Annotated in this window: 48 protein-coding genes, 1 tRNA gene and 1 pseudogene (2 of these 50 cut by a window edge); 20 read left to right on the top strand and 30 right to left on the bottom strand. The window is 71.9% G+C overall.

All coding sequences use genetic code 11. The features are described 5' to 3' along the window. The 3 genes in view from A6035_RS03070 to A6035_RS03060 are tightly spaced (each overlapping or abutting the next) and all read left to right on the top strand, a layout consistent with a single transcriptional unit that may run on beyond the window. Positions 1-1,214 carry the 3' portion of a M1 family metallopeptidase gene (locus A6035_RS03070; RefSeq protein ID WP_412523625.1) on the top strand. Its footprint begins 181 nt before the window's first position, so the window shows 1,214 of its 1,395 coding nt (coding positions 182-1,395); the start codon falls outside the window, past its left edge; the stop codon is at positions 1,212-1,214. Further along, complete coding sequence (locus A6035_RS03065) at positions 1,192-2,529, top strand: polysaccharide biosynthesis protein (protein ID WP_108846557.1); 1,338 nt, start codon at positions 1,192-1,194, stop codon at positions 2,527-2,529. Before A6035_RS03070 ends, A6035_RS03065 begins: the two co-directional genes overlap by 23 nt. Continuing rightward, positions 2,526-4,517: an arabinofuranosyltransferase gene (locus tag A6035_RS03060; RefSeq protein WP_108846556.1), complete on the top strand. Its 1,992-nt coding sequence runs from the start codon at positions 2,526-2,528 to the stop codon at positions 4,515-4,517. The genes A6035_RS03065 and A6035_RS03060 overlap by 4 nt, the downstream gene beginning before the upstream one ends. Before the next feature lie 56 nt (positions 4,518-4,573). Here A6035_RS03060 and A6035_RS03055 read toward each other — a convergent pair. Further along, a pseudogene (locus A6035_RS03055) lies at positions 4,574-5,899 on the bottom strand (HNH endonuclease signature motif containing protein). Positions 5,900-6,011: 112 nt separating this feature from the next. Next, positions 6,012-6,479 (bottom strand): hypothetical protein, encoded by a 468-nt coding sequence (locus A6035_RS03050; RefSeq protein ID WP_108846555.1) that lies wholly within the window; start codon positions 6,477-6,479, stop codon positions 6,012-6,014. A 308-nt stretch (positions 6,480-6,787) separates the two neighbouring features. Here A6035_RS03050 and A6035_RS19420 point away from each other — a divergent pair, with 308 nt between their 5' ends. From A6035_RS19420 to A6035_RS03035, 3 genes are all read left to right on the top strand, one after another. Beyond that, positions 6,788-7,345 carry a DUF3558 family protein gene (locus A6035_RS19420; RefSeq protein ID WP_425267519.1) on the top strand — a complete coding sequence of 186 codons (558 nt, stop codon included), beginning with the start codon at positions 6,788-6,790 and terminating at the stop codon, positions 7,343-7,345. 77 nt (positions 7,346-7,422) lie between these two features. Further along, on the top strand, positions 7,423-9,291 hold the full coding sequence (locus A6035_RS19125; RefSeq protein WP_162533979.1) for a WXG100 family type VII secretion target: 1,869 nt from the start codon (positions 7,423-7,425) through the stop codon (positions 9,289-9,291). 87 nt (positions 9,292-9,378) lie between these two features. After that, complete coding sequence (locus A6035_RS03035; protein WP_235026753.1) at positions 9,379-10,152, top strand: CPBP family intramembrane glutamic endopeptidase; 774 nt, start codon at positions 9,379-9,381, stop codon at positions 10,150-10,152. Position 10,153: 1 nt separating this feature from the next. On the opposite strand, the gene A6035_RS18585 is transcribed toward A6035_RS03035, so the two are convergent. Both A6035_RS18585 and A6035_RS03025 read right to left on the bottom strand, forming a co-directional pair. Further along, a complete protein-coding gene (locus A6035_RS18585) occupies positions 10,154-10,951 on the bottom strand; it encodes a hypothetical protein (protein ID WP_244192520.1) in 798 nt (265 codons plus the stop codon). Between the two features lie 7 nt (positions 10,952-10,958). Further along, a complete protein-coding gene (locus A6035_RS03025) occupies positions 10,959-11,855 on the bottom strand; it encodes a glycosyltransferase family 2 protein (RefSeq protein WP_108846551.1) in 897 nt (298 codons plus the stop codon). Between the two features lie 63 nt (positions 11,856-11,918). Between A6035_RS03025 and A6035_RS03020 the strand changes: the two genes are divergently transcribed. The 5 genes from A6035_RS03020 to A6035_RS03000 are packed head-to-tail and all read left to right on the top strand — an operon-like array spanning position 11,919 to position 15,811. After that, on the top strand, positions 11,919-12,683 hold the full coding sequence (locus A6035_RS03020; RefSeq protein WP_235026832.1) for a glycosyltransferase family 2 protein: 765 nt from the start codon (positions 11,919-11,921) through the stop codon (positions 12,681-12,683). Continuing rightward, a complete protein-coding gene (locus tag A6035_RS03015) occupies positions 12,680-13,066 on the top strand; it encodes a DUF2304 domain-containing protein (RefSeq protein WP_108846550.1) in 387 nt (128 codons plus the stop codon). The genes A6035_RS03020 and A6035_RS03015 overlap by 4 nt, the downstream gene beginning before the upstream one ends. A gap of 8 nt (positions 13,067-13,074) precedes the next feature. Further along, on the top strand, positions 13,075-13,431 hold the full coding sequence (locus tag A6035_RS03010; protein ID WP_108846549.1) for a hypothetical protein: 357 nt from the start codon (positions 13,075-13,077) through the stop codon (positions 13,429-13,431). Next, entirely contained in the window at positions 13,428-15,026 is a 1,599-nt protein-coding gene (locus tag A6035_RS03005; RefSeq protein ID WP_167400697.1) for an alpha/beta hydrolase, read from the top strand. Before A6035_RS03010 ends, A6035_RS03005 begins: the two co-directional genes overlap by 4 nt. Before the next feature lie 11 nt (positions 15,027-15,037). Beyond that, positions 15,038-15,811, top strand: coding sequence for a hypothetical protein (locus A6035_RS03000; RefSeq protein WP_108846548.1), 774 nt, complete (start codon positions 15,038-15,040; stop codon positions 15,809-15,811). A 10-nt stretch (positions 15,812-15,821) separates the two neighbouring features. Here the strand turns inward: A6035_RS03000 and A6035_RS02995 are convergent, their stop codons facing one another. From A6035_RS02995 to A6035_RS02985, 3 genes are all read right to left on the bottom strand, one after another. Further along, on the bottom strand, positions 15,822-16,760 hold the full coding sequence (locus tag A6035_RS02995) for an SDR family NAD(P)-dependent oxidoreductase (RefSeq protein WP_108846547.1): 939 nt from the start codon (positions 16,758-16,760) through the stop codon (positions 15,822-15,824). A gap of 91 nt (positions 16,761-16,851) precedes the next feature. Further along, complete coding sequence (locus A6035_RS02990) at positions 16,852-19,041, bottom strand: DUF6541 family protein (RefSeq protein WP_167400696.1); 2,190 nt, start codon at positions 19,039-19,041, stop codon at positions 16,852-16,854. A 118-nt stretch (positions 19,042-19,159) separates the two neighbouring features. Continuing rightward, entirely contained in the window at positions 19,160-21,130 is a 1,971-nt protein-coding gene (locus A6035_RS02985) for a hypothetical protein (protein WP_108846546.1), read from the bottom strand. 361 nt (positions 21,131-21,491) lie between these two features. On the opposite strand from A6035_RS02985, the gene A6035_RS02980 reads away from it, so the two are divergent. Then, positions 21,492-22,319, top strand: coding sequence for an HNH endonuclease family protein (locus A6035_RS02980; RefSeq protein ID WP_425267516.1), 828 nt, complete (start codon positions 21,492-21,494; stop codon positions 22,317-22,319). 71 nt (positions 22,320-22,390) lie between these two features. On the opposite strand, the gene A6035_RS02975 is transcribed toward A6035_RS02980, so the two are convergent. From A6035_RS02975 to A6035_RS02955, 5 genes are read right to left on the bottom strand one after another with little or no spacing between them, the layout of a single operon-like run. After that, positions 22,391-23,278: a hypothetical protein gene (locus A6035_RS02975; RefSeq protein WP_108846544.1), complete on the bottom strand. Its 888-nt coding sequence runs from the start codon at positions 23,276-23,278 to the stop codon at positions 22,391-22,393. A gap of 54 nt (positions 23,279-23,332) precedes the next feature. After that, positions 23,333-24,619, bottom strand: coding sequence for a CaiB/BaiF CoA transferase family protein (locus tag A6035_RS02970; RefSeq protein ID WP_108846543.1), 1,287 nt, complete (start codon positions 24,617-24,619; stop codon positions 23,333-23,335). A gap of 7 nt (positions 24,620-24,626) precedes the next feature. Further along, positions 24,627-25,913 carry an MFS transporter gene (locus tag A6035_RS02965; RefSeq protein WP_159149583.1) on the bottom strand — a complete coding sequence of 429 codons (1,287 nt, stop codon included), beginning with the start codon at positions 25,911-25,913 and terminating at the stop codon, positions 24,627-24,629. 14 nt (positions 25,914-25,927) lie between these two features. Beyond that, positions 25,928-27,022: an acyl-CoA dehydrogenase family protein gene (locus A6035_RS02960; RefSeq protein WP_108846541.1), complete on the bottom strand. Its 1,095-nt coding sequence runs from the start codon at positions 27,020-27,022 to the stop codon at positions 25,928-25,930. Next, a complete protein-coding gene (locus A6035_RS02955) occupies positions 27,019-28,191 on the bottom strand; it encodes an acyl-CoA dehydrogenase family protein (protein WP_108846540.1) in 1,173 nt (390 codons plus the stop codon). Before A6035_RS02955 ends, A6035_RS02960 begins: the two co-directional genes overlap by 4 nt. A 149-nt stretch (positions 28,192-28,340) precedes the next feature. Here A6035_RS02955 and A6035_RS02950 point away from each other — a divergent pair, with 149 nt between their 5' ends. Beyond that, positions 28,341-29,123 (top strand): IclR family transcriptional regulator, encoded by a 783-nt coding sequence (locus A6035_RS02950; RefSeq protein ID WP_108846539.1) that lies wholly within the window; start codon positions 28,341-28,343, stop codon positions 29,121-29,123. A 48-nt stretch (positions 29,124-29,171) separates the two neighbouring features. Here A6035_RS02950 and A6035_RS02945 read toward each other — a convergent pair whose 3' ends face one another. From A6035_RS02945 to A6035_RS02920, 6 genes are all read right to left on the bottom strand, one after another. Continuing rightward, complete coding sequence (locus tag A6035_RS02945; RefSeq protein WP_108846538.1) at positions 29,172-29,978, bottom strand: crotonase/enoyl-CoA hydratase family protein; 807 nt, start codon at positions 29,976-29,978, stop codon at positions 29,172-29,174. 68 nt (positions 29,979-30,046) lie between these two features. Next, a complete protein-coding gene (locus A6035_RS02940) occupies positions 30,047-31,330 on the bottom strand; it encodes a TRAP transporter large permease (RefSeq protein ID WP_108846537.1) in 1,284 nt (427 codons plus the stop codon). 1 nt (position 31,331) lies between these two features. Further along, positions 31,332-31,964: a TRAP transporter small permease gene (locus A6035_RS02935; protein ID WP_108846536.1), complete on the bottom strand. Its 633-nt coding sequence runs from the start codon at positions 31,962-31,964 to the stop codon at positions 31,332-31,334. Further along, entirely contained in the window at positions 31,961-32,932 is a 972-nt protein-coding gene (dctP, locus tag A6035_RS02930) for a TRAP transporter substrate-binding protein DctP (protein WP_162533977.1), read from the bottom strand. The genes A6035_RS02935 and dctP overlap by 4 nt, the downstream gene beginning before the upstream one ends. Positions 32,933-33,279: 347 nt before the next feature. After that, positions 33,280-33,352, bottom strand: a tRNA-Thr gene (locus tag A6035_RS02925). Positions 33,353-33,461: 109 nt separating this feature from the next. Next, the gene (locus A6035_RS02920; RefSeq protein ID WP_108846534.1) at positions 33,462-34,679 is read right to left on the bottom strand and encodes a DNA polymerase III subunit delta'; all 1,218 of its coding nucleotides are present in this window, start codon (positions 34,677-34,679) and stop codon (positions 33,462-33,464) included. A 72-nt stretch (positions 34,680-34,751) separates the two neighbouring features. Between A6035_RS02920 and A6035_RS02915 the strand changes: the two genes are divergently transcribed. Continuing rightward, positions 34,752-36,398: an adenylate/guanylate cyclase domain-containing protein gene (locus tag A6035_RS02915; protein ID WP_244192518.1), complete on the top strand. Its 1,647-nt coding sequence runs from the start codon at positions 34,752-34,754 to the stop codon at positions 36,396-36,398. Between the two features lie 15 nt (positions 36,399-36,413). Here the strand turns inward: A6035_RS02915 and topA are convergent, their stop codons facing one another. After that, positions 36,414-39,458: a type I DNA topoisomerase gene (gene topA / locus A6035_RS02910; RefSeq protein WP_412523656.1), complete on the bottom strand. Its 3,045-nt coding sequence runs from the start codon at positions 39,456-39,458 to the stop codon at positions 36,414-36,416. 406 nt (positions 39,459-39,864) lie between these two features. On the opposite strand from topA, the gene A6035_RS02905 reads away from it, so the two are divergent. Beyond that, positions 39,865-41,847, top strand: a complete 1,983-nt coding sequence (locus A6035_RS02905; protein ID WP_108846532.1) for a 2-oxoacid:acceptor oxidoreductase subunit alpha — start codon at positions 39,865-39,867, stop codon at positions 41,845-41,847. A 25-nt stretch (positions 41,848-41,872) separates the two neighbouring features. Then, positions 41,873-42,943: a 2-oxoacid:ferredoxin oxidoreductase subunit beta gene (locus A6035_RS02900; protein ID WP_108846531.1), complete on the top strand. Its 1,071-nt coding sequence runs from the start codon at positions 41,873-41,875 to the stop codon at positions 42,941-42,943. A 73-nt stretch (positions 42,944-43,016) separates the two neighbouring features. Here the strand turns inward: A6035_RS02900 and A6035_RS02895 are convergent, their stop codons facing one another. The 3 genes from A6035_RS02895 to A6035_RS02885 form a co-directional block, all read right to left on the bottom strand. Continuing rightward, on the bottom strand, positions 43,017-43,802 hold the full coding sequence (locus tag A6035_RS02895) for an NRDE family protein (RefSeq protein ID WP_108846530.1): 786 nt from the start codon (positions 43,800-43,802) through the stop codon (positions 43,017-43,019). Between the two features lie 83 nt (positions 43,803-43,885). Beyond that, positions 43,886-44,473, bottom strand: a complete 588-nt coding sequence (locus A6035_RS02890; RefSeq protein WP_208635558.1) for a hypothetical protein — start codon at positions 44,471-44,473, stop codon at positions 43,886-43,888. Between the two features lie 102 nt (positions 44,474-44,575). Continuing rightward, positions 44,576-44,779, bottom strand: a complete 204-nt coding sequence (locus tag A6035_RS02885; RefSeq protein WP_007628711.1) for a cold-shock protein — start codon at positions 44,777-44,779, stop codon at positions 44,576-44,578. A gap of 215 nt (positions 44,780-44,994) precedes the next feature. Here A6035_RS02885 and A6035_RS02880 point away from each other — a divergent pair, with 215 nt between their 5' ends. Further along, the gene (locus A6035_RS02880; RefSeq protein ID WP_208635557.1) at positions 44,995-47,328 is read left to right on the top strand and encodes a DEAD/DEAH box helicase; all 2,334 of its coding nucleotides are present in this window, start codon (positions 44,995-44,997) and stop codon (positions 47,326-47,328) included. Between the two features lie 86 nt (positions 47,329-47,414). Here the strand turns inward: A6035_RS02880 and A6035_RS02875 are convergent, their stop codons facing one another. The 7 genes from A6035_RS02875 to A6035_RS02845 all read right to left on the bottom strand — a co-directional run bounded on the left by A6035_RS02875 (position 47,415) and on the right by A6035_RS02845 (position 52,460). Further along, entirely contained in the window at positions 47,415-47,846 is a 432-nt protein-coding gene (locus tag A6035_RS02875) for an Rv3654c family TadE-like protein (RefSeq protein WP_341867169.1), read from the bottom strand. After that, positions 47,843-48,199: a TadE family type IV pilus minor pilin gene (locus A6035_RS02870; protein WP_244192517.1), complete on the bottom strand. Its 357-nt coding sequence runs from the start codon at positions 48,197-48,199 to the stop codon at positions 47,843-47,845. The genes A6035_RS02875 and A6035_RS02870 overlap by 4 nt, the downstream gene beginning before the upstream one ends. A 2-nt stretch (positions 48,200-48,201) precedes the next feature. Beyond that, positions 48,202-48,471 carry a DUF4244 domain-containing protein gene (locus tag A6035_RS19415; protein WP_425267515.1) on the bottom strand — a complete coding sequence of 90 codons (270 nt, stop codon included), beginning with the start codon at positions 48,469-48,471 and terminating at the stop codon, positions 48,202-48,204. 69 nt (positions 48,472-48,540) lie between these two features. Then, positions 48,541-49,233: a type II secretion system F family protein gene (locus A6035_RS02860; RefSeq protein WP_108846527.1), complete on the bottom strand. Its 693-nt coding sequence runs from the start codon at positions 49,231-49,233 to the stop codon at positions 48,541-48,543. Then, the gene (locus A6035_RS02855) at positions 49,230-50,198 is read right to left on the bottom strand and encodes a type II secretion system F family protein (protein ID WP_108846526.1); all 969 of its coding nucleotides are present in this window, start codon (positions 50,196-50,198) and stop codon (positions 49,230-49,232) included. Before A6035_RS02855 ends, A6035_RS02860 begins: the two co-directional genes overlap by 4 nt. Next, complete coding sequence (locus tag A6035_RS02850; RefSeq protein ID WP_108849040.1) at positions 50,195-51,385, bottom strand: TadA family conjugal transfer-associated ATPase; 1,191 nt, start codon at positions 51,383-51,385, stop codon at positions 50,195-50,197. Before A6035_RS02850 ends, A6035_RS02855 begins: the two co-directional genes overlap by 4 nt. A 13-nt stretch (positions 51,386-51,398) precedes the next feature. Further along, positions 51,399-52,460 (bottom strand): CpaE-like family protein, encoded by a 1,062-nt coding sequence (locus A6035_RS02845; RefSeq protein WP_162533976.1) that lies wholly within the window; start codon positions 52,458-52,460, stop codon positions 51,399-51,401. A gap of 489 nt (positions 52,461-52,949) precedes the next feature. On the opposite strand from A6035_RS02845, the gene A6035_RS02840 reads away from it, so the two are divergent. Next, positions 52,950-53,783 carry an HAD family hydrolase gene (locus A6035_RS02840; protein ID WP_108849039.1) on the top strand — a complete coding sequence of 278 codons (834 nt, stop codon included), beginning with the start codon at positions 52,950-52,952 and terminating at the stop codon, positions 53,781-53,783. 541 nt (positions 53,784-54,324) lie between these two features. Here the strand turns inward: A6035_RS02840 and A6035_RS02835 are convergent. Then, positions 54,325-55,083: a Fic family protein gene (locus tag A6035_RS02835; protein ID WP_108846524.1), complete on the bottom strand. Its 759-nt coding sequence runs from the start codon at positions 55,081-55,083 to the stop codon at positions 54,325-54,327. A gap of 145 nt (positions 55,084-55,228) precedes the next feature. Here A6035_RS02835 and A6035_RS18175 point away from each other — a divergent pair, with 145 nt between their 5' ends. Together A6035_RS18175 and acs are read left to right on the top strand one after the other, a co-directional pair. Beyond that, the gene (locus A6035_RS18175) at positions 55,229-55,984 is read left to right on the top strand and encodes a PRC-barrel domain-containing protein (protein WP_162533975.1); all 756 of its coding nucleotides are present in this window, start codon (positions 55,229-55,231) and stop codon (positions 55,982-55,984) included. 154 nt (positions 55,985-56,138) lie between these two features. Continuing rightward, positions 56,139-57,671 carry the 5' portion of an acetate--CoA ligase gene (acs, locus tag A6035_RS02820; RefSeq protein WP_108846522.1) on the top strand. 435 nt of this gene lie beyond the right edge of the window, so only the first 1,533 of its 1,968 coding nucleotides appear in the window; its start codon is at positions 56,139-56,141; its stop codon lies off the right edge, out of view.

Here is a 57,671-nt window from a genome sequence, read left to right as displayed (position 1 = left end):
TCATCACCGCGACCGCCACCGAGCCGCTCGACGCGCTCCGGCTCGACCTCTCCCCGCACCTGGACGTGTCCAAGGTGACGATCGACCGGGGCCGCGTCGCCCGCTACTCCCGGCCCCGCGGCAAGCTCGCCGTCACGCTCGCCGAGCCGCTCGAACCGGGCACCGAGTTCACGCTGACCATCCGCTACTCAGGCAATCCGCGGCCCATCCGCGGCACCTGGGGCGAGGTCGGCTGGGAGGAACTCACCGACGGGGTGCTCGTCGCCAATCAGCCCAACGGCGCGGCCAGCTGGTTCCCCTGCGACGACCACCCCTCGTCCAAGGCACCGTTCCGCATCCGCCTGACCACGGACTCGCCGTACCGGGCCGTCGTCACCGGCGCGCTGGTCGGCAAGAAGCGCAGCGGCAGCACGACCACCTGGGAATTCGACCTGCCGTACCCCACCTCCACCTACCTGGTCACCATCAACCTCGGCCGCTACGAGCACCTCAAGGTGGGCGACGGTGCCGTCCCCGTCCACGCCTTCCTGCCCGCCGACCTCAAGCGCGGGTTCCGGCAGGCGTTCGCCCGACAGACCGAGATGATCGACGTGTTCAGCGGGCTGTTCGGCCCCTACCCGTTCGACGAGTACACGGTCGTGGTCACCGACGACGAGCTCGAGATCCCGCTCGAGGCCATGGGGATGTCGACGTTCGGCCGTGGTACCGCCGAGTCCGGCGACCGCGACGAGCGGCTGATCGCCCACGAACTAGCCCACCAGTGGTTCGGCAACGCCGTCACCGCCGCCGAGTGGAAGCACATCTGGCTGCACGAGGGCTTCGCCTGCTACGCCGAGTGGCTGTGGACCGAGTTCTCCGGCGGCGCCGACGCCGGCAGCCACGCCCTGCGCTACTACTCCAAGCTGCAGAACTCCCCGCAGGACATCCTGTTGGCGGACCCCGGGCCGAAAGACATGTTCGACGACCGGATCTACAAGCGCGGCGCCCTGACCCTGCACGCCCTGCGCCAGGCCGTCGGCGACACCGCGTTCTTCGACCTCCTCCGGGCGTGGGTATCCACCTACTCCGGCAGGACCGCCACCACGGACGACTTCCTCCGCATGGCCGCCGACCACTCCCCCGTCGACCTGCAGCCCTTGTGGGACGCCTGGTTGTTCTCCGAGCCGCTGCCGCCGACCCTCGGCATGCCCCATGACCACCCCGGCCGCCGCTGAGGCGGAGCCCGGCGCCGCCCCGGGGGCCGCGGGCGGCATGCGGGCACTGACCCTCGCGACCGTGTTCGCCGCGGCCTCGGGGTACCTGGTGATGCTCATCGCCGGCCGCGCCCTGGGCCCGGCGGACTATCCGCTGTTCGCCACCTACTGGGGCGCGTTCTTCGCCCTGGGCGGAGTGGCCAACGGGCTGATGCAGGAGGTCACGCGGGCCGTCCGCTCGGCGCGGGAGAACCGCGCCCCCGGTGCCGATGCCGGCGCCGGCGCCGGCGGTGCCGCGGAGGCGCGCACACGATCGTCGAGGGGCGCCGTCCGGCTGCTGCCGGCCGGACTCACCCTGGGCCTGATCCTGGCCGCCGCGGTCGTCGTGAGCGCACCGGCGTGGCCGCCACTGGGACTGCCCACGTTCTCCGGCGCCGGGGTGGCGATCATGGCGTTCGGCATCCTCGGCTTCAGCCTCCAGGCCGCCACCGCCGGTGCCCTGTCCGGGACGGAACGGTGGGGGCTGTACGCCGTCCTGCTCACCGTCGACGCCGCCCTGCGCCTGGCCGTCGCCGGCGTCGCGTGGGGGCTCGGCGACACCGGGCTCGGCTTCGCCGTGGCCACCGTCGCGGGCGCCGTGACCTGGGCACTGCTCATCGCACTGTCGCCCGGCACCCGCGCCGCACTTGCCTCCGCCGTCGACTCCGGCCGCCGACGCTTCTGGCGGAACACCGCCACCGCGATGCTCGCCTCCGCCGGCACCTCCGCACTGGTCACCGGTTTCCCGCTGTTCGTCACCGCGACCGTCCGCGACTCCGATCCGGCTCCGCTCGTCGGTGCGGTGATCCTCGCCATCACCCTCACCCGCGCCCCGCTGCTGGTGCCGCTGACCAGCTTCCAGAGCGCGATCATCGTCTACTTCGTCCGGCGCCGCGACAGCGGCCCGCGCTCCCTGGCCGCGCCGCTGGGCCTGGTCACCGCCGTCGGAATCGTCGGCGCGGGCGCCGCGTGGCTGATCGGCCCCTGGCTGATCCGGGTCCTGTTCGGCGGCGACTTCGAGCTGCCCGGCGCCGTCCTCGCCGCCCTGACCGCCGCCTCCGTGGGTACCGCCGCGCTCATGGTCACCGGGAACGCCGCCCTCGCCTTCGATCGCCATCTGCTCTACAACGCCGGGTGGTGGGTCGCGGTCGTCGCCGCCGCCATCCTGTTGGTGGCCGTCCCCGGCTCGCTCGACGTGCGCGCGGCGATCGCGCTGCTGGCCGGACCGGGCATCGGGGTCGCACTGCACGTGGTGGGCCTGATCGCCGCGGCGCGGCACCCGGGAGCCGCGGAGTGACCGCACTCCGCCCGCTCGCCCGACGGGGAGCCGAACTCCTCGCCGCGCTCCTCGTCGCCGCGGTCGTCGGTGCCGTCACCTTCCTCGCGGTCGACGCGCTGCCGTTCGCCGAACCGAGCTGGCTGCCCGAGACGTTCGGCGGAACACTCGCAGCGCTGGCCGTCATCGCCGCCGGGTGGCTTCTGCTGCGCCGCTCCACCGGTGACCGGACCCTGTGGGCGCTCGGCACCGCCGGCCCGGCCTTTCTCGCCTCCTCCCATCTGGGTCTGCTGCTCAGCGGCACCCCCCACTACCTGTTCGGTCTGGGCGGCGACCAGCTCAACCGCGTCGCCTACGTCACTCGCTTCGCCGACTCCCCCGCGATCGCGGACCCCTTCTACGCCGACGCCGCGCCGTTCTACCCGCCGCAGTGGTTCTGGGTGGGCGGACGACTCGCGGCACTGTTCGGCATCGACGGCTGGGAGTTCTACAAGCCGTACGCGATCGTCACCATGGCCATCGCGGGCGCGATCGCGTTCGTGGCGTGGCGCTGGCTGGTCCCCGCCCGGCTGGCCGTGCTGTTCGGCCTCGCCACCTCCGTGGTCGGCGGTCACACCAACGCCTACGAGCCCTACTCGTGGATCCTGATCTGCCTGCTCCCGCAGGTCGTCGTGGCGGCCTTCCTGCTCTGCGCGCGCGCCGCCGACGCCCGGGCCGGGACCGGGGCGGGCCATCCGCCCACGTGGCCGCTGGTGGTGACGATCGGCGTGTACCTCGGCTGGGCTGCGCTCGGCTACACGCTGATCGCGGGTTTCGCGGCGCTGATGGTCGGACTGGTCGTCGTCCTCCATTCCTGGCGGCACCGCGCCGACCGCGCGGTGGTCGGGGCGCTGCTCGGACGGCTGGCCGCCATAGCCGGCATCTCGGCGGCGATCGCACTGCTGTTCTGGCACCGCTATCTGCTGGCGGTGCTGGGCGGCGCGGAGACCGAGCCGTCGGTGGCGAACGACTTCGCGCCCGAGGTCGCGTCGCGGTGGCCGTTGCCGATGTTCGAGCCGTCCGCCGCCGGACTCCTTTGTCTGATCGGCGTCGTGTGGCTGGTCGTCACCGTGTGGCCCGCTGGGGCCGGAGCGGTCGCCGATCACGCGGCGGAATCGGTGCGAGCACGTGTCGGTGCCAGCTCCGGTGCCGGGGCCGGCGCCACCGCCGACTCCGCGCGCCGAGAGGACGGCCCGCTCCCCTCCGTCGGGCGCCGGCGGGTCCTGGCGCACGCACTGGGATTGACGGTGGTGGCCGCGCTCGGGTGGTACATCCTGTCCGGACTGCGCGCGGTCACCGGGAGCACACTGCTGCCGTTCCGCATGATCCCGGTGGTCACGCTGGTGCTCGCACTGGCCGGGGTCGTCGGCGCGGTCGCGCTGGCCCGTTGGGCGGTGCGGACCTCGCCCGAGCAATCCCGCGGGCGTGTGACCGCCGCCGCGGTCGTGATCGCCGGACTCGCCGCGGTGCAGATGGTGCAGCACGTCTCCGAGGAGGACGCGCAGTTCGCCGCGGCCGCACGGGGGAACCCCGGGGTGCCGCACGATGTGCTCGGGGCGATCGACGAGATGACCGGCGACCGCGCACCGTCCGACCTGGTCCTGCTGACTGCGGACCCGGCGCTCTACTCGTACGAGCCCTTCCACACCTTTCAGGCGCCGGCACAGGCCTACGCGACCCCGGCGGGCCGGTACGAGGAGCGGCTCGACGAGATCCGTCGGTGGTCCGACACCGACTCGCCCGCGGAGCTGACCGCCGCGATCGAGTCGAGCCCGTTCCGCGGTCCGGACGTCCTGGTCCTGGATCGCGAAGGGTCCCGCAGGTGGGTCTTCCCGGCCATGGTCAACGTGATGCCGCGGGCCCAGAACAACGCCCGCGAGGAGATCGTCTTCGCCCCACGTCAATTCGACGATCCCGCGCTGTTCGATGTGCGCGAGGTGGGATCGCACATGGTGATCGTCCGGCGCTGACGCGGCTCTGCGGCCTGACCGGGTTCGCCGTGACGGGGCCGCACCAGCTCGCGCGGTCATGCGGCGATCCGGGTGTCGGTGAGGCGCTGCGCGATCGCTGTGTCGAGGTCGTGGAGAAGGGCGAACGGTAGGACTGGCGCGTGCAGCGGCGTCAGTGGTGGTGGGCCGGGTGTGGGTGGCGGTGGGTTGGTCGCGCGTGGGGTTCCGGCTGGTGGGATCCATCGGACGCCTTGGGGTGCGGTGCGGTCGGGGATGGTGGTCCAGCCGGTGTCGTGGATCATGGCGTGGCAGTCGGCGCTGGTCAGGGCCAGTTCGTTGATGTTGGTCAGCCCGCCTGCGGCCCAGGGTTTATCGGCGTGGTGGGCTTGGCAGTGTCGGGCGTCCTGGTCGCAGTCGGGGTGGGTGCAGCCGCCGTAGGCGGCGAATAGTGCCAGGCGTTGGTAGCGGGAGGCGGTGCGGCGACTGCGGTAGAGCTTCAGGTCGATCTGCTCATCGCACAGGGTGAGGAACCAGTGGTTGCCGGCCGCCATGGCGATGGCCTGGTCGACGGGGACGCGGATGCCGCCGTCGGTCTCGCCGCATCCGGCCAGGGTGGCCAGTTGGTCGAGGTCGACGCGCACGACGATCGTCGCTGCCGCGCCGGTCTTGCTCGCGTCTGTGGCCAGCGCGAGGGTCAGGGCGTGGACGAGGGCGTCGTGCATGCGTTGACCGTCGGTGCGGGTGTCCTTGTCGTCGGGGTCGGGTCACAGGCGTCCGGGTTGTGCCCAGCGGGCGTGGATCTCACGCATCAGGGCCGCCAGTTGGGGGTCCATGGTCATCGACGCCCGGGCCATCAGGTCCAGGCCCTGGCCGGAGCAGGTGACCGAGCGACGCCTAGCCCGTTCGCCGGCGCCGCGTTCGGTGCGGCCCGGGTCGATCTGGTCCAGCAGGCGGTGGGCGTTCTCCTGCAGGCGGCGGGTCGTGCACTGTCCGGCGGCCAGGGCGATCAGCTCGGCCTCGAGGCGGCTACGCTCGTCGTCGTCGACCTCGTCCGGTAGCGCGGCCAGGGTAGCGGTGATGATCTTCAGGTGCCCGGCCGAGATCTTCCCGGCCGCGGTGGCGGCCATGCGGGCGGTGTCGGCGATCGCGGAGTCCTCGAGGCGGCCGCGCGCCTCGCCCGGCGCCAGGCCGAGGCCGCCGGTGAGCATCTGACGTTCGTTGATGTAGCCCATCTGCCTGGCGGTGCCGGAGGTGCGGGCGGCGGCCATGACGCGGGCCTGGGTGGCGCGGAGGCGACGTTGGGCCTGCTCGAGTGCGACGAGCTCGGCGTGCAACTCAGCCGCCGGGGCCTCGGACCAGTCGCGGCGCAGGTGCGCATCGAGCGCGGACAGCACGGCGGCCATCTCGCCGCCCGCCGTGGAGGCACTGCTCGCACCACTCACCCTGTCGCTCATGTGTTCGATTAGATCATCCGGGTACGACACGAACCCGTCTCCGCAGGTCGGTAGGGCTGGACTAGACGGTTCCGGTGCCCGCCGTCACTTCGGCGTCACCCCGCGCCGCCCCACCTTCCCCACGCGCGGACCTGGCCATGTGGACGTGGAAGTACGCCATCAGCCCGAGTGGGAGCACGGCCGCCAGCGACCACTCCGACGGCGTCGACAGTGCGAAGATCGCCGAGACGATCAGTCCGTAGAGGGTCACCGCGCCGGTCAGGACAGACAATGGGGATCGCGCACCCGGCGCGCGTACTCGAGTGCGGCTGGCCAACCAGCCGCCGATCAGCGCTGCGGAGTAGAGGCAGAGCAGGCTGCACGTCAGCAGGACGTACTCCAGCGGTAACTCGGTCGGCCTCGGGCGAGCCTCGAATGGCGACGCGGTGGACCACGCGAGCCAGGACCCCCAGAGTCCCAGTGCGAGGATGACCACGATCGTGGCGACCCAGTTCGCTGTCGAATACTTCCCCGTCTGACCGTTCGCCACGACGATTCCTTTCCTCGGCTGCCCAGTAGGACGGGCGGGTGGCCCGGGCGGTTCCCCCGAGTTCGTCTGGTCCCGACTGCGCGGCAGCAGCCGGCACCGACGACCGCGGAGACCCACCCACTGGTCGTCGCCGACTGCGAAGATCATCGACCGTGAGCTCCCACCACGCCGACGCTGCCGCTGCTGAACTGCCCGAACGTGACCTGCCAAAGAAGTCGGCGGGTCGGGGGAACCGCCGCGCGCCGTGGCCCGTCGTACAGGTTGTGGGGAGAAGTAGAGGTGTCGCGGCCGCGGTGGTCACCGTCGGCATGATCGCTGCGGGGTGCGGTTCGGCAGACGGAGGAGAAGGGACACCGACGACGACGAGCGCATCCGCCACTGAGGAGTCCGGCAATCCGTGGGATCTGCCGGTCGAGCAGAGACCCGCCCTTTTCGACCCGTGCGCGGATGTGCCCACTGATGCGGTAGAACGCGCCGTCGGGGCCCCAGTCCGCCAGGAGGCGCGTCTCACTAAGAGCGATCCGGGAAACCTCCAGGCGTGTGGCTGGAGCACTGACGAGTTGATTGTGGATCTAGTCGCGACCTGGAAGTCACACGCCGACTATCTAGTGGACCCAACCGGTGTTATCGCAGATGAAAGCTATCCCGTTAGTGACCGGATTGCTCTGCGGCTACTCGACCGAGCGGATGATCCCAATACCTGTCGATATCTGTTCTTCACAGAAAAAGGGACGGTCGCTGTTTCTGCCAGTTTGACTACGTCCTTCAAGACTTTTCGAGGCGAGCGCTTCGCGGACGTGTGCAACGTCTTGCACGAGGTGAGCAGCCCACTAATCCAGTTCGTCCCCCCTGGAGACTTCCGATGACCGTGCGCTTGGGACCAGGCGTCGCACAAGCATGCTTCACCCACTGCGATTCTTTCGTCAGCGCCCTCACGACTGCCGTGGCCGACGAATGGCAGACAAGTCAGAAACCTAGCTTCGCAGCCTTCGATACCGCCCGTCAGCTCGGGACTGTTTACTCCTTGTTCGTCGGAGAAGACCTCCGAACGCTCCTCAACGGATTCATCGACCAGGGCCGGGCCATGTCCATGCTCTTCGCCGTAGGCGGGGGTCTGATCGAGGCGCAGGACGAGGCGGTGGCGGCCGCACTGGGCAAGGCCGCCGAAGAGCCCGCGGGGCTGCAGAGTCTCGGACTCACAGGATCACTCGGATCGACCACCGCGCTGCTCGACGCCGTCGACGGCACGACCACGCTCGGCGCCTACGGCCGAGTCGGGCCCGAGGACGTGTCGACCTCACCGCTGGAACGGATGGTCGAGGCTGCGCAAGCGCTCGATGCAAACCAATTCGCAGCCATCGCCACGCGGATGACCGAGGTCTCGACCGCGCTCGAAGACGCGGCCACCGAGCTTCGCAGCGGGTTGAGCACCGTTCTCGGCCACACGTGGCAGGGCGACTTCGCCGACCGCGCCCAGGAATCAGCACACGGGCTCGTCACGTCCGCCCTCGAACTCGCCGGCCAGCTCAACGCCGTCAGGAACAAAGCCGATGTCGCGCAACGCGGCTTCGTCACCACCCGCCAGCGCATCGCGTCCGAAGCCGCGGACGTCACACTCGCCGAGAGCCGCACGCCCGGGTTCGGGCGACTCGCCGGCCCGGTGGCGCCGTCAGTGAAGGCGGAGGTCGAAGCAGCTCGGCAGGCGGCGGAGGAGCAGGCGCGGGCGATCGTCAACACCGAGTACAGCCCCGCGGTGATGGACGCCAACCTCGACGATCTGGACTTCACCGCGGCATACCGGGTGGTCTCCACGACTGCGCTGGGTGGTCCGGACGGCATCGACATGGCGCGGGTCTGGAACACCGAGGGCATCCCGCGTCCGGCGCAGCCGGCCGCGCCGAACCCCGCCACGCTCGCCGCGCTCACAGCCGGCGCCGGAGAGGCCGGCGGCCCCGCGAGCGGCGCCGCGGGCGCTGCCGGGACGACGACGAACCCGCCGGGCGCGGTGAGCGATGCCGCGACCGAGCAGGCGCTTCTGGCCGCGTGGACGGGCGCAGCCGACGGCGGTGGGACGGCCGCGGCGGGAGCGGGCCAGGCGGGCGCTGGGCAGTCGGATGCAAGGCAGCCGGTGGCCGGACAGCCTGGTTCGGGCGGCGGGGTGAACGCGGCCACGACCGCGGCCGGAGCGCCGCTCACGCCGATCACCGCGGCGGGCGGCCAGCAGGGCGGCGCGACAGGCGCCGGTGCGGGCGGGATCCGCGGGATCCGGGGTGGGGCGAGCGGGGACGGCCGGGGCCGTGATCGCGGGTTCGGCTCGACCAGCGGCCTGCTCGGCGGTGGTGGCGCCGCCGCGGCCGGCGCGGGTGCGGGCGCATCGCGCATTGGCGGTGCTGGGACGCTGGCCGGTTTCGGTGCCGGCGGCGCGGCGGGCCCCGGCGCTGGCGGCCCGGCTGCGGGTGCTCCCGGTGCCGGTCCCGCGCCCGGTGGAGTGGCGGGGTCGGGTGCGGGGGCGCTCTCGTCGTCGTCGACAGGCACGGCCCAGGCCGGGCGCGCCGGGGCGATGCCGATGGGCGGGGTGATGGGCGCGGCCAACGCGGGCCAGAACAGTGATCGGCGCGGGCACACGCCGGCGAGCTACCTGACCAACGCCACCAACACCACCGCCATCATCGGCGAGCCGGTCAAGGTGGCCCCGGCGGTGCTGGGCCGCCCGCGAGTCGAAGACCCAGCGCCCCCGGACGACGCCGCCGAGCCGTACCGCGGACGCACCCTCGGCCGCGACTACACCGGCGGAGGCGCCGGAAACCAGTAGGGATCCGCGGTCCGGGCCGCCGATAGCGGACGACCCTGGTACTGCTGTGAACACGACCATCCGCATCATCGGGAGGCTCGACCGCCGATGTCCTGGACGCCTATGCGCCGCCTGTACGCGCGAGACCCACTGCGCCACTTCCTCGTATGGCTCGCGCTCTACCTGGGCATCGACATCATCGCGCTGAACCTCGAGAGCGCGCTGGACCTCCCCGGCCACACGGTCGTCGCCATTCCACTCGCGATGCTGGCGGTGGTGATCACCATCTATCTCGTGCGCAGCGGCGTGGGCCGCGACATCGGCCTCGGCGTACGCCCAGCGGTATCGCTGCCGCGGTTGTGGTTCTATCTACCGCTCGTCGTCCTGGTCGCGTTGCCACTGAGCACTGGGGTTCGGGCTGATCTCACGGTGCTGCTGATCGTGGCGATGGTCGTGCACTACGTCGCATCCGGCTACCTGGAGGAAGTGCTGTTCCGCGGTCTGCTGCTCACGCATCTGCTCAGGGAATGGCCGGCCACATCCGCGATCCTCCTGAGCGCGCTGACCTTCGGACTAGGCCACGCGACCAGCATGCTGGCTGACCAGAGCGGCGCCGACACCATCTGGCAGGTCATCAACCCCACTGTGGTCGGACTTCTGTTCACTCTCGTGGTCGTGGCGACCGGCAGCCTCACCGCCGTCATCGTCGCCCACGTCTTCTACAACATCATCGCCGAGAGCGCCCAGGTCCCGGACGGCCTCGGCGTCATCCTCACCGGGCTCGCCGTCCTCGCGGTGTACGGGCCGTGGTTGCTCTACGGAGCCGGCGGTCTCACGCGGCTCCGCGAGGACACACGGACGTCCGGGGCTCCGGTCCACTGAGTCACTCCACGCGTCGGAGCCCGGCCGGCGCCGGGAAGGGCACCACGATCTCGCGGCCGACCTCCTCGATCGCGTCGGTGAGGGCGGTGGTCAGCACGATTCGGTCGTCGTAGACGTGGGCGATGCGGACCACGGTCTCGCGGCCGCCCTCGTCGATGACATAGCGATCCATGAGGAACCGCAGGCCCACGCGCTCGAGGACCTGCTCGGCCTCGTGCCAGTCGTCGACCGGGTCCGTCGCCCGGCCCAGTCTGTCGATCGGCACGAACAGCGGCTCGGCGACCGCCATGTCGATCCAGCCGACCACCTCGCCGTCGTCACGCCGGTGCGGCACCCACGACGCGGGGATCACGACAGCCCCACCGGACCCACCACCCGGGTCACGCGGTGACCACCGCCTCCTGACGAGGAACGCCACCAGCGGCACGACCGGGGTCGCCACCATCGCGGTCACCAGCAGCCAGAACCGTCGACGCCACCACATCAGCCCCGCGAACGCGGCGACGGTGACGAGCCACGCGGTGATCGGCGTGGCCGCCATGATGGTCTGCCAGCGCGGCTCGCAGATCAGCTCTGGGCTCTCGCGGAAGCAGGTGTCGGCGAGCATCGCGGACATGCCGCCGAAGAGCAGGCACAGGAACCCCACGGCCACGACCTCGACGGCGTACATGGACAGGCCCAGGCCCCACCGCGCGCGGACGGGGTCGCGACCCGCGCCTCGGCGCCCCTCACCGCCGGGACGCGCGCCGGGACGCGCGCCGCCGGGGCCGACTCCGCCGGGACCCGCGCCGCCGGTCATCGCCTCGTCAGAACTTGCGGAAGGTGTGCCCGAGCAGCTTCTTTCCGCCCTCGGCGAGCTTGCCGGCCTTCGCCGCCGTCGGGATGAGCGACAGCGCGTTGAGCCGCGACGTGACGTGCAGGCGGGCGGCCCGCTCGGCGTTCTTCCAGCCGCAGGCGGCGAACGCGTCGGCCTCGCCGGCGAAGAAGCGTGCCTCCTCGTCGAACCGCCGACCGTCGAGGGCGCGGACGGAGGAGTCGGAGGCGGAGTGGCGGCGGTAGAGGAACGCCAGCGTGGGGTCGTAGATCATGTGGCCGCCGCCGGTGATGACGTCCACCAGCAGCGCGAGGTCCTGCACCACGTCCAGGCCCTCGCGGAAGCCGATCCGCTTGACCCACTCGGAGTTCCACGCCAGCGACGGGAAGTAGGTCCAGTTGCCGTGCATGAGCGAGGTCATGAGCTTCTCGCCGTGCAGCACGGTGCGGCCCTGTGTCTTGGGCTGGGTGAAGGCCTTGACCGAGTCGGACAGGCCGCGCACGGGCGCTCCGTGCTCGTCGATGACGCTGACGCCGACCTCCATGACGGCGGCGTCGGGCACGGCGGCGAACCCGTCGGCCACGACCTGCAGGTAGTTGGGCAGCATGACGTCGTCGGCGCCCATCACCACGACGATCGGCGCGGTGACCATGTCGAGGCACTTGCGGTAGTTGCCGTTGGCGCCGAGGTTCGTCTCGTTCTTCTCGTACGAGACCCGCTCGTCGCGCGCGGTGATCTCGCCCATGTAGCGGGCGGGCTCGGGGTCCGGGTAGCCGTCGTCCACCACGACGAGGCGGAAGTCCCGGTAGCTCTGGGCGAGGACACTGTCCACGGCCTTCTTGAAGTGGTCGACGTCCCCGTAGTACGGGAGCATCACGTCAATGGCCATCAGGGGAACCGCCGTCCTTCTCTTCACCGGGTTGTCCGACTGATCGCATAGTATCGACCCGCGATGACGGGTGACAGTGTGCGGGATGGCGAGCCGGGCGCGGCGGACGGGCGGGCTGACGGCTCGGGCCCCGGCGGTAACCGCGATGTGTGGCTCATCGTCCCGTGTTTCAACGAGGGCACCGTGATCGAGGACGTGCTCGCCGGCGCGCGCGAGACGTTCCCCAACATCGTGGCGGTGGACGACGGTTCGGCCGACGACTCGGCCGCGGCGATCCACCGCGCCGGGGCGCACCTGGTGCGGCACCCGGTGAACCTCGGTCAGGGCGCGGCCATCCAGACCGGCGTGGAGTACGCCCGCGCCCAGCCCGGCGCGCGGTACTTCGTCACGTTCGACGCCGACGGTCAGCACCAGGTCAAGGACGTGCAGGCGATGGTCGGTCGGCTGCGCAGCGAACCGATCGACATCATCGTCGGCACCCGCTTCGGCCGCCCGCGCGGCGAGGACGACCAGGTACCGCTCATCAAACGGCTCGTCCTGCGCACGGTCGTGCTGCTCAGCCCCCGCACCCGCCGACTGGGCCTGACCGACGCGCACAACGGCCTGCGCGTGTTCAACCGCCGCGTCGCCGACGAGCTCAACCTGCGGATGAACGGCATGAGCCACGCCAGCGAGTTCGTCGAGCTCATGGACTCGCACGGCTGGCGGGTCGCCGAGCAGCCGGTCGACATCCTCTACACCGAGTACTCCATGTCCAAGGGGCAGTCGCTGCTCAACGGCATCAACATCCTCTCCGACGGCTTCGTGGGACGGAGGCTGCCCCGATGATCAAGGTCCTGCTCCTGCTGGCCGGCGCCGCGCTGGTCCTGTTCTTCCTGGCCAATCGCCGCAAGGCGCGCGCCAAGGCAGGCGTGAAGATCGGGTTCGTCCTGTTCGTGGTGTTCATGGTCTACGCCGTGATCCGCCCCGACGACCTCACCGTGGTGGCCAACGCGCTGGGCGTCCAGCGTGGCACGGACCTGGTGCTCTACGCGCTGGTCATGGGCTTCGCCTTCGTCACCGTCTCCACTTACGTGCGGTTCCGCGAGCAGGAGCTGCGCTACTCGCGCCTGGCGCGGACGATCGCCCTGCAGAACGCCGTGCGTCCCGACGACCGGGTCGACGTCCGCGCGATGAAGCCGGCGGCGGACGACGACCCGCTGCGGCCCTGACCCCGCCCGTGGATGGCGCCGAGGGAGGGACCAGCCGCGCACCCTCCGCGCCCGACGTCGAGCAGCCCGGTGACGCCGAGGGCGGTGGCGACGCCGTGCGTGGTGAGGCCGCGCGCCTGCTGCGACGCCTCGAGGTGGCGCGCGACCGCCTCGACCGCGCCCGTGGCGAGCGCACGTCCGACGCCGCGGGGGCCGACAGGGGCGACGACGACGAGGTCCGCACCCTCCTGAGCCCCGCCGCCGACCGGATCGCGCGATTGGCCGAGCTCGCGGGCGCCCTGGCGGACGGCACGCTCACAGAGGCGTCGGCCGGCGAGGCGGCCCGCGCGGTGGCCGCCTCCCAACCGCACCGCGGCGTCCGATGACCGGGGCACTGCCGGAGTACCCGCCGCCAGCCCGGGTCGTCGCGCTACTCGGGCTGGCCGCCGACCTCCTGGCGACGCGGGACGCCCTCGCGACCGCGCGCGACGCCCTGCTGACCTCACCGACCCGCTCCCCCGCGCTCGACGCCCTCGCCGACGCGATCGACGGCGAGGCCCGCGGCCTCGACGAACAACTGGCGGGCGTCTACCGGCTGGTCGAACTCGCCGAGGACGCCTTCGACGACCTCGACGGGCCGGACCCCCTGCCCGCGCCGCAGCGCGCCCGGCAACGCGAGCGGCTGGGCCGGGCCCGGAGCAACGCGCTCGCCGACCTGGCCAGGCTCGCGGGACTAGCCGGGCCCGCGGCTCCCGGCGGCATCGACACGGCCGCGACCGTGGCCGGCTGGGCGACGGCCGAGCCCGAGGAGGTCTACTCGCGGATCGGGCACCTGCCGGTCGCCGACAGGCGCGTGCTCACGCTCGCCGAGCCCGAGGCCGTCGGCGCGACCTACGGCGTGCCCTGGCCGATGCGGGCCCGCTCCAATGCAGTGGCCGTGCGCAGGGCCCTCCACCGCGAGCAACTGGCGGGCACCCCGTGGTCCCCGCGCATCGGGAGACTGGAGACGATGGCGCGGCGCGACGCTCGTCGTCGTCGGTCCTTCCCCGCCTTCTCCCCGCGGCGCGGTGGGCGGATGATCGAGGTCGTGGGCGACCTCGGGCCGCGCACCGAGGCGGTCGCGGTGTACGTCCCCGGCACCGGCACCAACCTCGACATGTCGCACGTCAACACCGGCGTCGCCGTGGACCTCGTCGACGCCGCCGACGGCCGACTGGCGGTGATCGCGTTCCTCGACGGCGAGTTCCCGCAGGACATCATGGCCGACGCCGGCAACCCGCGGTACGCCGAGACGATGGCGCCGCGGCTGGTGCGCTTCTGCCGCGAGGCCGACCGGGTGATCGAGATCGAGTGCCCCGGCGCCGTCCTGACGGTCGTGGGTCATTCCTACGGCGGCCGGATCGTCGGCACCGCCGAGCGGCTTGGCCTGCGCGCCGACCGGGTCATCTACGCCGAATCCCCCGACCTCGGGGCGGGGGTGACCGGGCCGTCGGACTGGCGCGCCCCCGGCCCGGTGCTCCGCTACACCCTCACCGCGCCGGGCGATCCCGTCGAGCTGCTCCAGGTGCGCTTCGGATTGCGGCGGCGGTGGTCGCACTCCGACCTCGGCGACGGCGGCGTGCGCCTCGACACCGGCTACTTCGCCGACGGCACGCCCGTCTACGGCACGCGCGGGCACGGCGGGGTGTTCGACCGCGACTGCGGCGCGTTCCGGGCGATGCTCGCCGTGATGCTCGGTGGGCCGGTGCCCCTGTGGCGCGAGCGCGAGATCCGCGCCCGCCACACCGCGGTCCGGCGGGGCGACGAGGGTCGGCTGCTGCCCGTCCTCCGGCGGCACGTCGCCGGCCTCTGGCTGCGCCGAGACCGCGAACCCTACGGCGATGCCGAGGTCACCTGGGAAGCGCCCGAACGACTGACGATCGTCCCGCCGGCGACGCGCGCGGCGGGGGAAGGTGTTGGCGTTCGCACGGAGGCTGTCTGATACTGGGGCCCATGGCATCGCTCGACACCCGGTTCAGCCGCCCGTCCCTCACCGCCGTGGGGATGAGCGCGCTGGGGGTCCTGTCCGTCGGCCTCATCACGACCGGCCTCTGGTACGACTCGCACCGCAGCGCCCAGGCCGTCGAGCGGGCCCGCGCCCAGGTGGAGACCGCCCAGACCGGCGGACCCACCGCCGAGCCGATCGCGAGCACCACCTCCGAGTCGACCACCGAGGCCACTTCGGAGGAGACCAACGAGCCGCCCACCGAGACGACGACGCCGGAGGAGACCACAGAGACGCCCGTCGCGACGCAGACGCCCTCGACGACCGTGCCGACCGCGGCCCCGGCGCGGCAGGCCACCGCCGGCCAGCCGGTCCGCCAGGCGCCGGTCGCCCCGGTCGCCCCCGTCGCGCCGCCGGCGGCGGGTGCAGGTCAGGACGCCGGGACGGGTGAGGGAGCGCCGGGCGTCGACCCCGGCGCAGTCCCCGGCACCGGCGAGACAGGCGACGGCGAGGCCGGCGAGCCTGGTCAGGGTGAGGCCGCCGAGAACGGTGAGGGCGGCGAGCAGGGCGGTCAGGGCGACCTCGAGGTGCGGCAGCCCGACGGCGCCCGGCCCGCGCCCGGATTCCCGGACCTGCTGCGGCCGTTCCTCCCCCGCCCGAACGTGCTCCCCCAGCCGGACACCGTCGGAGCCGCGGCAGTCGGCGCGAACGCGACCGAGGCGAAGGCGACCGCAAAGGTTGAGGCGACCGACGAGGCCGTCGGCGACGAGCGGGGCGAGTAGACCCGGGGGGTCAGTCGCGGAAGTAGTCGACCGTGCGGGCCACGCCCTCGCGGATCGTCACCTGCGGGACCCAGCCCAGCACCGCGGCCGCGCGGCCGGCGTCCAGCGCCGAGCGGGCGACATCGCCCAGGCGGGCGGGCGCGTACTCCGGATCGTCGGCCGCGCCCGCGGCCTCGGCGACCAGCGTGTGCAGCCCGCGGTCGGTGGTCTCGACGCCCGTGCCCACGTTGAACCGCAGCCCGGCGGCCGCCGGCACCTCGGCGGCGCGCACGAAGGCGTCCACCACGTCGTCGACGAACACGTAGTCACGGGTGTTGCCACCGTCGCCGAACACCCGGGTGGGCTGCCCGGCGAGCAGGCGCTGCGAGAAGATCGCTACGACGCCGGCCTCACCGTGCGGGTCCTGACGCGGCCCGTACACGTTCGCCGGCGCCACCCCCGCCCATTCGATGCCGTACAGCCGCGAGAACATCTCCAGGTAGATCTCGCCCGCGACCTTGCCCGCCGCGTAGGGGCTCAGCGGATCCACCGTGCGGGTCTCCGCGACCGGCAGCTCGGTGACGGGCCCGTAGATCGACCCGCCGGAGGACGTGAAGACGATCCGCCGCACACCGGCCTTGCGCGCGGCCTCCGCGAGGCGGACCGTGCCGACCACGTTGACCTCGGCGTCGTGCACCGGGTCCTCGACCGACAGGCGCACGTCGATCTGCGCGGCCAGATGGAAGATCACCTCCGGACGGGCCTGCGCGACGACGTCCTCGATCGCCGGGTCGGTGAGATCCAACTGGTGGAAGACGAAGCGGTCACCCGCCTCCCGCGCGGCGGCGAGGTTCTCCAACCGCCCCCGCGACAGGTTGTCCACCACCGTCACGTCGTGGCCCTCGCCCAACAGCCGGTCCACCAGGGTCGAGCCGATGAACCCGGCCCCGCCCGTCACCAGTGCACCCATACGTTCCCCTCCCTCGCGCGACGGGCCCCGCCGCCGCTCCCCCCTGTCGGAGGACAGTGTTCACAATACGACCGCGGGGTTCCCCGCGAGCTCACTCCGGCCCGTATATCTCCGTCGCCCTGGTGAGCGGGGTCCGCCGCTCGGGCGGGAACGGCGAGTCCTCCAGGATCTGCGCGAGCTCGGCGTCGGTGAACGCGGCGCGCACGGCGTAGACGCGCACCTGCGAATCCGCGTACACGGTGACCAGACCGGGCGTGGTCGCCAGGTCGAGCAGGTGCTCGTTGGGCCGCTGGAACCCCCAGTAGTTCGGCGGGCTGACGTACACGTAGGTCACGCCCAGCTCGGCGAGCGCCTGATCGACCCGCGGGTCCTCGCCGGCCCGGTCCATCCGGGAGAACAGGTAGGTCGTCAGCGGGGCGGTCGAACCGGGCTGGAGGTAGTGCCGCGCCGTCGAGGGCAGCCCGTCGGTGGCGTACATCCACCCGGAGCCCTCGTCGGGGTTGGTGTAGATCAGTCCGGAGTAGGCCCGCGGCTTCTCGGAGAGCCACCGGAACGCGCGCAGGTCGTGCTGGTCGACCATGCGGCCCCAACGCTGGCTGGTCCCGGCCGCGGAGGCGTACTCGGGCGAGGCCTGGACGACCCACGAGCCCACGCCGACCAGGGCGGCCAGCGCCACGGCCACCCGCGCCAGCTCCACGCCGCGGCCCTCGGGATCGGTGACGGGATCGATGAGCCGACCCAGCCAGCCCGCTAGGCCCTGCACGGTGGCGCCCACGCCCACGCCGACGGCGGCGGCCACCACCACGGCGAGCACCACCCCGATCCGGCGGGGATCGTTGTAGTAGATGCTGCCGATCCCGCGGAGCACGCCGCCGGTCCAGTTGCCGAAGACGCTCATCGCGTTCACGCACACCACGAGCGCGCCGCCCCACAGCAGGAGCGGCCACACCACGCGCCGTCGCAGCATGACGAGCAGCCCCAGCGCCGCGAGAGACAGGAGCACCCAGCGCACGCCCCAGTCCTCGACGTGCCGGACCTGCAGGGCGACCGCCTTGCCCCACGTGGCAGCGCGGTCGGCGCCGATCTCGAACTCGAACGCCGAGATGTCGTCGGCCTCCTCGGACACGGTGAGCACCTGCGGCAGCAGCGTCAGCACCCCGGCCAGGCCGATGCCGGCCAGCACCGCGAAGTCGCGCACCCGCCCGCGCACCGGCCGCCACAGCCCGTCGAAGAGCCACCAGAACAGCACGAACACCCCGGCGGTGACCATCGCCGAGGGGTGGACGCCGCCGATGCCGACCAGCGCGAGTGCCGCGGCGGGGATGAGCCGCCGGTCCGCCAGCGCCGCGACCACCACCGCGGCCCCGAGGCCGACCATCCCGTTGGCCACGGCGGACGGGGTCGCGGCCACCATGACCTCGACGAACGGCAGCCCGGGGAACAGCGGGGTGGCCATCGCGGCGACGGCCGCCGACGTGGCCACGACCGGCCGCGAGAAGTGCCGGTGCGTGATGAGCCATGCCAGGGCCGCCACGCCGAGCGGGAAGACCAGCGCGACGCTCCCGATCTGGACGAGGTTGTACGTCTCGACCGCCCCGATGCCGCACAACCCCATCACGAGCGCGGCGATCGCGTGCCACGTGCTCGGGTAGTACAGCGTCGCGCCGTTCTCCGGATACCGCAGCTCACCGGCCTGGTCGGGCGATGCCAGACCCACGTCGTGGATGAAGCGGATGTAGTTGGCGTGCCAGTGGGCGTCCCAGCCCTGGAAGATGTTCGCGGTGCCGCCGGGCATCGCCGACAGCTCGGTGAGGATCATCTGCCCGATCAGCCAGGCGCTGACCAGCACCGCCGCGCCCGGCAGCAGCCACCACCGCGCGCGCCGCCCCCGCCGACCGCTCAGCCGGCCGGGCTGCTCGACCCCTGTGGTCCGGGAAGCCCTGCGGATCCGGCCGACCCGGCCGGTCCCGCCGCGCCGGCGACCGCCACGCCCGCCCGCCGGCGCGGCGACGCGTGCTCGTCGTCGTCGCCCCATCCACAGCACCCCGGTGATGGCCAACCCCACCACACCCACGACGGCGGCGGTGGCGGCCGTGGCGACCACGTACCCGCCGAGTGACCACGGCACGCCGATCCGGCCGTAGACGTAGCCGGAGATCGCGGCGATACCGAACGAGACGGGGATCGACGTGGCCACCGACAGGCGAAGGGGCAGTTGCGCGGCGGCGCCGACGATCACGCCGGGCACCACCAGGAGCGCGGTGAGGGTCATCATGACCATCGCGATGTCGATGACCCGCCTCCGTTCCCCGCCCTGTCAGCGTCTCGTCCCGGCCCGCGGGCTCGTCTCGTGTCCCGCCGTCCGACCCGCCCATTATGGTCCACCGCGTCGTGAAACCTCAGCGCGGCACGAGCACCCCGACCGGTCCGCTGCCCACACACAGGCCCGACAGCCCTCCGATCGGCGAGACGGTGAGTCCGCTCCCGCCGCCGACGAGACGCACGTACACCGTTCCCAGGCCCGCCTCGACGGGCGCGATCGCGGGCTCGCCGTCGTCGAGACGCACGGACACGTGACCGTCGGCCTCGGCGAACGTGTGCAACCGCACCACCCAGTCGCGCCCGATCAGCGGCCCGTCCAGCTCGATCCGGGTGCCGTCCGCGCCGATCCGGTGGCCGCAGCCCGGCTCGGGCCCCTGCGGGAGCGTGCGGCCGGGCACCACGTCCGCCGACCAGAGGGTGCCGCCCGCGTCGATCACCACCGGCTCACGGGTCCACGCCCCCACCTCCGGGACGCCGGGCATCCCGCTGAGCAGCCAGGACAGCCGGTGCGCGGGGGCCGTGACGGGCAGCAACACCTCGGGCGGGAGGTCCTTGTCCAGCAGCGGTTCGGTGCGGTCGCGCAGCGCGGCGAGCAGCGGCTGCACGTAGTCGCGGGAGGGCTGCTCGGCCCAGGTCTGCCGGTAGGTGACGGTGGAGACCGCGGAGGAGGCGAGCAGCGCCACGAGGCCGAGCGCGCCCGCGGCCGGCCACCCGCCGAGGGTCGGCGCGTTGTGCGTGCGGCGGGGGTCGTTCCTGGGTCGTGGCGCGTTCGCGCGTCGGGGGGTGGGGGATCGTCGCGGCGCGTTCGCGCGTCGGGGGGCCGCCAGGGCGAGGGCCGTCGCCGCGGCCAGCACGACCGGCAGCTCGGCGTGGTAACGCAGCGTCTGGACGATCTCCGCGGCCGTGTCCGGGCCGGCGCGGCCGACCGCCACGAGGACCACCGAGACCAGCGGGTACAGCGCCGCGCCCGCCCAGATCGCGCCGGTGCGGCGTCGGGTGGCCAGGGACCACGCCAGGACCGCCGCGCACGCGACCGCGCCCGCGATCACCGCGGCGAGCGGCGGGTCGGCCATCGGCGGACCGGGGTGCCATCGGTCCCACCGCCACGGCCCACCGCCGAGCGTCGGCGCGACGGCCAGCCGGTAGGTGTGGTCGACCAGCGCCGCGAAGTCGGGGCGGGTGCCCTCCGCGGCGCCGAACGAGCCCCGCCCTCCGAGACGGCCGACGACGACGAGGAAGACCGCCGCCCACACCGCCACGATCACGGACTGAGCGAGCCAGGCGGCGCGGGTCCGCCGCCACAGTGTGGGCAGGTCGGCGCGCGTTCCGCTCGTCGTCCACCACCCGCCCAGCAGCACGACGGCCGCCACCACCGGGACGAAGACGGCCTTCTCCACGAACAACAGTCCCAGTGCAGTGGCCACAGCCGCGCCCACTGCGTGCTGAGCCCCGCCCGTGCGTGCGAGGAGGACCATCGATGCGACGGCCCACGCCATCGCGGCGGTGAGCGGGAGCGCGTTGAGCGCCGCCGCCCACCAGGTGGCGGCGGGCAGGCCCAGCGGGATCACCAGCGCCGCCGTCAGCGGGACGAGCAGGACCGTCCGCCCGGACAGCAACACCCACAGCATGCGCGCCAGCGCCGCGCCGGAGACCAGCTGGAGCAGCGCGATCTGCAGCAGCGGTACCCGGAATTCCAGCGGCGCGAGGTGGGTCGCGAGCCAGACCAGGGCCATCCCGCCGGGCATGAGGTGGCCGTCGTGGTCGGTGAACAACAGGTCCGGATCCGGCCACGCGTGCCGGGCGGCCAGGCCGTGGAGGATGAGATCGTCCCAGTAGAACCAGCCCGCCGCCGCGACCCACAGCCGCGCCCCCGTGGCCGCCAGCACCACGAACACGCAGACCATGAGCACCGGGCGGCGGCCGAGCACAGGGCGGGAGGCCGCGGGCACGGACTCGGTGCGCGGATCGGTCTCGGCAGCCGGAGCCGTCTCGGCGGGAGGATCGGTCTCGGCGGGTGCGGGACTGCGGTCGGGGGTCGCGGGCGGCATCGCGGGCAAGGCTAGCCGGATCCCGGCCCCCGGTGTCCTCGACGTCCGCGCGCCGGCCGGGTACGCCCGCACTCGCCGCCTCGACCACAGCCGCGCGCCGCCATGGCGTCTCGCCCGTCCCGCTGCGCAGGCCAGACGCCATGGCGAGGAGCGACGACGAATTCCGCGTACATCCACAAGAGCGAGACGCCAGGGATGAGAGCGGCTGCGGGCCGGGCGTGCGGGCTCGATGCACACGCGGATTCAGACGGTTGCGCGCAGGCTCGGGCGAGGTTGCACGCGCTCCCGCTGATGCGCAGCCGCCTGTGCCGATGCCCTGCCGCGGGCTGGGATGTCCGAGGGCGTCGATAGGGTGCCCCGCATGAGTTCCGGAACCCCTCGTGCAGTCGGTGCAGTCGTCCTCGGTGTGGCCATGCTGGCGGGGATCGGCTGGTGCGCGGAGGCCGAGGACGGCGCTCCCGGCACGACCGGCACCCCCCAGAGCTCGCAGGTCGATCCGGGCGGGCCCGTCTCGTCGTCGTCGTCAATCCCACCGGCTCCCCCGGCGCCGGACGCGGGCGGGGCGGCCGAGCCCGTGCCCCCGGCCGCCCCGCCCGCGGACCCGTCGGGCGACCCGCAGGTCATCGCCGCGAAGGTGGCGCTACCGCAGCTCGAGGTGAAGGGCCGTGCGCCCAGGACGGGCTACGACCGGGACCTGTTCGGGCAGGCCTGGACCGACGACGTGTCCGTGGAGTTCGGACACAACGGCTGCGACACCCGCAACGACATCCTCAAGCGGGACCTGACCGACCTCACCTTCCGGCCTGGGACCCGCGACTGCGTGGTCCTCACCGGCGTCCTCGAAGGCCCGTACACCGGGGAACGCATCGAGTTCACGCGCGGGCAGGACACCTCCTCGGAGGTGCAGATCGACCACGTCGTGGCGCTGTCCGACGCGTGGCAGAAGGGCGCACAGCAGCTCACCGAGGAGCAGCGGCGCGATCTCGCCAACGACCCCCTCAACCTCATGGCGGTGGCGGGGTGGGCCAATCAGCAGAAGGGCGACGGCGACACCGCCACGTGGCTACCGCCGCGTCGCGAGTTCCGCTGCTCGTATGTGTCGCGGCAGGTGCTGGTCAAGGAGCGCTACGGGCTGTGGGTGACGGCCGCCGAGCGCGACGCGATGGACCGGATCCTGGCGGGCTGCTGAGCGGGCGCGGGGCGGACCGGCCCTGAACGGCGGGCGCGGCCGGACCGACCGACCCGCCGCCGGCCGGCCTCTCAGAAGTCGAAGAAGCCGCCGCCGTCGCCGCCGAACAGGCCCCCGTCGAGGAACCCGCCGCCGCCGTCTCCCCCGCCGTCGCCGCCGAACAGCCCGCCGTCGAAGAAGCCACCGCCGTCACCACCGGCGTCTCCGCCCTCGCCACCGTCGCCGCCGAACAACCCGCCGTCGAGGAAGCCCTCGCCGTCACCGCCCTCGCCCCCGCCGAGGTCGCTGACGTCCTCGCCGCCCTCGCCGACCCCGGCCTCGAAGTCCTCGCCGGAGTAGCCGACGCCCGCCATGCCGGCGAACATCATGTTGAACATCATCATCGAGCCCATCATCCACACGCCCGTGGCCAGCGCCGACGCCCACCAGGGCTCCGAATACCAGCCCGCGGGCACCGGGCGACCCGCCACGACGCCACCCGGGTAGTAGTGCGGAGTCTCGTCGCTCGGGTCGGTGGCGGCCTTCATCTTGCGGCCCTCGACCTCGACCTCGCGGTCCTCGGTCACCCGGCCGGCGCGGTCCTGGCCGGGAGTCGGCGGCAGCTCCGGACCGGGGTCGAGGCCCATCGCCGAGCGGGCGGCGCGCACGTAGTACAGGCCCTCCAGCGCGGTGTCCTTGGCCAGCTGCGCCTGCACGGGCGTGCGCGCCTTCTCCAGCTCCGCGACGGCGGCGGTGTAGCGCTCGGAGGCGTCGGCCATCGCCTGCTTGGACGCCTCGTCCGTGCCGTCGAGATTGAACACCTGGCCGCCGAGCCGCTCGATCCAGCGGGACGCCTCCGCGCGGTAGTCCTCGAGATGACGGTTGTGGTGCGCCTCCAGCTGCGTCTGACCCTTGTTCTGGCTGCGGGAGATCACAGCGACGGCCACCGCGATCACTGCGGCGATGAGGAGGAATTCCACGACACGACCTTTCTCGGTACTGGTTCCGAGGGTACCGAGATCGCGGACGGCGGATCAGTGGGTGACGTTGCTCGACGCCTCCTCGCGCGATAGACCTTCCGCGGCCGAGCTCGAGTCCACGACGCCCGCGCGTCGCAGTGCGTCAGCCTGCTCCGGATCGACGCCGAACTCCGCCAGCACCGAGTCGGTATCGGCTCCCCTGGCGCGCGGACCGAAGCGAACCGCCCCCGGCGTCCCGGAGAGCTTCACGGGGATACCCATGCTGCGGTACCCGTCGCGTTCGACGACCATCTCGCGGTGCAGCACCTGCGGCATCGACAGTGCTTCCCCGACGTGATTGACCGCCCCGGACGGCACTCCCGCCGCGCGGAGGCGATCCGCGAGGTCCTCACGGGTCACCCCGCCGACCAAGCCGCCCAGAATCGACCTCAGCTCCTCGGCGTGCGCTAGTCGGTCGGGGTTGGTGAGGAACCTGGGATCCTCCACGAGGGCGGGTGCGTCCAACGCGACGGCGAGCGCGCGGAATTGACGATCGTTTCCAGCACCGATGAAGAACGGACCGTCGGCGCAGGTGAAGGTCTCGTACGGGCAAATCGTCGGGTGTGCGACGCCAGTTCGTTCCGGGGGCTCGCCCGTGGCGAACCACTTGGCCGCGTGGGGGTGAAGGATCGATATGGCGTTGTCGAGCAGTGCTAGGTCGACGAGTTGTCCACGCCCGGTCGCGGCTCTCACATGGAGCGCCATGAGGATGCCGTTCATGGCGTTGAGGCTGGTGACGATGTCCACGAGCGGGATGCCGATCCGCATTGCAGGGCCATCAGGCACCCCGTTGATGCTCATCAGGCCGGACAGCCCCTGCAGGACGGCGTCGTATCCCGGCGCCCCTCCCAGCGGGCCGTCGACGCCGTACCCGGTGATGCGGCAGTGGATGAGCCGCGGGAACCGTTCGGCGATCACGTCGTCCGCCAGCCCCCACCGTTCCAGGGTGCCGGCCTTGAAGTTCTCGATGACGACGTCCGCTTCTTCCAGCATTCGACCCAGCAAGGCCTGACCCTCCTTCTCGCGAAGATCGATGCTGATATTCCGTTTGTTGCGGTTGAGGCCGTCGAAGTAGGCGCTGTGGCCCTCCCGCACGAATGGTGGGCCCCAACTACGCGTGTCGTCTCCGCTGGGAGCCTCGACCTTGATGACGTCCGCGCCGTGGTCCGCGAGCATCTGTCCGCACAGTGGTCCCGCGAGCACACGGGAGAGGTCCACGACCCGGATGTCGGTAAGCGCGCCCGAGCGAGGGGGCAGCGTGTTGTCGTCGTCGAAGCCGGAGCCGGGGTTCGTGGTGTTCATCTGTGTCTCAACTTCCTGTCGTTTTCTGTGTGTCCGAGCGCGTCCGAGAGGTCGTCGGGCAGGTCTGTTCGGTGGCCAGGGGGTCCCCGGACCGCTCACCCGCTGAGGGAGGCGCCGCCGTCTCGAGCTCAGCGATCGGGGTTCTTCTCAACGACACGCTCGTCGAGACGGCCGAGATGGCTGACACCCCGCCCAGGAGCAGGAACACGCTTCCCGGTCCGGCTACCGCCGCCACCGCTCCCGCTCCGAGCGGGATGACCACCTGGGCCGCCCGGTTTCCCGTCAGCCGGAGTGACAGTGCGGCCGAGCGGTCCCCCGCCGGCGCCACCGCCGTCACCCAGTTCATGGTCACCGGCTGGTTGAGGCCCCAGAAGAAGCCGATCACCGCGAGCGCGACGCCCAACACCACCGTCTGCTCGCCAAGGCCGAGCGTCACCGCGGCAGGAACCGTGACCAGCGGCGTGAGTGTGAGGATCGTTCTCTGCGGCCACTTCCGGAGAATCCACGGCAGCGCTGCTCTCGAGATCATCGAGAACACGGAGCGCACCGCCACGAGCAGAGTCACCACCATCGGACTCAGACCCACGGACTCCCCGATCACGGGCATATATGCGGTCACCAAGTCGACGCCGGTGATCACCACCAGGGCGGCGTAAATCGCTGGGATCATGCCCGGCCGCCGCAGGAGGGCGATCATGGACGCCCCTCCCTCGGGGCGGGCCACTCCGCCACCCGGTGCCCGGCGTGGGAGGCTCAAGGCGAACGGTAGGGCGATCACGATGACCGCCGCCATGACGAACAACGGGAAGGTCGTTTTTACCGGCCCCGCCGTGCCACCGCCCCCGAGCAGGAGACCTATGGCCGGTGTTCCGACGGACTGCCCGAGGGACACCGCGAGGGTGAACGCGGCGAACCCGTTGACGTGGCGGGACCTCTCCGTGAGTTCCATGACGAAACCCTGTGCGCCGATCATCGTCATGATCTGGCCGAGCCCCAGGACCGTGTTCGACACGGCTAGCACCCAGATCGAAGGCGAGAGCGCGGCGCCGGAGACCGCGAGCGCGGATAGCGCGATCCCGGTGAAGAAGACCCCACGGCTACCGGAGCGGTCGACGAGGCGTCCGAAGTGCAACGCCAGCAGCATCGGCAGGAGCGCGAAGGTGCCCGCGACGATCCCCACGGTGGTGGCGTCGCCGCCCAGGGCGAGGACGCGATAAGACACCGCCACCCGGACGGCGTCGTACGCGCCGTTGATGAGAACGGCTGCGATGAACAGCCGCACGAGAGGGGTCATCACGGGCGCGATTCTCAGCGGCCGGTGATGGTGTCGAGCCAGGTGCCGGCGACGTCCCCGAGGTCGGTGCCCTCGACCACCATCGGCCATGCGCCGCTCATCCCCCCGGCGATCGCGGATCGGGTGAGTGCCGTCTCCCACAAGAAGGGTGAGCCGAACTCTCCTCTCCACTGGAGCGCCGGGAGGGTACGCCGGTGCAATGTGTGTTCATGGGTGGTGCCGATCGCGCCGTGGACCTGGTGCGCGTTGCGCACGGTCACGGCCAGCGCCTGGGACACGACGCTGCGGGCGACCGCAACCGAGTACCCGGAGCGTTCCCCCGTCTGGTTTGTGGCGATCGCGTCGGTGAGGGCGGAGTCGACCGCCGCGCGCGCGAGCACGGTCTCCGCGGCCAGGTCGACGACGAGGTTCTGCACGGACTGGAACTTGGCCAGTGACCGTCCGAACTGGTTGCGCTCGGTCGTGTGCTCGATCGCGAGGTCCAGCATCCCCTCCATCGCGCCCACGCACTGGAGTGAGCGAACGAGGGCACCGCGTAGGACATGACCCCGCACGGCCGTGGAATCCACGGGGCGCCAGTCGAGTTCCCCAGCCACTGAGACGTCCGCGTGAGGGACGGCCGACACCGCCTCGACCGGGGTGATCGTCAGGTCTGAGGTCACCGCGTCAGCCACCTCGAAGGTGCCGTCCGCGGTCCGTCGGACACACACCACGCCGTCGGTCTCCCCTGCCCAGGGCACCGAATGTGCGGTGCCTTCGGCCCCCAGAACCGCGACAGTGGACGTGGCATCGGTGGCGTCGTCGATCCCCGACGCCCGCCGCAACGGCCCCGCCAGCAGGTCGGTTTCGGCGAAGGGTACGGCGACACCCGCCGCAGCAGCGGCGCGGAGCAGCGCGGCGGCCTCGGCCCATCCGGCCCCGCTGCCTCCGGTTTCCTCCGGCGCGGTGAGCCGCGCAAGCCCCACTTCCCTGAGGGTGTTCCACACCGCCACGTGCTCGGGTTCCACCGAAGGGCCCGAGTAGCCGGCCAGAACGTCCGCGATCATCGCTTCCACGTCCGGGTCGACGGTCAGGTCGACGCTGTCCGTGCTCGTCTGCTGCTCAGTCATCGCATCCCCAGTCCCCGCGCGATCACACCGCGCAGAATCTCGTTGGTCCCGCCACGGAGAGTGAAGCCGGGGCGTTGATGAAGGCCTGCCCGGAGCAGGCTCTGGATCTCGGCGGCGCCGGGGGCATCGGTGGTGTCGCCGGGCACGAACTCATCGCCCACCCGGGCCGAGACGTGGTCCACCAGGTCGCCCTCGGTCGTCGTTCCGAGGAGCTTGACCAACGCAGCGGCCGTGTCCGCCTTCTCACCGCGCTGGAGCGCACCGGCGACGTTTTGGCTGAGCGCGTGCAGACCCGCCATCCGCGCGACCGATCGGCCCAGGTCACTACGTTCGGCGAGTCGCCCTTCGGCGATCGCGCCGATCTCGGCGGCGAAGAGCCGGAACGAGGAGAGGAAGCGCTCGGGGCCGCTGCGCTCGAAGGCCAGCTCGGAGTTCACCTGCTCCCAACCGCGACCGATGGTCCCGAACACCATGGAGTCGGGTACGAAGACCTCCTCCATGACGACCTCGTTGAAGTGATGGTCCCCGGACAGCGAGATGATCGGCCGAATGGTCACCCCCTCGCTGCGGAGGTCGACGATGAACTGACTCAGGCCCGCGTGCCTGTCGGAGGTGTCCAGGGGTGACGTACGCGCGAGTGCGAAAAACGCCTCCGCGTGCTGGGCCCCGGACGTCCACACCTTGGTGCCGGTCACCAACCAGCCGCCGTCCACCCGGACGCCCTTGGTGCGGACGCTGGCCAGGTCCGAGCCGGAATCCGGCTCGCTCATCCCGATCCCGAAGCAGCACTCCCCGGAGGCGATACGCGGCAGGTACTCACGCTTCTGCTCCTCGGTTCCGTACGCGAGCAGTGAGGGGGCGATCTGTCGGTCCGCGACCCACTGCGCCGCGACCGGCGCCCCGACCGACAGGAGTTCCTGGGTGACGACGAAACGCTCGAGGTGAGTTCGCCCCCGCCCGCCATATTCGGTGGGGATGGTGATGCCCACCCAGCCGCGTTCGGCCAGCCGGCGGGTGAAGTCCTCGTCCCAGCGTGTCAGCCACGTGTCGATCCACGGGGTGAGGCGGCCGGCGGCGATCTCCTCCGCCAGGAAAGCGCGGACCTCCGCGCGAAGTGAGTTCATCGCGTCGGTGGACGCCGTCGTCGGCGGTGCGAGGGTCGAACTCATGGGGCCTCCTCTGGGCAACGGGTGATCGGTGTCACCACCCTAGAGTCACACACGGCCCCACTTTACGCAATAGCGGATTCGTATACGTGTTTTTGTAGCTGCTGGAGCATGAGGCTCCGCGGAGCCGCTGCTGCCGATACTGTTACGCCATGACGGAACGCACTACAGCTGACGGCAGCGGCCCAGTCGGGCGACTGAGTGTGGAGAAGGCCCCGGAGCGTCCGCGGCACAGGATGGTCGACCGCGTCGCGGCCATCATGGAGCTGGTCGCCCGCTCGCGGTCCGGGCTGACCCTCACCGCCATCGCCAAGGCCCTCGACGCCCCGGTGAGCTCCACCCAAGGACTGATCAACGGCCTGGTCGCCGTCGGTTACCTCGACGAACGGGATCGCGTCTACACGCTGGGCACCGCCCCGTATCTTCTGAACGTCATCGCGGGTCGACCTCCGGTGACCAACGTCAGTCGCGAACAGCTGGAAGCGTTGCACGCCGAAACCGGGTTGACAACGGCACTATCGACCGATGTCGGTGACGACCTGTTCTACGTGGACCACCTCTCGACGGATCCGCACTACGCCTACCTCGCCGAGAACAGGCTCCGCCGATCACTGCTGCGAACCTCTGCGGGATGGCTCCTGCTCGCCGACCGGGAACGACGCGACATCTGGGCATACCTGAATTCCCGCCCGGCCAACGAGGCCGACATCGTCGAGCAGTTCCTGCGGTCCCTCGACGAGCTGCGCGAAACCGGGGTCTGTGTCTCGCCCCGCGTCGCGGTGGACGGCGGCGACGGCGTCTCGGTGGCCCTGCGTGAGCGGGGGCGCACCATCGCGACGGTGGGTGTCATCGGAAAAGCCGAGGAGATCGCGGCGCGGAGTGACGATCTCGCCGAGATCCTCCTGCGCTACGCGCAGGACTGGGGGATGCGCTGACAAGGACGGGAGGGGCGGCCAGCAGCCGCCCCTCCCAATCTCTAGTGCTCAGTTGCCGCTGTAATCACCGGCGCGCTTCTCCATGAACGCGTCCAAGGCCTCACGGTGATCCTGCGTGTGATGAGCGAGGGCCTGCATCGCAGCCGAGAGTTCCAGGAGGGACTCAAGCGACTGATGCTGCGATTCCCGAAGGAGCTTCTTGGCCATGCGGACGGAGTGGGGGGGATTCTTGGCGACCCTCGCCGCGAGCGAGGTGGCCGCCTCCAGGAGCTGTTCCGGCTCCACGACGTCGTTGACCATGCCCCACTCCAGCGCCTTCTCTGCGGGCACGCGGTCGCCGGTGAGCGCCATCTCCGCCGCCCGCATGGGGCCGATCGCTTTGGTGAGCAGCCAGGCACCTCCGTCACCCGGGATGATTCCGAGCTGAACGAAGCTCTCGGCGAAAAAGGCGCGGCTGGAGGCGACCCTCAGGTCACACATCATGGCCAGGTCGCATCCTGCCCCCACCGCGGGACCGTTCACGGCGGCGATCACCGGCACCTCGCAGTGATATAGCGCGCGGGGGATCCGCTGGATACCTCCGCGGTATCCGTCGCGTAGCTCGTAGGGGCTGCCACCGAACATTCCGTTCCGTTCGACCATGTCCTTAACGTTGCCGCCGGCCGAGAACGCCGATCCGGCCCCGGTAAGCACCACCGCCCGGACCTCGCGGTCCGCGTTAACCGCGGCCACGCGAGCACAGAGCGCCTCCACGATCGACGCGTCGGAGATTGGATTGCGACTGTCGGGGAGGTTGAGGGTCCACGTCTCGATGTGTCCGTCACGCCGGACGAGCACGGAATCATTGGAAGACATATCTCAATTCAACTTTCTTTTCAGGATCACGGCCGGGCCGGCCGGGACCGGGAGTGTCGACTACAGCCCTACATGGATTGCGGCACCCACAGAACGACCTGCGGGAATATGAGGAAGACAAGCGCCGTCACCAGCATGGCGACAACGTATGGGAACGCCCCCCGGAACACTTCCTCGACCCGCTGCCCCGCGGATCGGGCCACCACGAACACGTTGAGCCCCATCGGCGGCGTGACGAGTCCGACCTCTGCGAGCAGCACCATGAACACGCCGAACCAGATGGGGTCGTATCCGAGCGCCTCCACGAGCGGCAGCACTACGGGGACGGTGAGCGCGATGATGGCGATCTGGTCCATGAAGAACCCGAGCACCACGTAGATCGACCCGATGAAGACCATGATGACGACCGCAGGCACCGGAAGATCACCCACCCACGCTACGAGGCTCGGCGTAACGCGGGATTCGGTGAGGAAGTGGCCGAACACATGGGCGCCGATGATGATCGCGAAGATCATCGCTGTGGACTTGGTGGTCTCGACGAGCGTGTGCCCGACGGCGACCATAGTGAACCGCTTGCGAGCGATCACCAGTATCAACGCGGCGATACTTCCCAGCGCGGCGGCTTCGGTCGGGGTCGCCAGACCGAGGTAGATGGAGCCGACCACGGCCGCGAAAACGAGTACCAGCGGCGCGGCGGTCAGCAGCGCCCTTCCCTTCTGCCCCCAGGTGGCGGGCTCGCCACGGGGCACCGTGTCTGGGTTACGCATCATCGTGACGTAGAGCATCACCACGAGACCACAGGCGATGATCACACCCGGCACCGCTCCGGCGACGAGCTGGTCGCCGACGCTCACCTCGGCGGTGATCGCATAGAAGACGAGAATGATCGAGGGCGGGATCATCGCGGCCAGCGTTCCCACTACAGCGACGAGGCCACTCGCGGTCCTGGGGCTGTACCCCTCGTCGATCATCTTGAGCGTCGAGGTCTGGGCCAGGGTCGCAGCCGCTGCGGTCGACGAACCGGACACCGACGCGAAGGCGGTTCCGGCGCCGATCGATGCCACGGCGGTTCCGCCGCGGATGCGGCCCACGAGCGCCCGGGCCGCGTCGAAGAGGGAGTCGAGTAGCCCGGAGAGCATCAGCAGGTGCGCCATGAGGATGAACAGCGGCACGGCTGACAGCGAGTAGCTCATCACCGATGTCGCGGGCACGGTCTGCATGACGCCGTCGACGACGTTGCCGCCGCCGATCATCAGGAGCCCGACCAGTCCGGCGCCCAGGATGGCGAAAGACACCGGCACCCGGATAAGGATGAGAAGGAGCAGCAGTACTACTACGGCGAGCGCGGTCATATCAGCCTTCTTCCTGGAAGTTGCCGGGCTCGTAGTCAGTGACCACGCTGGTCAGAGGCGCCGTGATCTCGCGGTAGAGATCGATCGCCACCACGACCAGACCGAGCACGCTGGCGGTGGGGATGATCGTCTTCCACCACCAGGTGGGCCAGGGCAGTTCCGCCATTCCCGGAGGAGGCATCTCGGCGGTGACGAACGAGAAATGAGCGGCGCGCGTCCCCGAATACGTCAGCAGGACGAGCCCCGCGAGGACGATGAGGTAGGTCGACACCAAGAGCAGCTTTCGGACGACCGGCGGCATCTTCTCGAAGATCGTCACCACCGCGACGTGCGCTCCGGCGCGGTATGCGGTCACCGTCCCGAAGAACGCGACCGCCATCATCAGGTACTGCTCGACGAACCCGACGTTCCATCCGAGCGGAGAGCCGAAGGCCGTTCTGGTGAACACTTCGAGGGCGGTCAGTGCGGCGATTGCGACGATCGCCACGCTCGCGATGGCGGCGCAGACCCCGGAAATCCCGTTCTGGAACTTGTCGAGTCGTGAGTGATCTTCGGTGATGTAGCCGAATGGCGTCCGGACCGCCGGAGTTGAACCCTGCCGCGGGACGATCACCTCGGGAACGTTGTTGCTCATGATCGTTCTCCCCCGTGCTCGGACTCAGCGCGTGCGAGCGCTGCGGTGAAGTCGTCCAGAACTTGCTGGGCTGGGAGCCCGATACTTTCGAGATCGTCCACCCACGCCTCTCGGACCGGTGCGGCGAGCGCCTCCCACTCGGGACGCTGCGCGTCGGTGACCGCCACCATCTGGACTCCCGCATCGCGCATTGCCTGTTTGGACTCGTCCATCGACCGCGTGAGTTCTTCGCACACCTCCACCTGGGCGAGTTCGGAGGCCTCCGCGAGAACCGCCTGCTGATCCGGGGTCATCTCGTTCCAGACCGAGTTGGAGACCGAGTAGGTGACCGTGAACGAGCCGAGACGGGCGCCGTCCGTGGAGTAGGAGATCACTTCCTCGAGGCTGTACGGAGTGATGCTGATCGGGCTGGCGAGGGTCCCTTCGACGGTTCCGCGCGAGATGGCCTCGTACATGTCACCTAGCGGCATGGAGACGCCCGCGGCCCCGGCCTGGTCCACGACCCGGTCTGCGGCGCCTCCGGTCGATCGCATGATCTTGCCTTGCAGGGCCTTCACCGAGTCGACCGGGAACGCCCCGGACATCGCCTCGTAACCGGGGATGTACGCCACCCAGAGCGGCCTGACATCCTGCGGCGCGAGCTCCGCTTCAAACAGCGTGGTCCCCGGCTGCATGATCTCGAGCATCGCGTCCCCGCCCACGCACGGGTCCTGAGTGAAGCCGGGGAGATCCCCGACGTTCGACATCGGGAGCTGGGTTCCGACATAGGCGGGCGACACAGCGGCGATCTGGGCGATCCCAGTCCGTAGCACCGCCGGCATGTCTCGCTGCTTACCGAGCTGGCCCGACGCGTAGTACTCGATGTCCATTCCTGCGTCCGGCCCCTTGCTCTCGAGGACCTCCATGAACGCGGCAGTGCCACTGCGCCCGATGGGGTGGGTCGCGGCAAAGCTGTCGCCGATCCGCACCTCGGTCAGATCAGCGCTTTCGGTCGACGAACCCGCACATCCGGCCACCAGGGCGATCGCGAGGCCGGTAACGGCGGCACCAGAGACTCTGGACACAGTGCGTCTGCGCTTCGACTCCGCCCGCGGAGGCGGTCCGCTCGAGCGGGGGCGGGCCGTGCCAGGCCAGGAAAAGGTAGCCATGAAATTCCTTACTTAGGGAACGGGCTATGTATATACGTACCGGTCTGGCCCGAGGCTACTTAGTGACATGAGTCACTGTCAACGGAAGAGGCGAAATACCAGGCAGGAGACACATCTGCACAAGAAAAAGCCCCTGTCTCATTGAGTGAGACAGGGGCTTCCTGTAGAGCCGCGTGTCGGAATCGAACCGACGACCTTTTCATTACGAGTGAAATGCTCTACCGACTGAGCTAACGCGGCGAGCCCTTGTGGGGCGACGCAACTATATCCGACGGACCCCCGAGCCGAAAAACGGCCTGCACCGGAGCGCCCCATACGGCGCTCGCGCCGGACGACTCCGCCCCGGCGGTCAGGAGCCGAGCGCAGCGCGGATCGCGCCGACCATCGCTGACACCGCGAACTTCGGCTTGACGTTGACCTCGATCGCGGCCCGGCAGTCCTGCACCGCCTCGATCGCCTTGAGGATCGAGGCGGCCGGGTAGTGCCCCCCGAGGCGTGCGGCCTCTTCGGCCTTGTCGGGGTGGACCGCCGCGACGTCGCGGGCGCCGAGCGCAACCGTGAGCGCGTCGCGGTAGAAGCCGGCCAGGTCGACCAGGGCGAGGTCCAGCGAGTCCCGGGTGGAGCGGGTCCGCCTCGACTTCTGCACGCGTTCGAGTTCCTTGACCGCGCCTGTCGCCCCGCGGCCGGCGGAGGCGGTGCCCTTACCGGTGCCGCCGGCGCCGAGGGCGGTGCGCAGTTCCTCGACCTCTCGCTCGTCCGACTCGCTGTTGCGCGCCAGCGCTTCCTGCTCGGCGGAACTGACGAGCCGGCTCGCGAGCGGGAAGGCCCGCCCGGGGTTGTGCATGACCATCGGCAACTGGAGGACGAGGTCCCGGCGTTCGCGGGTTGCCTCGTCGGTCGCCAGCCACCGCGCGCGCCCCACGTGTCCGGAGGACACCGAGGCGGCCCACCGGGCGAGGTCCGGGTCGATCGCGTCGCCGTCGGCGAGAAGGGCCCGCTCGACCGCCTCGGCGTTCTGCTGGTGCAGCGCGACGTTCCGAGAGCGCGAGCGCAACGTGACCATGATGTCCATCGGATCGGTGGTCGGCGAGCACAGCAGGAACACTGTCCGACTCGGTGGCTCCTCCACCACCTTGAGCAGCGCGTTGCCGGACTGCTCTGTGAGCCGGTCCGCCTCCTCGACCACGACGATCTGCCACCGACCGGTCCCGGGGCGACTGGCCGCGCGGTGGATGGTCTCCTTGACGTCCTTGAGGAGGATGTTCACGCCCTGCGGGGCGAGCAGGTGCACATCCGCATGAGTTCCCGCCAGGACGGTGTGGCATGCGCGGCACCGACCGCACCCCACCACGTCGGGGTCCTCGCACTGCAGGGCCGCCGCGAACGCCATGGCCGCAACGCTGCGTCCGCTGCCCGGCGGCCCGGTGAACAACCACGCGTGGACCATCCGGGGGTCGGACTCGTCCCACCCCTGGCCAGGGACGCGGGCACGGGCGGCCGTGGCGGCAGCGGTCAGCTCCGCCACGACGTCGGCCTGTCCGGCCAATCGTTCGAACACCCCGGGCATGGCCCCACCTTATCCCCGCGGACCGACACACCTGAGTCCCCACCGGCACCGGCGCGAACTAGGCTTGGACCGATGGAGCGCTGGGTCAGGTTGTTCAGGTGGCTGTGGGCCACCCCCTGGCCCGTGTATGCGCTGACGATGGTGCAGGCCAACATCATCGGCGCGGTCTTCGTCTTCTCGTTCCTGCGCTTCGTGTTGCCGATGGACCGGTTCCTGGACCTCGACGAGTTCCGGTTCCTCAACCAGTACCTCTTCATCGGCTACCTCTTGCTGGCCTTCATCGGCGGCGTCATCGCCTCGACCCTGCTCCTGTTACCCGTACTCAGGGTGGACCGGGCGGGGGCGGAGTTCGACGGCGCCATCCGTCGCCGCACCCTGCGCCTGCCGTTCCACCAGGCGATCATCTCGGGCGCGATGTGGGTGATCGGGACCCTGCTGTTCGTCGCCGTCAACGTCGGCCACTCCCCCAGGCTGGCTCTCATCGTGGCGGTGACGAGCCTCTTGGGCGGGAGCACGACAGTCCTCATCTCCTATCTCCAGGCCGAGCGGATCATGCGGCCGATCACCGTGCGCGCGTTGGCCAGCGGCGTGCCGGCCAACCGGCACGTCCCCGGTGTCCGGCGTCGGATCTTCCTGGGCTGGGCGCTGACGACGGTCATCCCGATCGCGGGCATCCTGCTCATCCTCACCGGCCACTGGTTCGGACTGTTCGGTGACGATCCCGTGCACATCCTGGTCGCGCTGGCGGTCCTGGCGAGCGTCGCCGTGATCGCCGGCGCGATCGGCATGGGGCTTGTCTCGGACTCGATCGCCGACCCCGTCCGCGAGATGCAGGCGGGCGTCAGCCGCGTCAAGCAGGGCGACCTCGAGACCCGCGTGACGATCTACGACAGCTCGGAGATCGGCCGCCTCGCGCAGGGCTTCAACGAGATGGTGACCGGCCTGCAGGAACGCGAGGCCATCCAGGACCTGTTCGGCCGCTACGTCGGCGAGGACGTCGCCCGCAACGCCCTCGAGCGCGGCACCGAGCTCGGTGGACAGGAGCGGGAGGTCGCGGTGCTGTTCGTCGACCTCACCGGGTCGACCGAGTTCGCGGCAGCGCACGAGCCGGCCGAGGTCGTGTCCGTGCTCAACGAGTTCTTCCGGATCGCGGTCGAGGCCGTCGACTCCAACGGCGGGTACATCAACAAGTTTCAGGGTGACGCGCTCCTCGCGGTCTTCGGCGCGCCCCTCGAGGTGGACAACGAGGCCGGCCGCGCTCTGCGCGCCGCCCGCGCGCTGCAGAGCCGCCTCGCCGAGCTGTCGCCGCTCTCGGCGGGCATCGGCGTGTCTTACGGGACCGTCATCGCCGGGCACATCGGTCACGCCAAGCGGTTCGAGTACACGGTGATCGGTGACCCGGTCAACGAGGCCGCGCGCCTGACGACCCTGGCCAAGATGGAGCAGGGGCACGTGCTGGCCTCGGCGGCGACGATCCACCACGCGGACGACCCGGAGGCCGCCCGGTGGGTGCTGGGCCAGAGCGTCGAGCTGCGCGGCCGCGGGATCATGACCCAGCTCGCCCGGCCCCTGCGCCCCACCCTCGCTGATCGGTGGCAGGCGGGCGACACCGTGCGGCGGTCGGCCGGTGAGACCGGGGCCGGCGCGGCGCCCACACCAGAGGCGCGCCCGGCCGCCGCCCCGTCGGCCGACGCGGTCGTCGACGACGCGACGCTCTGACCGGCCCACCGACGGTCAGCGGCGGGAGGAGGCGGCCTTCTTCGCCGGCGCCTTGCGCGCACCCGACTTCTTGGCGGGCGCCTTCTTGGCCGGCGGCGACTTGGCCCGGCGCTCCGAGAGCAACTCGGAGGCGCGCGCGTCGGTGAGACTCTCGACGGTGTCGCCCTTGCGCAGCGACGCGTTGGACTCACCGTCGGTCACGTACGGGCCGAACCGGCCGTCCTTGACCAGCATCTGCTTGCCGGAGACCTCGTCGATGCCCATCTCGCGCAGCGCCTTGGGCGCGGCGGCCTGGCGGCCCCGGCGCTTGGGCTCGGAGTAGATCTTCAGCGCCTGCTCGAGCGTCACCGTGAACACCGCGTCCTCGGACTCGAGCGTGCGCGAGTCGGTGCCCTTCTTCAGGTACGGCCCGTACCGGCCGAGCTGCGCGGTGATCTCGTCGCCGCTGGTGGGGTCGACGCCCACGACGCGGGGCAGGGACAGGAGCTTGAGCGCGTCCTCGAGGGTGACCGTCGCCGGATCCATGGACTGCATGAGCGACCCGGTCCGCGGCTTGGGACCCGTGGGGTTCTCGGAGTCCTTCTTGGCCTTGCGCGTGACGGCGGCCTTGGCCTTCGTGGCGGCCTTCTTGGCCTCGGCCTTGGCCTCGTCGTCCTTCGCGGCGGCGATCGCGGCGTCGCGCTCGGCGTCGATCCGCTTCTTCTCCGCCTCGGCGTCGGCGAGCACCTTCTTCGCCCACGCGGCCTTCTCGGCGTCGCTGGGCTCGGGCAGCTTCTCGGTGACGTAAGGCCCGTAGCGCCCGTCCTTGACGACGATCTCGTGCCCGGTCTCGGGGTCGACGCCCAGCGGGCGCCCGTCCTGCGGGGTGGCGAAGAGCTTCTCGGCCACCTCGAGGGTGAGCTCGTCGGGGCTCATGCCCTCGGGCAGGTTGGCGCGCTGCGACTCCTCTTCGCCGGACTCGCCCTGCACCATCCGCTCGAGGTAGGGACCGTAGCGACCGACGCGCACGTGGACGGGGCGTCCCTCGGCGTCGTCGAACACGCGGATCGAGTTGATGCTGCGGGCGTCGATGGCCTCGAGGTTGACGTCGACGAGGTTCTTCAGCCCCACCGCGTAGTGCGAGTCAGCGTCGCCATCACCCGCCTCGCCGTCGCCCCCCGGGCCGCCGGCGCCGAAGTAGAAGCGGCGCAGCCAGTCACCCCGGTTCTCGCGGCCCTCGGCGATCGCGTCGAGCTCGTCCTCCATGAGGGAGGTGAAGTCGTAGTCGACGAGCCGACCGAAGTTCTGCTCGAGCAGCCCGACGACCGCGAACGCCACCCAGCTGGGCACGAGCGCGTTGCCGCGCGAGTAGACGTAGCCGCGGTCCTGGATGGTGCGGATGATGCTGGCGTAGGTGGACGGGCGGCCGATGCCCATCTCCTCCATCACCTTGACGAGGCTCGCCTCGGTGTAGCGTGCCGGCGGGCTGGTGGTGTGCCCCTCGGGCGCGAGGTCCGAGCCGGTGAGGGGCTGCCCCTCGGACAGCTGCGGCAGGCGCCGTTCGGCGTCGTCGGCCATGGGCTTGTCGGAGGACTCGGCGGGCTCGTCGGCGGCCTCGACGTAGGCCTTGAGGAAGCCCGGGAAGGTGATCGTGCGGCCGGACGCGGAGAAGGTGGCACGGCTGTAGCCGGAGGCATTGTCGCCGGCCTGCCCGCTGATGCGGATGCTCACCGACGTACCTCGGGCGTCGGCCATCTGGGAGGCGACGGTGCGCTGCCAGATGAGCTCGTAGAGGCGGTACTCCTCGGCGTCGAGCACACCGTGGAGCTGGCCGGGGGTGGCGAACGACTCGCCGGCGGGGCGGATGGCCTCGTGCGCCTCCTGCGAGTTCTTGACCTTGCGCGTGTACTGCCGCGGCGTGGGCGAGACGTACTCGCTGCCGTAGAGCTCCGTCGCCTGCGCCCGGGCGGCGGCGATGCCGCCCTCGGACAGGGTCGTGGAGTCGGTCCGCATGTAGGTGATGTAGCCGTTCTCGTACAGCCGCTGCGCGATGCGCATGGTGCGCTCGGACGTGTACCGGAGCTTGCGGCCGGCCTCCTGTTGGAGGGTCGAGGTCATGAAGGGCGCGTAGGGGCGCCGTGTGTAGGGCTTGGACTCGACGGTGTCGACGACGAAGTCGGCGCCGTCGAGAGCGCCGGCCAGCGCCCGGGCCGCGGGCTCGTCGAGCACGACGGAGTCCTTGGCTGCGCCGGTGGTCTTCAGCCTGCCGTCCTGGCCGAAGTCGCGGCCCTGCGCCACACGGGCGCCGTCGACGGCGGAGAGTTTGGCGGTGAAGCTGCGTGGCTCACCGGCGTCGCCTCCGGCCGAGCGCTGCGTGGCCAGGGTGGCGGTGATGTCCCAGTAGTCGGCGGCGACGAACGCCATGCGCTCGCGCTCGCGCTCGACGATGACGCGGGTGGCCACAGACTGCACACGTCCGGCGGACAGCCGCGGCATGACCTTCTTCCACAGCACGGGCGAGACCTCGTACCCGTAGAGACGGTCGAGGATGCGGCGGGTCTCCTGGGCGTCGACGAGGTCGGTGTCCAGCTCGCGGGTGTTCTCGGCGGCGGCGAGGATGGCGGGCTTGGTGATCTCGTGGAACACCATGCGCTTGACGGGGACCTTGGGCTTGAGCACCTCGAGGAGGTGCCAGGCGATCGCCTCACCCTCACGGTCGGGGTCCGTCGCCAGCAGGAGCTGGTCCACCCCCGCGAGCTCCTTCTTGAGCTCGGAGACCTTCTTCTTCTTGTCGGCGCTGACCACGTAGATGGGCTCGAAGTCGTCCTCCGGGTTCACGCCCAGCCGCGCCCACGGTTCCTTCTTGTACTTGGTGGGGATGTCCGCGGCACCCTTGGGCAGGTCGCGGATGTGGCCGACGGAGGCCTCGACCACATAGTCGGACCCAAGATAGGGCTGGATCTTGCGCGCCTTGGTGGCGGACTCGACGATCACCAGGCTCCGCTTGCCGCCTGATGCTGTCTTCTTGCTCGCCACTGGAGTGCTCCCAACCTGCGCTGATCCGTCGACGACGCCCGCCATCGACTCCGGTCCCGGCTACGGTACGCGTGCCGAGGCCTTTCCATACAGATTCATACCAGGCCGGTCCGTCACGGGAGGAAACGCGATCCACCCCTGCGCGGGCCCCGTGAGCCCGCCCGCCCGGACGCCACGACCCCCCGGGACGGTCCGGCCTATTCCTCTATATGCACCCGCGAACGAAAGCGCCCCCTCGTCGTCGTCCCCCCAGGCCACACCGGCGAGAGTGGCAGAGATAGACAGGTCGGTCTATGATGAAAAGGAACATCCACGGCCGCGGATTGCAACCTGTTACAGTTCCGGCAATCCGGTCGTGGCCGCGGGCTACGCCGTAAAAGGCGTACCGTCGATGGCCGTACGGGAGCCACGACGAGTCCCGACCATCACGACTTTCTGGAGGTCAGCAGCGGTGGGCAATGCGTCCAAGACCAAGCTGGACAAGGTGGTCATCCGCATCGCGGGTGACTCGGGTGACGGCATGCAGCTCGCCGGTGACCAGTTCACGTCCGAGGCGGCCGCCTTCGGCAACGACCTCGCGACCCAGCCCAACTATCCGGCCGAGATCCGGGCTCCCCAGGGCACCATCCATGGTGTCTCGAGCTTCCAGATCCAGATCGCGGACTACGACATCCTCACCGCCGGTGACCGGCCCGACGTGCTGGTGGCGATGAACCCCGCCGCGCTGAAGGCCAACATCGGCGACCTGCCCTCGGGCGGCATCCTCATCGTCAACTCCGACGAGTTCACCAAGCGGAACCTGACGAAGGTGGGTTACGAGTCCAACCCGCTGGGCTCGCCGGCGTTCGAGGCGTTCCAAGTGCACGAGGTCGCGATGAGCACGCTGACCATCGGTGCCGTGGAGTCGGTCGACATCGGCAAGAAGGACGCCGAGCGCTGCAAGAACATGTTCGCGCTCGGTCTGCTGATGTGGATGTACGGGCGCACGGTCGACTCGATCGAGAAGTTCCTGTCCGACAAGTTCGGCAAGAAGCCGACCATCCTCGAGGCCAACACCCTCGCGCTGCGGGCGGGCTGGAACTACGGCGAGACCACCGAGGCGTTCGCGTCGGAGTACGAGATCGCCCCCGCCAAGCTGCCCGCGGGCCGCTACCGCCAGGTCACCGGCAATACCGCGATGGCCTACGGGCTGGTGACCGCGGGCAAGTCCGCCGACATGCCCGTCTTCCTGGGCACCTACCCCATCACGCCGGCCTCGGACATCCTGCACGAGCTGAGCAAGCTCAAGCAGTTCGACGTAACCACCTTCCAGGCCGAGGACGAGATCGCCGGTATCGGCGCGGCACTCGGCGCCTCCTACGGCGGCGCCCTCGGCGTCACCTCGACCTCCGGCCCCGGCCTGGCCCTCAAATCCGAGGCCATCGGCCTCGCGGTGATGACCGAACTGCCGCTGGTGATCATCGACGTCCAGCGCGGCGGCCCCTCGACCGGCCTGCCCACCAAGACCGAGCAGTCCGACCTGCTGCAGGCGCTGTTCGGCCGCAACGGCGAGTCGCCGGTGGCCGTGGTGGCCCCCCGGTCCCCCGCGGACTGCTTCGACGCCGCCCGTGAGGCCGCCCGCATCGCGGTCACCTACCGCACGCCGGTCATCCTGCTCTCGGACGGCGCGATCGCCAACGGCTCCGAGCCGTGGCTGCTGCCCGAGGTCGACGCGCTGCCGAAGATCGACAGGAACCTGGCCCCCGCACCCGAGGGTGAGGACGCCAAGGACTACCTGCCGTACGCCCGTGACCCGGAGACCCTCGCCCGCGACTGGGCCGTGCCCGGTACCGCGGGCCTGGAGCACCGCATCGGTGGCCTCGAGAAGGCCAACGGCACCGGCAACATTTCCTACACGCCGGACAACCACGACCTCATGACCCGCACGCGCGCCCTGCGCATCGCGCGCATCGACGTGCCGGACCTCGAGGTCGACGACCCGTCGGGAGAGGCCGATGTCCTCGTCGTGGGCTGGGGCTCGTCCTACGGCCCCATCGGCGAGGCCGTGCGCCGCGCCCGCGCCAACGGCCACCGCGTGGCCCGCGCGCACGTGCGTCACCTCAACCCGCTGCCCCACAACATCGGCGAGGTACTCGGGCGCTACCGCCGCGTACTGGTGCCGGAGATGAACCTCGGTCAGCTGTCGATGCTGCTCAAGGCCCGCTTCCCCGCCGACATCCAGCCCATCACCAAGGTGCACGGCATGGCGTTCTCCGCCGAGGAGCTGCAGAACGCGATCGAAGCCGAGTTCGCCGGCCGCCTCACCCACGCCGAGCACGACAAGTACCGAGTCGCGCTCGACGGGGTCGTCACCACGACCGGTGAGCCCGCGGCCCGCGCCCGGCAGATCGGCCACACCGCCACCGGCACCACCACCGCCAACCGAACCCGCTGACGTCACGAGCGAGGAGAGGATCCCCATGACAACGACCGAACCCGGACTCGTCGGCACCAAACTGCCACTCGACGCCCTCAGCTCGGTGCCCAAGACCGACGCCCCCCAGAAGCCCAAGGACTACACCTCCGACCAGGAGGTGCGCTGGTGCCCGGGCTGTGGTGACTACGTCATCCTGGCCACCATCCGCGCGCTGCTGCCCAAGCTCGGTCTCAAGCGCGAGAACATCACCTTCATCTCCGGCATCGGCTGCTCGAGCCGCTTCCCGTACTACCTCGAGACGTACGGGATGCACTCGATCCACGGCCGCGCCCCCGCCATCGCCACCGGCCTGGCCACCACCCGCCCCGACCAGTCGGTGTGGGTCGTCACCGGTGACGGCGACGCCATGTCCATCGGCGGCAACCACCTGATCCACACGCTGCGCCGCAACGTGAACATGAACGTCCTCATGTTCAACAACCGGATCTACGGCCTGACCAAGGGCCAGTACTCCCCGACCTCCGAGACCGGCAAGGTCACCAAGTCCAGCCCCATGGGCTCGTTGGACCACCCGTTCAACACCCTGTCGCTGGCCCTTGGTGCTCAGGGCACCTTCGTGGCCCGCGCCCTGGACTCGGACCGCAAGGGCCTGACCGAGGTCCTCGAGGCCGCCGCCCGCCACCGCGGCACCAGCTTCGTGGAGATCATGCAGGACTGCCCGATCTTCAACGACGGCTCCTTCGACCTGCTGCGCAAGGAGGACGCCGCCGACCACCTCATCCCGGTGCGTCACGGCGAGAAGATCATCTTCGGCGACGAGGGCCAGCACTGCGTGGTCCGCCGCGGCTTCTCCCTGGCCGTCGCGGCCACCGCGGACGTCGACGAGGCCGACATCGTCGTCCACGACGCCCACACCGACGACCCGACCTACGCCCACGCCCTGGCCAACCTGTCCAGCCAGGACCTGGAGTACACGGTCACCGGCATCATCCGTCAGGTCGCCCGCGACACCTACGACGACCTCGCCCGCGGACAGGTCGAGCACGCCAAGGAGATCGCCACCAGCGATCTGCAGGCCCTCCTCGACGGCTCCAGCACCTGGACGGTCGAGTAGCACCGCACCACGCGCGCCGCGTCCCTCGAGGCCGACGGCGCACGCACCACCGCTCACGGGGGCGGTCACCGGCTCACACGCGCCGGGTGACCGTCCCCGTGACGCGTCCGCGGGTGTCCCACGTCCGCTCGACGACGTCGGCGACGCCGTGCTGGTCCACGCGGACCGCGGTCGTCGATCGGGTGCCGTAACTCCCGCCGATACGGACGAACCTCGACGACAACCGCCACTCGTGCGACAGGGGCACGCCGGTGCGGGGCATCGTCCACGGCGCGGCCGGGCGGCGGTCCGCCAGTACATCGAGCAGAGCCCGCGACCAGTCCGGGCCTTCGATGAGGTCGGTGCCCAGCAGCGTCCGCACGTCACGGACCGCGCCGACGACCTTGGGCCACGGCGTGTTCAGGGCCGCGTTGGACAGTCCATGGACGCCGTCGTCCAGAGGTAGCGGGCCGCGCGTGGACCGGTTGGAGGCCCACCACATGGCGTCGAGGTCACCGGCGAGGAGGTTGACGCCCCCGTAGGCGTCGAGGCCGTCGACGACGAGGTGGGCGAACTCCGTGACCGGCACCGGACCGGTGAGCGCCTCGACCGGCAGCTCGCCACGCGACGCCGGCGCGGGGATCGCCGGCCCGGGCTCGCGGACATTGGTGACCGCGGCGAACCGCCCGCCCGGCGCCATGGACATCCAGGTCCCTCCGGCGGTGATGTCCCGGCCGGCGACGATGCCCGCGACACCGTCGTGCTCCAGCGTCCACTCGTGGAGCGGCTCGGTGGGACGGGCGAGGACCTCGTCCCGGTTGGCCACCACGATGAGCGGGTAACGGGGGTGGACCCGGCGGGCGACCACGAGCATGCACATACCCCCACGGTACGTCGACCTGCGCCGGGGCACCGCGACGCCGGGGGCGGGGCGGCGCGCGGCGGGGGGTGTGCAGCGCCGCGTCAGCCGGGCCAGTACTCCGCGGGCACCCCGGCGGGCGGCGCGCCGACGTACTGCGCCAGCCGCGCCCGCGCCTTGGCCGTCCCCAGTCGCAGCAACGGACCGCCGCCCTTGGACCCGACGTACGTCGTCCGGATACCGACCCGCTCCAGTGCCGCACGCAGCGCGTCCCGGCGGGGGGCGTGGTGCTCCAGCCCGGCGTCGATGCCCAGCTCGACCACCCCGGTATCCGTGATGTGGCCGGCGGTGAGGACCCAGATGCGCAGCGCCCCGGCCGAAGGGGTCCACCCCTCCGGGACCGCGGTGACGGCGCCCCGCCGCCAGCGGCGTACCACCGGCACCAGCACCGACGTCCGCGCCGTGGAGACCGTGCACCGGCCGTCGGCATCCGGGTCGGAGCGCACGGGATCCAGTCCCGCCTGGGTGAGAGTCGCCTCGAACGCATCCGCCCGCCACGGGGCGTCGAGCGCCACCGACACCTGCGCCACCTCGCCGGCCAGGGTGGACTGCCCACGGGCGGCCAGCACACCCTCGAGGTCCGAGGGGTCGGGGACATGGTCGTCCGCGGCGAAGAACGACAGCTGCGTCACGGAACAGAGCCTACGGTCGGCCCCCGACACCGCCGACCCCGACACGGCGCGAGGCCCCCACCGCGAGCGCGGCGGGGGCCTCGTCGTGCCGGACCGGATCGGTCAGAGGGCGCGGACCTCCTGCGCCTGCGGGCCCTTCTGCCCCTCGCCCACCTCGAACTCGACGCGCTGGTTCTCCTCGAGCGACTTGAAGCCGGTGCCCTCGATGGAGGAGTAGTGGACGAAGAGGTCGGCCGAACCGTCCTCGGGAGCGATGAACCCGTAGCCCTTCTCCGCGTTGAACCACTTGACGGTGCCCTGTGCCATGTTTACTGCGTTCCTTTTCCGTACTGCCAGGTGCGACTCGCGGGATGGCCGCGCGTGTCGGGCCGACGCCCCCGTTCACCGGCTGCCCGGTGGGCGGTTGTGACGACCGGCTCCAGTAGACCACGACAACAGCGGGAGGAGAACAGATCTTGGGCACGTCGGTCCTCCGCCGTCGGCGAATCGACCGGCCGGGCGGATCCCTCTACGGTCGAAGGGTGACGACTTACGGACGCGAACTCCTGGGCCACCTGCTGGAACAGCTCCCGCCCGGTCCGTCGCCACTGACCCACGCCGCCGACCTGCCCGCCCGCGAGGCGCGGTACGCCGACTGGCCCACCTGGGCCCACCCCGGCCTGGTCGACGAACTGCGCGCCCGCGGCGTCGACCGGCCCTGGGCACACCAGGTCGCCACCGCCGAACACGCGCACGCCGGTCGACACGTCGTGGTGGCGACGGGAACCGCGTCCGGGAAGACCCTCGGCTACCAGCTGCCCGCGCTGAGCGCCCTCGCCGAGGACCGCAACGCCTGCGTCCTCTACCTGGCCCCGACCAAGGCCCTCGGGCAGGACCAGCTGTCGTCGGTGATCTCGCTGGTGGACTCCGTGCCCGGGCTCTCTCACGTCGCACCCGCCTCCTACGACGGAGACACCCCGTCCGACGCCCGACCCTTCATCCGGGAGAACTCCCGGTGGATCGTCACCAATCCTGACATGCTCCACCTGTCGATGCTCGGCAGAGCCCGCCAGTGGACACGAATCCTGCGGGGGCTCCGCTTTGTCGTCGTCGACGAATGTCACTCCTACCGCGGTGTGTTCGGCTCCAACGTCTCCCTGGTCTTACGCCGGCTCGACAGGTTGGCCCGCGCCATGGGCGCGGCGCCGACCTTCGTCCTGGCCTCTGCCACCACCTCCGACGCCGGGGCCGCCGCTACCACGCTGGTCGGCCGCGAGTGCGTGGAGGTCACCGACGACGCCTCGCCCCAGGGCGGCCGGACCGTCGCGCTGTGGGAACCACCGCTGATGGAGGGCCTCGCCGGCGAGCACGGCGCGCCCGTCCGCCGACCCGCGCCCGTCGAGGCGTCGGCGCTCATGGCCTCCCTCGTGGCCGAGGGCGCGCGCACCCTGACGTTCGTGCGGTCCCGCACCGGTGCCGAAGCCACCGCGCTGCGCGCCCGCGAGCGCCTGGCCTCGGAGCACGGGGCGCGCGGCCTCGAACTCGCCGGCCGCATCGCCGCCTACCGCGCGGGCTACCTCGCCGACGACCGCCGCGAGCTCGAACGCGGCCTCGCCGAGGGCGAACTGGTGGGCGTGGCTTCGACGTCCGCGCTCGAGCTGGGCGTGGACATCTCCGGTCTGGACGCCGTGGTCAGCGCGGGCTTCCCCGGCACCATCGCCTCGTTCTGGCAGCAGGCCGGCCGCGCCGGACGCCGCGGCCAGGGCGCGCTGGTCGTGCTGGTCGCGCGCGACGACCCGCTCGACACCTACCTCGTCCACCACCCCGCCGCGCTGCTCGGCCGCCCCGTCGAGGCCACCGTCACCGACCCACGCAACCCCGTCCTGCTGGCGGGGCAGCTGCGGTGCGCGGTGAGCGAACGGCCCATGACGCACGACGAGGCGCGGGCCTGGGGCGCGACCGAGGTGCTCGAGGACCTCTCCGCGCGCGGGCTCGTGCGACGCCGGCCCGCGGGCTGGTACCCGGCCGCCGACGACCACACCCCGCACGCCGAGGTCGACATCCGGGGCACGGGCGGCGCGGAAGTGGTGATCGTGGACGCGGTGGACGGCCGCATGCTCGGGACGATCGACTCCGTCCGCGCCCGCTCGCAGGTCCACCCCGGCGCGCTGTACCTGCATCAGGGCGAGTCGTTCATCGTCGACGAGCTCGACCTCGACGAGGGGCTGGCGCTGTGCCACCCCGAGGTGCCGGAGTGGACGACCTCCGCGCGCGAGCAGGTGTCGATCGACCTGATCGAGACGCTGGAGACGGCGCCGGCCGGACCGGTCACGCTTTCGCTGGCCGACGTGGAGGTCACCACCCGCGTCACCGGCTACCAGCGGCGGCTGCGCGGCGGGGAGATTCTCGACGTGCCCCCGCTGGATCTGCCCGGGACGACCCTCGCCACCCGGGCGGTGGTCTACACGCTCACCCCGCAGCTCCTGCGGGTGGCCGGGCTCGAGGAGGCGGACTGGCCGGGGGCGCTGCACGCGGCCGAGCACGCCGCGATCGGGCTGCTGCCCCTGGTCGCCACGTGCGACCGCTGGGACATCGGCGGGGTCTCCACCGCCCTGCACCCCGACACCGGCCTGCCGACGGTCTTCGTCTACGACGGTTATGCGGGCGGCGCGGGTTTCGCCGAGCGGGGATTCCGCCGCGCGACCTCGTGGCTGCGGGCGACCCTCGACGCGATCCGCGCCTGCGAGTGCGAATCCGGTTGCCCCTCGTGCATCCAGTCCCCCAAGTGCGGCAACGGCAACGACCCGCTCTCCAAGCCGGGTGCGATCGCGCTGCTCACGGAGGTGGTCGGGCAGCTCGCCGGGGTCGCCGGGTAGCGGGCCGCCGGCCGACCCGCCCGCTCCCCCGGCCCGGGGTGCCCGGACCGGCCTCACGCCGGGCCGGGTCTCACCCCGGCACCGCCTCACACCGGCCCCGCCCGCGCGACCGCCGACGCCGCTCGCGAGCCGAGCACGCCGAGCTCCACGTGCACCTCGGCCCGGGCCACCACGTCGTGGCCGTCGACCGTGCACACCGGCAACTCGGCGCCGTTGGCGGCGGCGATCCTGGACGCCGCCGTGCACGGGTCGAGGCCTTCGCGGAGCGCGTGCGCGCCGGCCAGCGCGGCCAGCTCCGCGGCGGATCGGGCGGCATGCGTGGCCACTGCCGCTCGTCCCGCCAACAGGACGGCCACGGCCAGGGCCAAGACGGCTGCCACGGCGAAGGCGGTCGCGACGGTCATGGCCCCCTCGTCGTCGTCACCCGCCCGGCGCCACCCGGTGCGCACGGCTACGGCGGCGCGCCCGGTCACGGCGCGGCGCCCGGCGCGCCAGGCCACCGCACTACGCCCCGTCACGGCGCCACGCCGGGCTCGGCGCGCGCCACGGCCCGACCGCGCAACTCCACGCCGCGCAGGCCCCGCGCCGGCGCCACGACCTCGGCCGTGACGGATCCCCCGGCGCCGGTGACCGAGACGTCGGCACCGGGCGCGGCGACCCGGCCGGCCGCCGTGCCCTCCTCCGCCCCGGACATCGCGGCCACCCGCGCCGCCTCACGGGCGGCGTCGACCACCCTGATCTGCGTCAACGCGGCACCGGCACCGGCGGCGGCGAGCGCGACCACCACCACGAGGGAGGCGATCCCGAGGGCGGCCTCGACGGTCACCGAGCCGTCGTCGCGGGTCGCCGCCGCGTGGAGCCGTCGCGGCACCGTCACACCGAGGTGTTGAGCGCCTGCTCGATGATCCCGCCGAGCGCGTCCGGGATAGAGTCGCCGCTGACCACCGTGTACAGCACGGCGCCGAACGCCGCCGCGGCGATGGTCCCGACGGCGTACTCGACTGTGGACATCCCCGCGTCCGGGCCGGTCATCGCGTGGAACCGGCGATGCAGGGCGGAACGGGCGCGCGCCACCGCCGCCGCCGGGGCGGCGAGAGTCCGGGTGGCGAGGGTGTCGGTCCGATGGGTGAGGTGAGTGGACATGCGGGTTCTCCTTCTTCACTGACCGGGGCGGCGTCTCCGCCCCGGAATCCGTGTGGCCGGCGGCGCTGCTCACGGCAGGACCCCCGGCAGCATCCCGTCGGCCAGCCCCACCACGACGGGGAGCACGCCCAGGCAGACGAACGCGGGCAGGAAGCACAGGCCGAGGGGCCCGGCGACCAGGACGGAGGCGCGCTCGGCGCGGGCGGTCGCGGCGGCGTCGGCCTCGGACCGCATGCGCGCGGCGGCGTGCTCCAGCGCGGAGCGGACCGACCCACCGCCGTCGCTCGCGCGGACCAGCACCGGAGCGACGGGGGCCAGACGTGCGGCGCCCGGGACGTCCCGCCAGGCCTCGTCCGACGTGGCGCCCAGTCGCATGCGGGCGGCCGCCGCGCGCAGGGGCTCCGCGGCGTCGGGGTCGGAGTGCTCGACGGCGTCGGCGACCGCGAACAGGGCGTCCGGCGTGGGCAGGCCCGCGAGCAGGGCGACCGCGAGCAGGTCGAGGAGGTGCGCGAGCACCTCGGTGTCGGCAGGGGCGGGTCGGCGGCGGGTGAGCGGGGCCAGCAGGCGTGCCACCGGAGCCGCGATGCGGCCCGTCAACGCCGCGGGGCCGAGAATCGCCACGCCGCGCGGGCGCCCCGGCACCGCGTGATGCCGAGCAGGCCCGCCGGTGTCGGGGAGGACCGCGTCGAGCCTCTCGGCGGCCCGGGGACGCCACGGTGCGACGCACACCGCGGCGGCGAGCAGGAGAACGGTCGGGCTCATCTGCCCGCCCCGCCCGCGATCCGGTCGGTCCACAGCAGACCGGCCGCGAGGAGGACCGCCCCCGCCAGGCACAGGGCCCCGCCGAGTGTCCCGCCCAGCAGGACCCCCAGGGGGTCGGCGCCGAAACCCGCGCCCAGGAGGACGCCCAGGCCGGGCAGGGCGGTGAGGATGACGGCGGTGGCGCGGGGACCGGCGAGAGTCGCGTGCACCCGGACGGCGCGCTCGCGGCGGGAGGCCACGTCGGCGCGGAGCCCGTCCACGACGTCGGCGAGCTCGACCCCGTGCCGGGTCGCGAGCAGCCAGGCCCCGGCGAGCTCGCCGGGGACACGGTCGCCCCCGCGGTCACGGTTCGAGCCGTTGGCGGCGGCCGTGCCGGTCGGACCGGTCGCCCCGGCCCCGGCGGGCAGCAGTGCTGCGGTGACGTCACCGCCCAGGCGGGCGTGCGATCCGGCGGCGGTGAGAAGCCCGGCGACCTGAGGGTCGTGGACGGCGGCCGCGTCGGCGGCCCGGCCGAGAGCGGCCCCCGGGCCGGCGCCTGCGCGGAGAGCGGAGCCGGCGTCGTCCAGCGCACGCTCCCACGCGCCCAACCGCGAGAGGCGGCTGCGACGCTCGGTGGCGCGGCCGTGCAGGTCGGCGGCGACGCCCCCGAGCACCGCGGCTGCGCAGGCGTGCAGCGGACCGGCACCGACCAGGCCGACCAGCCCCGCCGCGACCGGCCACGAGAGGCCCGCCGGGAGCTGCAGGAGGAGACCGCCCAGCGCGCCGATGCGCTGGGCGGCGCCGGTCGCGGCACCCGCGGAGCCGATCGCCCCGCCCGCGGCACTGTCGCCCGCAGCCCGGCCGGGCTCGCCGCGCACGCCGCGCACGCCGGCCTCACCGGACTCGAGCGCCGACAGCCGGTCGGCCGCGCGCCCGCCCGGCCACACCAGCAGCGCGACGGCGACCGACACCAGCGCGGCCGTCATCGCACGCGCTCCACGAGCATCGCGTCGAGGGCCGCACGACCGGGGATCTCTCCCACGTCGGCTCGCCAGGCCGGGTCCACCACGATCCCCTGCGCCTCGCGGCGCACCACCCCGATCGAGTCGACGCCGCGCATCCCGTCGGGCAGGCGGCGCATGCCCACCACGACCCGCAGCGACGCGGCTACCTGCGCGGACAGCGCGGCGCGGTCGAGACCGCCGAGGGCGCCGAGCGCCTCCAGCCGGGCGGGCAGCTCGGTGGGCGAGTTGGCGTGGACCGTGCCGGCGCTCCCGTCGTGGCCGGTGTTGAGGGCGGCGAGCAGGTCGGCGACCTCGCCGCCGCGGACCTCGCCCACGGCGATGCGGTCGGGCCGCATACGCAGCGCCTGCCGGACGAGGTCGGCCATCGTCACCTCGCCGGCGCCCTCGACGTTGCCGTGCCGCACCACGAGTCGGACGACGTGCGGGTGCGCGGGGCGCAGCTCGGGCGAGTCCTCGACGCACAACAGCCGCTCCGAGTCCGGGACAAGCCCCAGCAGCGCGGCGAGCAGCGTCGTCTTGCCAGATCCGGTGCCGCCCACGACGAGGTAGCCGACCCGTGCCGCGACCAGCGCTCGGAGCAGCGGCTCGGCGTCGTCGGGGACGGTGCCCGCCGCCACGAGCCGGTCGAACGTCGACTGCGCGGGCCTCGACACCCGTAGCGACAGGCATGTCCCGTCCACGGCGACCGGCGGAAGCACCGCGTGCAGTCGCCACGCCATCCCGTCGCGGGACCGCACCACGCCGTCGGCCCACGGGCGCGCGTCGTCGAGCCGCTGGCCCGCCCGCCCGGCCAGCCGCACCGCGAGCGCGCGCAGCTCGGCTTCGGTCGGCACCACGACGTCGGTCTCCTCGAGCCCCCGTCCGCGATCGACCAGCGCGGGGCCCGGCCCGTCGACCACCACGTCGGTCACTCCGGGACTGGCGAGCAGCGCCTCAAGCGGTCCGGCGCCGGCCAGGTGCTCCCGGACGAGCCGTGCCGTGCGCAGCAGGTCGAGGTGTCCGTGAAGGACGCCGGACTCGGCCCGCACCGCGCGGACCACCTCGTCGGGTTCGGGATCCACGCCGAGGCCGGCGAGGCGCGCGCGGACGCGGTCGACCAGGTCGGCGGGCGGGGCGCCGGTCGGGGTTCCGAGCGCGGCGCCGGTCAGGGCACCCGGGTCCTCAGCGCTCACCGGAGCCCACCTCCTCGAGCAGGGTGTCGGCGAGTGCGCACAGCCGCCGCATCCCACCCGCGCGGCCACGACGCAGCGCATCGGCCAGCTCGCCGGCGCCGGTCGCGCGCCGCACGGCGCCGATCTCGGGTAGGACGCGCCACCGCTGCGCCCCCACCGACCCGGCGACGTCGGCCGCGTGCAGGGGGTCACCGCGCCCGGTCCGGATCACCAGCGTCGCGCCGGGTGACCGTCGCACCGCCCGTCCGGCCGCGACCGCGCCCTGGAGGTCGGCCCTGGTGACGACGACGACGAGATCAGCCTCGTCGCGCACCGGCCCGCAGTCCTCGGCGCCGCCGGAATCGCTCACCGCGAGTCCGCCGCCCGCCCGGTGGGCCCGCACGGCGCCCGGTCCGCCATCGGGGGCGCGGGCGTGGTCGGCGGCCGCTGGACGGCTTCTTGACCTGGCCAGGACCCGCAGACCCGGCAGCACCTCGGGCGCCGCGCCCCACAGGGCCCCGGGGTCGGGCCCGCCCAGGTCGGCGCGGACGTCCTCGACCCGCAGGCCCGGGCGGTCCTCCGCGCCCAGCAGCAGGTCGACGCCAGTGCCGTGCGGGTCCGTCTCCACAAGAAGAGTCCGGTGAGACGGCGCGGCCCGCACCGCCAGCGCGGCGGCGAGCGTGCTGGCCCCGCATCCGCCCACCGCGCCGACGACCACCACCACCGCTCCCGCCCGAGTCGGCACCGGCGCCAGCAGCACCCCCACGAGATCGCCGGTCCCGGACGGCAGGCGGATCACCTCGTCGTCGTCACCCGGATCGCGGTCCGAACCGACCCGCACGACGCGCGCCCCGCCGGTTCCCACCCTCCCCGCGGCGGCTGCGTCCGGGACGGCACCGTCGGCGCGGTCGGCACGGTCCGCGCGTTCGGCGGCGCGGTCGGTCACCAGGACGTCGGCGGGCCCGGTCCCCGGTTCCATCGCCAAGGCGGCCAGCACCGCGCGCACTTCGGCGTCCAGGTCGGGATCGGTGATCTCCACCGCGACGGTCCGCGCTCTCGTAGTCGTGTCCACGGCGCCCACCCTCGCCCATGCCGGCGGCCGTCGGCCCCGCCGCGACGCGGAACCGAGGTCGGCCTGTGGAGGGGGACGGGGCTGTGGAGAACGCGCGGACACCCGCCGCTCCAGCGCAGCTGCACGCGGTGCCGCCGCTCCCGCCCAGCCGCACGCGAACATGGCGTCTCGCGCGCCCCTCGGCACAGCCGCACGCGAGCATGGCGTCTCGCGCACACCGCGGCGGGTGCGAGACGCCAAATCCAGGAGCGGCTGCAGGCTCCGCGCACATCCTGGCGAGCGAGACGCCAAGTCCAGGAGCGGCTGCAGTGGCCCGGCGCGCCGCTTGATGCCCACAAATGCGAGAAACCGCGGCAGGGGGTGCCGCGGTTTCTCAAAGCCTCAGTTCTCGGGGGGATGAACTGAGCACCTATAGGGGGATGCCCCGTTAAGGGCACAATCAGTATCACCCATCTGCGTGGGCAACACAAGGACCGTATCGTGGGTGTCGTGTCCGCCCCCCGCCCACCGGGCCCCAGGATCTCGCACCGGCCGCGCCGCGTGGCCGCGTTCTTCGACCTCGACAAGACGATCATCGCGACCTCGTCGGTGTTCGCGTTCAACAAGTCGTTCCTCGACGAGGGGCTGCTCTCCCGCCGGTCGGTCATCGACCTGGCCTACACGCAGCTGGCGTTCAGCCTCTCCGACGCCGACGACGAGCAGATGCAGAAGGTGCGCCAGGCCATGGCGACCGCCACCAGGGGCTGGGCGCCCGAGCAGGTCGAGCGGATCGTCACCGAGGCGCTCACCGAGACCGTCTCCCCCACCGTGTACGCCGAGGCGCAGGAGCTGCTCGCCGAACACCGGGCGCTGGGCCACGACCTGGTGATCGTGTCCGCCTCCGGCGAGGAGCTGGTGGCGCCGATCGCCCGCATGCTCGGCGTGGACCACTACGCCGGCACCCGCATGAACCGCGACGCGAACGGCCGGTACGGCGGGCAGATCGAGTTCTACTGCCAGGGCCCCGGCAAGGCGGAGGCCATCCGCGGGTTCGCCGAGCGGTACGGCTACGACCTCGACGCGAGCTACGCCTACTCCGACTCCTCGACGGACCTGCCGATGCTCGAGCTGGTCGGCCATCCGACGGTGATCAATCCCGACCGCGCGCTGCGACGTGAGGCGCTCGAGCGGGGCTGGCCGATCCTGACGTTCTCCAACCCCACCCCGCTGCTGCCGACGCTCGAAAGGGCGACGGGGCCGATCGTGGGGGTCGGGGCCATCGTCGTGGCGATGAGCGCGGCGGCCGCCGCGTTCGCGCGTGGCGCGAGGCGGGCGGCGCGGTAGCTGCACTTCCGGCGGTGCGGTCGCCATAGCTCCGGCTCCGGCGGCGGCGCGGTAGTCGTGGCTCGACCCACGGCTGCACCGACCTCTGCTACCGCCCTCCACAACCGCCCTCTGCGGCCGACCATCGCAGACGCCCAAACACTCATCGTGGGCCGAGGACAGAGCCTGAGGCGATAGCCGAATCGCCTGAGGAGTCGGCGGGTTCTTTGGGGGTTCCCACCATCGCCCCGGCACGGTGCCCGACGGCATGCTCAAGGCACGGTGGTGAGGACGCCAGGACCGCGACGGAAGAGAAGTCACGGCCCCCCGCCTGATCTACCGTCATCGACGTTCGGAAACCCACGCGACGGATGACGCCCGAGAGGCAACACCAGCCGTGGGTCCGCGCCAGCCGTCACCGACGGTTGTCCCGGGCCGGCGACACGGCGGACCACAGGACGCTTGGTACCCGGATCTCTCGATGAACCGCAGTGAGTTGGCGGGTCGGCTTCGGCCGACCCGCCATTCGCGCGCCAGCTCCCGGCGCGCCAGACCCGGCGCGTCAGGCCCCGGCGGCGTCGGCGATCGAGGTGGCCTCGCGAGCCCCCGCCTCCAGCGCCTTACAGCAGTAGAGGATCCAGGCGGCGACGCCCTCCTCGGTACCCGCCATATAGTCGGCGACCGCGGCGCGGTAGGCCTCCGGATCGCGGTAGAAGGTCACCTCGGGCACGCCCAGACAGTGCGGGTCCAGGCCCGTGGACACCGCGACCAGCCGGAACGCGGCGCGGGCGACAATCCCGTCGGCCGAGCCGAACGGCGCGAGCCCGGAGAGTTCGCCCAGCACGACCGCGGCGAGCACCGGCGCCGGCACGCGCGTGCCGCCGGTGACGAGCCCGGCCAGGCCCTGGAGGCGCTCGGCCACGCCCTGGCCGGCGCGGGGGCGGCCCAGTGTCTGCGGGTCGCCGTCGGGCCGGGCGGCGGCGAGGAGGTGCAGGTGGGCGAGTTCCTGGAGCGGCGAGCGCGTCCACACGGCGACGGCGCGGTCGAGGGATTCGCCGGTGAGCTCACCGGCGACGCGGAGGGCGCCGGACAGGATCTCGTCGGGCTCGCCGTCGCTGTCCAGGCGGACGGACGCGCCCTCGACGCCGGCGGACGCGCGGGCCCCGCGCAGGACCGATTCGGCGGCGGTGGTGGGCCATCCGCGGCGATTGGCGGGGTGCCGGTGCACCTTTGCCAGGGCGTCGCGGGCGGTGTCCGCGGCCCCGGCCACGCCCGGCAGGGCGGTCAGCGGGGCGAGCGGGTCGGGAGCTGCGGAGGTCACGGGTCGAGGTTACCCAGCGGACGACAATCGGCCGACACAGGCAATTTTCAGCTGCCTCAACCGGTGTGGAGCTGGTGTAATCACCTCCACCCGGCGGGGCCCGCGCCGGCTCCGCCCCCCCCACCCTCGAACCTCGGAGATCCGCGTGAACCTCAAGGACCAGCTCGACGCACTGCTCGACGCGACCGCCTTCGACTCGACGGGGGCAAAGATCGGCGCGGTGCGCCAGGTCTACGCGGACGACGCCAGCGGCAAGATCACGTTCGCGACCGTCTCGACCGGCATCTTCTCCGCCGACGCGATCGTCCCCCTGCACGGGGCGCGGCTGCTGGACGACGAGCTCCACGTCGACCACACACGCGCCGTCATCCGCGACTCCCCGCGCCCCGACAACACCGAGGACGCCCTCACCCCCGAGCAGGAGGCCAAACTGCTCGAGTACTACGGCATCGAGACGCCCACACGCCTCCGGGGCACGGCAGCGCCGCCGTCCGGTCCGGCGGCGGGTGCGGCCGGAAAGCCGGCGAAGGGCGACGGGAAGACGACGTCGACGGGCGCCGCGAATGAGACCGCGGGCGCCGGGGCGGGGAAGACGGTGAAGGCCGCCGGCACGGGCGTGGAAGCCGCCGCGGCGTCCGAGAAGCCGGGTGCGGGCAAAAGCCCCACGGCGCCGGGCGATGGTGAGGACACCGCGACGCCGGGCGCGGGCGAGCGCGCCGCGGCGGACCCGGCGTCGGCGCGCCGGGACGGTAAGGGGGCGACGACGACGAGGTCGACCGACGGTGACACGACCGCCGACTCCTCCGCCCCCGCGAAGGCCTCCGGCCCGGGCCCCGCGACCCCGGCCGCGGACCCGGACGGGGAGACCGGCGGTAAAGGCCCGGAACCGCGTCGCGACTGATGCCGGCGGGCGGGACTCCCCCGTCGTACCCCCTCGGGTGGGTCGCCCGACACGACGGGACGCATGTGACTACGCTCACAGGCATCGGTCCGGTCACGTCCGCCGTGGCGACCCCGGCCGTCCGTGAAACCTCATCCCCGAGAGAGAGCCGCTGATGACCGCTCCCGAGCACACCCCGTCTTTCGCGCCCGATCCCGACTTCGCCGCCCAGGCCAACGCGCAGGCAGACCTGTACGACAGTGCCGCGGACGACCGTCTGGCGTTCTGGGAGGAGCAGGCCCGTCGTCTCGACTGGGACACCGAGTGGTCCGAGGTGCTGGACTGGTCCGACGCCCCCGTCGCCAAGTGGTTCGTCGGCGGCAAGCTCAACGTCGCCTACAACTGCGTCGACCGGCACGTCGAGGCGGGCAACGGTGACCGCGTCGCCATCCACTGGATCGGCGAGCCCACCGACGACGCCCGCGACATCACATACGCCGAGCTCAAGGACGAGGTCAGCCGGACCGCCAACTACCTCAGCTCGCTCGGCCTGGTGGCCGGAGACCGGGTGGCGATCTACATGCCGCTGCTGCCCGAGGTCTACATCGCGATGCTCGCGTGCGCGCGCCTGGGCCTGACCCACTCCGTCGTCTTCGCCGGCTTCTCGCCCGCGGCCCTGCGCTCGCGCGTCGACGACGCCGAGGCCAAGCTCGTCATCACCGCCGACGGTCAGTTCCGCCGCGGCAAGCCCGCCCCGCTCAAGGCCGGCGTCGACGACGCCCTGGCCGGGAACCTCGAGGGCGTGGACGGTCCCGCGAAGTCGGTGGAGAACGTGCTCGTCGTGCGCCGCACCGGCCTCGACGTCGAGTGGACCGAGGGCCGCGACGTCTGGTGGGACGAGGTGATCCCCGAGCAGTCCACCGAGCACTCCCCGGAGGCCTTCGACTCCGAGCACCCCCTGTTCCTGCTCTACACCTCCGGCACCACCGGCAAGCCCAAGGGCATCGTCCACACCTCCGGCGGATACCTCACACAGTCCGCCTACACGCACCACAACGTCTTCGACCACAAGCCCGGCGAGGACGTCTACTGGTGCACCGCGGACGTCGGCTGGGTCACCGGCCACACCTACGGCGTGTACGCCCCGCTGGCCAACGGCGCCGAGTGCATCGTCTACGAGGGCACGCCCAACTCCCCCGACGAGCACCGCCACTTCCAGATCATCGAGAAGTACGGCGTCACCATCTACTACTCGGCGCCGACCCTGATCCGCACGTTCATGAAGTGGGGCAAGGAGATCCCGGCCGCCCACGACCTGTCCTCGATCCGCCTCCTCGGTTCGGTCGGCGAGCCGATCAACCCGGAGGCGTGGCGCTGGTACCGCGAGAACATCGGCGGCGGGAAGGCCCCCATCGTCGACACGTGGTGGCAGACCGAGACCGGCGCGATCATGATCTCGCCGCTGCCGGGCGTCACCGAGACCAAGCCGGGATCGGCCATGCGGCCCCTGCCCGGGATCTCGGCGGCGATCGTCGACGGGGACGCCAAGGAGGTCCCCGCGGACGAGCAGGGCTTCCTGGTCCTCACCGAGCCGTGGCCCGCGATGCTCCGCGGCATCTGGGGCGACATGGAGCGCTACCGCGACACCTACTGGTCGCGCTTCGCCGAGGAGGGGTACTACTTCGCCGGTGACGGCGCGAAGTGGGAC

The sequence above is a fragment of the Dietzia lutea genome (genome assembly GCF_003096075.1).
In the GTDB taxonomy this organism is placed as follows: Bacteria; Actinomycetota; Actinomycetes; order Mycobacteriales; family Mycobacteriaceae; genus Dietzia; species Dietzia lutea.
This window is presented reverse-complemented; position numbering and strand designations above follow the sequence as displayed.

Excerpts from the sequence above, each read along its gene's own strand:
- A6035_RS02965 (WP_159149583.1), bottom strand. The coding sequence starts at position 25,913 with ATGACCCCTCTCGTGCGGCTGTTCATCGCAGCCGTTCTCATCAACGGC.
- A6035_RS02995 (WP_108846547.1), bottom strand. The coding sequence starts at position 16,760 with ATGGGTGCACTGGTGACGGGCGGGGCCGGGTTCATCGGCTCGACCCTG.
- A6035_RS02990 (WP_167400696.1), bottom strand. The coding sequence starts at position 19,041 with ATGGTCATGATGACCCTCACCGCGCTCCTGGTGGTGCCCGGCGTGATC.
- A6035_RS02895 (WP_108846530.1), bottom strand. The coding sequence starts at position 43,802 with ATGTGCATGCTCGTGGTCGCCCGCCGGGTCCACCCCCGTTACCCGCTC.
- A6035_RS03065 (WP_108846557.1), top strand. The coding sequence starts at position 1,192 with ATGACCACCCCGGCCGCCGCTGAGGCGGAGCCCGGCGCCGCCCCGGGG.
- topA (WP_412523656.1), bottom strand. The coding sequence starts at position 39,458 with ATGGCGGGCGTCGTCGACGGATCAGCGCAGGTTGGGAGCACTCCAGTG.
- A6035_RS02860 (WP_108846527.1), bottom strand. The coding sequence starts at position 49,233 with ATGAGCCCGACCGTTCTCCTGCTCGCCGCCGCGGTGTGCGTCGCACCG.
- A6035_RS02855 (WP_108846526.1), bottom strand. The coding sequence starts at position 50,198 with ATGACGGCCGCGCTGGTGTCGGTCGCCGTCGCGCTGCTGGTGTGGCCG.
- A6035_RS02915 (WP_244192518.1), top strand. The coding sequence starts at position 34,752 with ATGGAGCGCTGGGTCAGGTTGTTCAGGTGGCTGTGGGCCACCCCCTGG.
- A6035_RS03025 (WP_108846551.1), bottom strand. The coding sequence starts at position 11,855 with ATGGCCATTGACGTGATGCTCCCGTACTACGGGGACGTCGACCACTTC.
- A6035_RS02985 (WP_108846546.1), bottom strand. The coding sequence starts at position 21,130 with ATGCCGCCCGCGACCCCCGACCGCAGTCCCGCACCCGCCGAGACCGAT.
- A6035_RS03035 (WP_235026753.1), top strand. The coding sequence starts at position 9,379 with ATGTCCTGGACGCCTATGCGCCGCCTGTACGCGCGAGACCCACTGCGC.
- A6035_RS19420 (WP_425267519.1), top strand. The coding sequence starts at position 6,788 with ATGATCGCTGCGGGGTGCGGTTCGGCAGACGGAGGAGAAGGGACACCG.
- A6035_RS02970 (WP_108846543.1), bottom strand. The coding sequence starts at position 24,619 with ATGAACACCACGAACCCCGGCTCCGGCTTCGACGACGACAACACGCTG.
- A6035_RS03015 (WP_108846550.1), top strand. The coding sequence starts at position 12,680 with ATGATCAAGGTCCTGCTCCTGCTGGCCGGCGCCGCGCTGGTCCTGTTC.
- A6035_RS19415 (WP_425267515.1), bottom strand. The coding sequence starts at position 48,471 with ATGTCCACTCACCTCACCCATCGGACCGACACCCTCGCCACCCGGACT.
- A6035_RS02980 (WP_425267516.1), top strand. The coding sequence starts at position 21,492 with ATGAGTTCCGGAACCCCTCGTGCAGTCGGTGCAGTCGTCCTCGGTGTG.
- A6035_RS02885 (WP_007628711.1), bottom strand. The coding sequence starts at position 44,779 with ATGGCACAGGGCACCGTCAAGTGGTTCAACGCGGAGAAGGGCTACGGG.
- A6035_RS03000 (WP_108846548.1), top strand. The coding sequence starts at position 15,038 with ATGGCATCGCTCGACACCCGGTTCAGCCGCCCGTCCCTCACCGCCGTG.
- A6035_RS02955 (WP_108846540.1), bottom strand. The coding sequence starts at position 28,191 with ATGAGTTCGACCCTCGCACCGCCGACGACGGCGTCCACCGACGCGATG.
- A6035_RS02940 (WP_108846537.1), bottom strand. The coding sequence starts at position 31,330 with ATGACCGCGCTCGCCGTAGTAGTACTGCTGCTCCTTCTCATCCTTATC.
- A6035_RS02935 (WP_108846536.1), bottom strand. The coding sequence starts at position 31,964 with ATGAGCAACAACGTTCCCGAGGTGATCGTCCCGCGGCAGGGTTCAACT.
- A6035_RS02900 (WP_108846531.1), top strand. The coding sequence starts at position 41,873 with ATGACAACGACCGAACCCGGACTCGTCGGCACCAAACTGCCACTCGAC.
- A6035_RS18585 (WP_244192520.1), bottom strand. The coding sequence starts at position 10,951 with ATGACCGGCGGCGCGGGTCCCGGCGGAGTCGGCCCCGGCGGCGCGCGT.
- A6035_RS02920 (WP_108846534.1), bottom strand. The coding sequence starts at position 34,679 with ATGCCCGGGGTGTTCGAACGATTGGCCGGACAGGCCGACGTCGTGGCG.
- A6035_RS02945 (WP_108846538.1), bottom strand. The coding sequence starts at position 29,978 with ATGTCTTCCAATGATTCCGTGCTCGTCCGGCGTGACGGACACATCGAG.
- A6035_RS02960 (WP_108846541.1), bottom strand. The coding sequence starts at position 27,022 with ATGACTGAGCAGCAGACGAGCACGGACAGCGTCGACCTGACCGTCGAC.
- A6035_RS03020 (WP_235026832.1), top strand. The coding sequence starts at position 11,919 with ATGACGGGTGACAGTGTGCGGGATGGCGAGCCGGGCGCGGCGGACGGG.
- A6035_RS03005 (WP_167400697.1), top strand. The coding sequence starts at position 13,428 with ATGACCGGGGCACTGCCGGAGTACCCGCCGCCAGCCCGGGTCGTCGCG.
- A6035_RS02950 (WP_108846539.1), top strand. The coding sequence starts at position 28,341 with ATGACGGAACGCACTACAGCTGACGGCAGCGGCCCAGTCGGGCGACTG.